This is a genomic window from Arthrobacter sp. NPDC056493, from assembly GCF_042795115.1.
In the GTDB taxonomy this organism is placed as follows: Bacteria; Actinomycetota; Actinomycetes; order Actinomycetales; family Micrococcaceae; genus Arthrobacter.
On the sequence record NZ_JBHTSL010000044.1, the window covers coordinates 1 to 45,878 of the forward strand.

Annotated in this window: 39 protein-coding genes and 2 tRNA genes; 24 read left to right on the plus strand and 17 right to left on the minus strand. The window is 66.6% G+C overall.

From position 1 onward, the window contains the following. Nucleotides 1-110 precede the first annotated feature (110 nt). From ACFQ50_RS16755 to ACFQ50_RS16765, 3 genes are all read left to right on the plus strand, one after another. A tRNA-Met gene (locus tag ACFQ50_RS16755) sits at nt 111-184 on the plus strand. A gap of 177 nt (nt 185-361) precedes the next feature. Next, nucleotides 362-438: transfer RNA gene (locus ACFQ50_RS16760), tRNA-Met, on the plus strand. Between the two features lie 163 nt (nt 439-601). Beyond that, entirely contained in the window at nt 602-1,537 is a 936-nt protein-coding gene (locus ACFQ50_RS16765; RefSeq protein WP_377996776.1) for a cytochrome b/b6 domain-containing protein, read from the plus strand. 4 nt (nt 1,538-1,541) lie between these two features. On the opposite strand, the gene ACFQ50_RS16770 is transcribed toward ACFQ50_RS16765, so the two are convergent. From ACFQ50_RS16770 to ACFQ50_RS16780, 3 genes are all read right to left on the minus strand, one after another. Then, nucleotides 1,542-2,966, minus strand: a complete 1,425-nt coding sequence (locus tag ACFQ50_RS16770) for a cryptochrome/photolyase family protein (protein ID WP_377996777.1) — start codon at nt 2,964-2,966, stop codon at nt 1,542-1,544. 90 nt (nt 2,967-3,056) lie between these two features. Continuing rightward, the gene (locus ACFQ50_RS16775; RefSeq protein ID WP_377996778.1) at nt 3,057-3,845 is read right to left on the minus strand and encodes a PspA/IM30 family protein; all 789 of its coding nucleotides are present in this window, start codon (nt 3,843-3,845) and stop codon (nt 3,057-3,059) included. A gap of 111 nt (nt 3,846-3,956) precedes the next feature. Then, complete coding sequence (locus tag ACFQ50_RS16780; RefSeq protein ID WP_377996779.1) at nt 3,957-6,014, minus strand: TPM domain-containing protein; 2,058 nt, start codon at nt 6,012-6,014, stop codon at nt 3,957-3,959. Between the two features lie 307 nt (nt 6,015-6,321). On the opposite strand from ACFQ50_RS16780, the gene ACFQ50_RS16785 reads away from it, so the two are divergent. The 4 genes from ACFQ50_RS16785 (at nt 6,322) to ACFQ50_RS16800 (ending at nt 10,814) form a co-directional block, all read left to right on the plus strand. After that, entirely contained in the window at nt 6,322-8,022 is a 1,701-nt protein-coding gene (locus tag ACFQ50_RS16785) for a trypsin-like peptidase domain-containing protein (RefSeq protein ID WP_377996780.1), read from the plus strand. A gap of 239 nt (nt 8,023-8,261) precedes the next feature. Continuing rightward, nucleotides 8,262-9,062 carry an electron transfer flavoprotein subunit beta/FixA family protein gene (locus ACFQ50_RS16790; RefSeq protein WP_377996808.1) on the plus strand — a complete coding sequence of 267 codons (801 nt, stop codon included), beginning with the start codon at nt 8,262-8,264 and terminating at the stop codon, nt 9,060-9,062. 14 nt (nt 9,063-9,076) lie between these two features. Then, nucleotides 9,077-10,030: an electron transfer flavoprotein subunit alpha/FixB family protein gene (locus tag ACFQ50_RS16795; protein ID WP_377996781.1), complete on the plus strand. Its 954-nt coding sequence runs from the start codon at nt 9,077-9,079 to the stop codon at nt 10,028-10,030. A gap of 4 nt (nt 10,031-10,034) precedes the next feature. After that, entirely contained in the window at nt 10,035-10,814 is a 780-nt protein-coding gene (locus ACFQ50_RS16800; protein WP_377996782.1) for a PIG-L deacetylase family protein, read from the plus strand. 9 nt (nt 10,815-10,823) lie between these two features. Here the strand turns inward: ACFQ50_RS16800 and ACFQ50_RS16805 are convergent, their stop codons facing one another. From ACFQ50_RS16805 to ACFQ50_RS16825, 5 genes are all read right to left on the minus strand, one after another. Further along, nucleotides 10,824-11,597 (minus strand): MerR family transcriptional regulator, encoded by a 774-nt coding sequence (locus ACFQ50_RS16805; protein WP_377996783.1) that lies wholly within the window; start codon nt 11,595-11,597, stop codon nt 10,824-10,826. A gap of 72 nt (nt 11,598-11,669) precedes the next feature. Further along, nucleotides 11,670-12,521, minus strand: coding sequence for an anti-sigma factor domain-containing protein (locus ACFQ50_RS16810; RefSeq protein WP_377996784.1), 852 nt, complete (start codon nt 12,519-12,521; stop codon nt 11,670-11,672). 2 nt (nt 12,522-12,523) lie between these two features. Further along, on the minus strand, nt 12,524-13,129 hold the full coding sequence (locus ACFQ50_RS16815; protein ID WP_377996785.1) for a sigma-70 family RNA polymerase sigma factor: 606 nt from the start codon (nt 13,127-13,129) through the stop codon (nt 12,524-12,526). Nucleotides 13,130-13,344: 215 nt separating this feature from the next. Then, complete coding sequence (locus ACFQ50_RS16820; protein WP_003805026.1) at nt 13,345-13,812, minus strand: tRNA (cytidine(34)-2'-O)-methyltransferase; 468 nt, start codon at nt 13,810-13,812, stop codon at nt 13,345-13,347. Between the two features lie 71 nt (nt 13,813-13,883). Next, nucleotides 13,884-14,828, minus strand: coding sequence for a J domain-containing protein (locus ACFQ50_RS16825; protein ID WP_377996786.1), 945 nt, complete (start codon nt 14,826-14,828; stop codon nt 13,884-13,886). Between the two features lie 206 nt (nt 14,829-15,034). Between ACFQ50_RS16825 and ACFQ50_RS16830 the strand changes: the two genes are divergently transcribed. Beyond that, entirely contained in the window at nt 15,035-15,682 is a 648-nt protein-coding gene (locus tag ACFQ50_RS16830; protein ID WP_377996787.1) for a hypothetical protein, read from the plus strand. On the opposite strand, the gene ACFQ50_RS16835 is transcribed toward ACFQ50_RS16830, so the two are convergent. Further along, on the minus strand, nt 15,652-16,095 hold the full coding sequence (locus tag ACFQ50_RS16835; protein ID WP_377996788.1) for a hypothetical protein: 444 nt from the start codon (nt 16,093-16,095) through the stop codon (nt 15,652-15,654). The two genes, ACFQ50_RS16830 and ACFQ50_RS16835, sit on opposite strands and share 31 nt — an antisense overlap. Before the next feature lie 93 nt (nt 16,096-16,188). Here ACFQ50_RS16835 and ACFQ50_RS16840 point away from each other — a divergent pair, with 93 nt between their 5' ends. After that, entirely contained in the window at nt 16,189-16,878 is a 690-nt protein-coding gene (locus ACFQ50_RS16840; protein ID WP_377996789.1) for a helix-turn-helix transcriptional regulator, read from the plus strand. A 54-nt stretch (nt 16,879-16,932) separates the two neighbouring features. Then, complete coding sequence (locus ACFQ50_RS16845) at nt 16,933-18,162, plus strand: cysteine desulfurase family protein (RefSeq protein ID WP_377996790.1); 1,230 nt, start codon at nt 16,933-16,935, stop codon at nt 18,160-18,162. 9 nt (nt 18,163-18,171) lie between these two features. Here the strand turns inward: ACFQ50_RS16845 and ACFQ50_RS16850 are convergent, their stop codons facing one another. Continuing rightward, nucleotides 18,172-19,428 carry an NAD(P)/FAD-dependent oxidoreductase gene (locus ACFQ50_RS16850; protein ID WP_377996791.1) on the minus strand — a complete coding sequence of 419 codons (1,257 nt, stop codon included), beginning with the start codon at nt 19,426-19,428 and terminating at the stop codon, nt 18,172-18,174. A 155-nt stretch (nt 19,429-19,583) separates the two neighbouring features. On the opposite strand from ACFQ50_RS16850, the gene mnmA reads away from it, so the two are divergent. From mnmA to ACFQ50_RS16875, 5 genes are all read left to right on the plus strand, one after another. Continuing rightward, nucleotides 19,584-20,723, plus strand: coding sequence for a tRNA 2-thiouridine(34) synthase MnmA (mnmA, locus tag ACFQ50_RS16855; RefSeq protein WP_377996792.1), 1,140 nt, complete (start codon nt 19,584-19,586; stop codon nt 20,721-20,723). A gap of 274 nt (nt 20,724-20,997) precedes the next feature. Then, nucleotides 20,998-22,632, plus strand: coding sequence for an ABC transporter substrate-binding protein (locus tag ACFQ50_RS16860; protein ID WP_377996793.1), 1,635 nt, complete (start codon nt 20,998-21,000; stop codon nt 22,630-22,632). Nucleotides 22,633-22,761: 129 nt separating this feature from the next. Beyond that, on the plus strand, nt 22,762-23,853 hold the full coding sequence (locus ACFQ50_RS16865) for an ABC transporter permease (protein WP_377996794.1): 1,092 nt from the start codon (nt 22,762-22,764) through the stop codon (nt 23,851-23,853). Nucleotide 23,854: 1 nt separating this feature from the next. Further along, nucleotides 23,855-24,877, plus strand: coding sequence for an ABC transporter permease (locus tag ACFQ50_RS16870; protein WP_377996795.1), 1,023 nt, complete (start codon nt 23,855-23,857; stop codon nt 24,875-24,877). Further along, nucleotides 24,874-26,589 carry an ABC transporter ATP-binding protein gene (locus tag ACFQ50_RS16875; RefSeq protein ID WP_377996796.1) on the plus strand — a complete coding sequence of 572 codons (1,716 nt, stop codon included), beginning with the start codon at nt 24,874-24,876 and terminating at the stop codon, nt 26,587-26,589. The genes ACFQ50_RS16870 and ACFQ50_RS16875 overlap by 4 nt, the downstream gene beginning before the upstream one ends. 65 nt (nt 26,590-26,654) lie before the next feature. Here the strand turns inward: ACFQ50_RS16875 and ACFQ50_RS16880 are convergent, their stop codons facing one another. Then, complete coding sequence (locus ACFQ50_RS16880; RefSeq protein WP_377996797.1) at nt 26,655-27,311, minus strand: NADPH-dependent F420 reductase; 657 nt, start codon at nt 27,309-27,311, stop codon at nt 26,655-26,657. 96 nt (nt 27,312-27,407) lie between these two features. Between ACFQ50_RS16880 and ACFQ50_RS16885 the strand changes: the two genes are divergently transcribed. After that, nucleotides 27,408-27,818, plus strand: a complete 411-nt coding sequence (locus ACFQ50_RS16885) for a chorismate mutase (protein ID WP_377996798.1) — start codon at nt 27,408-27,410, stop codon at nt 27,816-27,818. Between the two features lie 3 nt (nt 27,819-27,821). After that, the gene (locus ACFQ50_RS16890; protein ID WP_377996799.1) at nt 27,822-28,862 is read left to right on the plus strand and encodes a hypothetical protein; all 1,041 of its coding nucleotides are present in this window, start codon (nt 27,822-27,824) and stop codon (nt 28,860-28,862) included. Between the two features lie 33 nt (nt 28,863-28,895). Here the strand turns inward: ACFQ50_RS16890 and ACFQ50_RS16895 are convergent, their stop codons facing one another. The 6 genes from ACFQ50_RS16895 to ACFQ50_RS16920 are packed head-to-tail and all read right to left on the minus strand — an operon-like array spanning nt 28,896 to nt 34,985. Continuing rightward, entirely contained in the window at nt 28,896-29,615 is a 720-nt protein-coding gene (locus ACFQ50_RS16895) for a DUF4166 domain-containing protein (protein WP_377996800.1), read from the minus strand. Beyond that, nucleotides 29,615-30,907: a DUF58 domain-containing protein gene (locus tag ACFQ50_RS16900; RefSeq protein ID WP_377996801.1), complete on the minus strand. Its 1,293-nt coding sequence runs from the start codon at nt 30,905-30,907 to the stop codon at nt 29,615-29,617. Before ACFQ50_RS16900 ends, ACFQ50_RS16895 begins: the two co-directional genes overlap by 1 nt. Before the next feature lie 4 nt (nt 30,908-30,911). Next, the gene (locus ACFQ50_RS16905; RefSeq protein ID WP_377996809.1) at nt 30,912-31,880 is read right to left on the minus strand and encodes an AAA family ATPase; all 969 of its coding nucleotides are present in this window, start codon (nt 31,878-31,880) and stop codon (nt 30,912-30,914) included. 56 nt (nt 31,881-31,936) lie between these two features. Next, on the minus strand, nt 31,937-33,187 hold the full coding sequence (locus ACFQ50_RS16910; protein WP_377996802.1) for a DUF4350 domain-containing protein: 1,251 nt from the start codon (nt 33,185-33,187) through the stop codon (nt 31,937-31,939). Continuing rightward, on the minus strand, nt 33,184-33,891 hold the full coding sequence (locus ACFQ50_RS16915; protein ID WP_377996803.1) for a DUF4129 domain-containing protein: 708 nt from the start codon (nt 33,889-33,891) through the stop codon (nt 33,184-33,186). The genes ACFQ50_RS16910 and ACFQ50_RS16915 overlap by 4 nt, the downstream gene beginning before the upstream one ends. Then, the gene (locus ACFQ50_RS16920) at nt 33,888-34,985 is read right to left on the minus strand and encodes a hypothetical protein (RefSeq protein WP_377996804.1); all 1,098 of its coding nucleotides are present in this window, start codon (nt 34,983-34,985) and stop codon (nt 33,888-33,890) included. The genes ACFQ50_RS16915 and ACFQ50_RS16920 overlap by 4 nt, the downstream gene beginning before the upstream one ends. 561 nt (nt 34,986-35,546) lie before the next feature. Here ACFQ50_RS16920 and mtrA point away from each other — a divergent pair. The 7 genes from mtrA to secA all read left to right on the plus strand — a co-directional run. Then, nucleotides 35,547-36,221 carry an MtrAB system response regulator MtrA gene (mtrA, locus tag ACFQ50_RS16925; protein ID WP_003804986.1) on the plus strand — a complete coding sequence of 225 codons (675 nt, stop codon included), beginning with the start codon at nt 35,547-35,549 and terminating at the stop codon, nt 36,219-36,221. A gap of 157 nt (nt 36,222-36,378) precedes the next feature. Continuing rightward, nucleotides 36,379-38,307: an MtrAB system histidine kinase MtrB gene (mtrB, locus tag ACFQ50_RS16930; protein ID WP_377996810.1), complete on the plus strand. Its 1,929-nt coding sequence runs from the start codon at nt 36,379-36,381 to the stop codon at nt 38,305-38,307. A gap of 5 nt (nt 38,308-38,312) precedes the next feature. Beyond that, nucleotides 38,313-40,022 (plus strand): LpqB family beta-propeller domain-containing protein, encoded by a 1,710-nt coding sequence (locus ACFQ50_RS16935; RefSeq protein WP_377996811.1) that lies wholly within the window; start codon nt 38,313-38,315, stop codon nt 40,020-40,022. Between the two features lie 105 nt (nt 40,023-40,127). Beyond that, on the plus strand, nt 40,128-41,030 hold the full coding sequence (locus ACFQ50_RS16940) for a ComF family protein (protein ID WP_377996805.1): 903 nt from the start codon (nt 40,128-40,130) through the stop codon (nt 41,028-41,030). Between the two features lie 179 nt (nt 41,031-41,209). Beyond that, a complete protein-coding gene (gene hpf / locus ACFQ50_RS16945) occupies nt 41,210-41,935 on the plus strand; it encodes a ribosome hibernation-promoting factor, HPF/YfiA family (RefSeq protein ID WP_102971985.1) in 726 nt (241 codons plus the stop codon). A gap of 29 nt (nt 41,936-41,964) precedes the next feature. Then, complete coding sequence (locus tag ACFQ50_RS16950; RefSeq protein ID WP_377996806.1) at nt 41,965-43,179, plus strand: winged helix-turn-helix domain-containing protein; 1,215 nt, start codon at nt 41,965-41,967, stop codon at nt 43,177-43,179. An 84-nt stretch (nt 43,180-43,263) separates the two neighbouring features. After that, a partial coding sequence (secA, locus tag ACFQ50_RS16955) for a preprotein translocase subunit SecA (RefSeq protein WP_377996807.1) occupies nt 43,264-45,878 on the plus strand: 2,615 nt, incomplete at its 3' end.

Sequence of the window (45,878 nt, forward strand, 5' to 3'; positions counted from 1 at the left end):
GGGGAGGGGCCGGCCTTTTCCGTAGGAGAGAACTTTGGGGGGCCCGAGACGCAGATCACGTCGTTTGGATTTGGCCTCCTGTTCACCGGCCGGTAGAGTAGTTCTTGCGACGCGGGGTGGAGCAGTTCGGTAGCTCGCTGGGCTCATAACCCAGAGGTCACAGGTTCAAATCCTGTCCCCGCAACTGAAGAAAAAACCCGGATCACCGTTTGGTGGTCCGGGTTTTTTGTTGTCTGGGATTTTTCCTGCCGAAGTCTTGCGTCGGGGGAGCGCATCCCGGGGTGTGCGCCAGTGGCCCGCGGCTCCGCGGAACGGCCGTGGTCAAAGCGCCCGCAAAAGTAGGGTAGTGTTAACCAAGCGACGCGGGGTGGAGCAGTTCGGTAGCTCGCTGGGCTCATAACCCAGAGGTCACAGGTTCAAATCCTGTCCCCGCAACCAGAAGGAAGCCCTGACCACAATGTGGTCGGGGCTTTCTGCATTACCGGAGTATTTGTTCATGTGCTCAGGGTTCCTAGTATTCTCTATTCGCAGGGCCCGGAATTCCTGGCCGGCGCAGGGCGCCCACACTGGTCAGTCATTCTCGAGAGGAACGTGTAGCTCGATGTCCACAACGAAGAACAAGTCCGGCACCGCCAGGGGCAAGCGCGCCAGGCTGTACTGGGCGGTGCCTGCAGCGCTCGTGGCCCTGGTGCTGGTGGTGCTCCTCGCAAAGTGGATCACCGGCCTGCCCGACGTTCGCTCATTCCTCGCGGACTACCCGGGGCATTCCGGGCTTCCCGCCGGCGCCCCCGTCGGCTTCCCGGCTTGGCTGGCCTGGCAGCATTTCCTGAACGCCTTCTTCCTGCTGCTGATCATCCGTTCAGGCTGGCAGGTCCGCACCACCACCCGCCCCGGTGGTTACTGGACCCGAAACAACAAAGGTCTCATCAAGACCAGGACAGCACCCACCAAGATCAGCCTGGAACTCTGGTTCCACCTGACACTGGATGCGCTGTGGATCCTGAACGGGCTCGTCTTTGTGATCCTGCTGTTCGCCACCGGCCAGTGGACCCGGATCGTCCCCACGTCCTGGGATGTTTTCCCGAACGCCGTCTCGGCCGCCCTTCAGTACGCCTCGCTGAACTGGCCGACGGAGAACGGCTGGGTGAACTACAACGCCCTGCAGCTGCTGACCTACTTCGCCACGGTGTTCATCGCAGCTCCGCTGGCCTTCATCACTGGCCTGCGGATGTCCGCAGCGTGGCCCAAAAAGGCCGCCGGGCTGAACAGGGCCTTTCCCATCGAGGCCGCCCGCGCAGTGCACTTCCCCGTGATGATCTACTTTGTTGCCTTCATCGTGGTGCACGTTTTCCTGGTCCTGGCCACGGGCGCGCTCCGGAACCTCAACCACATGTACGGCGGCAGCGACGACGTGAGCTGGGTCGGGTTCTGGTTCTTCGTGGCATCTGTAGCGGTAATGATTGCCGCCTGGTTCCTGGCCCGGCCGCTGTTCCTGCGCCCCATCGCATCGCTCATGGGCAAGGTCACCAGCCGCTAGCTTCTCACCCGTCCTTGAGCCGCTGGTAGGTATCCAGGGCCCGTTCGCGGGATTCCTGCAGGCCCACCAGCGGTTCAGGGTAGCCGGGGGCCGCCGCCGGGTTTTTCCACGGCTCGTGCACCGTCCGGTCATCCAGGTCCGCCAGTTCCGGGACGTAGCCGCGAAGGTAACTGCCGCCGGCGTCGAACTTCTTGCTCTGCGTCACCGGATTGAAGATACGGAAATAAGGCGATGCGTCCGCGCCTGAGCCCGCCACCCACTGCCAGTTGGCCGGGTTGTTGGCGGCGTCGGCGTCCACGAGGGTGTCCCAGAACCAGGCCTCGCCCACCCGCCAGTCGGCCAGCATGTTTTTCACCAGGAACGACGCCGCGGCCATCCGGACCCTGTTGTGCATCCAGCCGGTCTGCCACAGCTGCCGCATGCCGGCGTCCACCAGGGGATAGCCGGTCCGCCCCTGTTGCCAGGCCTCCAGTTCGGCGTCCGACGGCGTTTGCCAGGCAAAGCGGTCAAACTCCCGGCGGTAGTTTTGCGTGGCCAGGTCCGGATTCTCGAACAACAGCTGCCAGCAGAATTCACGCCAGCCCAGTTCGCTCCGGAAAATCCCGACGTCGGCCGGTGCGTGGCGCGGGAAGCGTTCCCGGAGGGAATGCCAGACGCGGAAGGGACTGATCTCGCCGAAGCGAAGGTGCGGCGAGAGGCGGCTGGTGCCCTCGACACCCGGCAGGTCACGACCCCTGCTGTAGTCCTCCACGGGACCGTCCAGGAAATCCTCCAGCCGTTCGTGGGCGCCGTCCTCGCCAGGGGTCCAGGTCCCGGCGAGGCCGCCGCTCCAGTCCGGCCGCCGGGGGAGGAGCCGCCAGCTGTCCAGCCGGTCACCGGCCGGTGGGCGGCCGGATGTTCCAGGCGCAGGCTGCGGCAAACGGTCGGGGGCATCGGCGGGAAGCCGCGGTTCGGCACCGGCCAGGCAGGAGCGCCAGAATGGGGTGAAGACCTTGTACGGGCCGCCAGAGCCGGTGCGTACGGTCCACGGCTCAAACAGCAGGTTTGCCTGGAAGCTGGCTGCCTCGATGCCTTGCCCGGCAGCCCACTCCTTGATGCCGGCGTCGATGCTCCGCTCCGGCTGGCCGTACCGCCGGTTCCAGAACAATCTGCCGGCGCCGGTCCCGGCGGCCAGTTCCTCGATGACCGGAGCGGCGGCGCCCCGGCGCAGCAGCAGCCGTGACCCGTGCGCGTCGAGGCTCGCCGCGAGGGCGGACAGCGAGTGGTGGAGCCACCACCTGGCTGCGGCGCCCAGCGGGCGGATGCCGGGGGAGTCCTCGTCGAGGATATACACAACAGTTACCGGATCCGGCAGTGCCGCCGCTGCGGCGAGGGCGGGGTTGTCGTCGAGTCGGAGGTCGTCGCGGAGCCAGACAATGGTGGAAGCCATGGATTCACGCTACACGTCCCGGAGACACGCGTCCCGGAGACGGCGGAGGCCGGGATCCGCTGGGATCCCGGCCTCGCACAGCGTGGGGGACTACAGCTTGTCGAAGTCTGCCTCGTCCACGGTGGAACCGGAGGCGGCTGATTCGGACGCGCCGATCGCGGGCCGTGCGCCGCCCGACTTCAGTGCCGCCAGGCGGGCCTCGATCTCGGTCTGCTCGCCGAGGTCCTCAAGCTGGTTGAACTGCGCGTCGAGGCTGGATGCCGCGAGCTCCTGCTGGCCGCGGACCTTGGCCTCTTCGCGCCGGATCTTCTCTTCGAAGCGGCCCACCTCGCTGGTCGGATCCATGATGTCAATGCTCTTCAAGGCATCATGGACCTGGGTCTGGGCAGCAGCGGTCTTGGAGCGGGCCACCAGTTCGTTGCGCTTGCTGGTGAGCTGGTTCAGCTTCACCTTCATCTGGTCGAGCCCGCTCTTGAGACGGTCCACCACCTCGGTCTGCGACGCGATGCTCGGTTCGGCAGACTTGGCCTCGTTTTCGGACGAGATCTGGCGCTGCAGGGCCACCTTGGCCAGGTTGTCGAACTTCTGCGCGTCGGCCGCGTTGCCGGTGCCGCGGAATTCGTCAGCCTTGCGGGAGGCGGCCAGGGCCTTGTTGCCCCAGTCCTGTGCGTTCTTGATGTCCTCGTTGTAGTCGTCCTGGAGCATGCGCAGGTTTCCGATGGTCTGGGCCACCGCGGACTCGGCTTCAGCAATGTTGTTGGTGTAGTCCCGGACCATCTGGTCCAGCATCTTCTGCGGGTCCTCGGCCTGGTCCAGCAAGGCGTTGATGTTTGCCTTCGCCAGCTGCGCCATGCGGCCGAAAATGGACTGCTTAACCATGGTGTTACCTTTCGTCCTGCTCCGTGTGTGCCACTGAGTTCAGTGAACAGTTGTGTACCGCTTCTACCCGCCGGCCCGGTTACCCGGGCCGGCGCTTAGTTTGTCATCGGGCTAGAAACTGCCAGAGTCCCCGCCGCCGAAGTCGCCCCCGCCGAAGTCTCCTCCGCCAAAGTCTCCGCCGAAGCCGCCGGAGTCGCCGCCCCAGCTGCCGCCGTCGCTGTGTCCACCGCCCCAGCCGCCGCCGCTGCCGCCGTTGAGGATGGAGTTGATGAGGATGCCGCCAAGGATGGCACCGCCCAGGCCGCCGCCTCCGCCGCCGCCGAACATGCCGCCGCGGCCATACCCCTGGTTGGCGTAGCCGAAGCTGTCGACGTCGGACTGCGCCAGCTGGGCCGCCTGGGCCGCCAGCGCGTGCGCCTGCTGCGCGTAGGTCAGGGCAGTCACGGGGTCGTTGCGCGAGATGGACAGCGCATAATCGAGGTTGCGCTGGGCCTCAGCCAGACGGGTCCGGGCTTCGGTGCCCACGCCGCCGCGGCGGGCGGTGATGTAATCCGAGGTGGCGCTGATCTGTGCCTGCGCGGACATGATGGTCTGCTGCAGTGAAGCCTGCGCCCTGCGGGCCTGCTCCTGCTGGTCCCTGATCCCGCCAAGAGCCTGGTCGAGGGCCTGGTGCGCCGACTCGACCCGCTCCAGCGTGGCGATGGGGTCAATCTTGCCGCTCTGGATTTCGCTCTTCACCCGGGCGAGCGCTGCCTCCACACCGGCCACGGGTCCCTCAAGCTCCGGGTGGGCCCCGGACTGGATCATGGCCCTCGCCTGGGCCAGGTCCTGGGACGTGTCCACGACGGCGGATTCCAGTCCCTGCCGGGCCGTGTCGAGGTTGCCGGCCACCTTGGAAATAGCGTCCAGCAGCACGTTCGTCTGGTGCAGGCTCTCTTCCGCCGCGCGGACGGCCACGGCTGCGAGGCTGCCCTCTCCTGCTGCGAGCTTTTCACGCGCCGTGGCGCTGGCGTTCTGCACGAAGGCCAGCCGTTCCTTGGCCTGGCTGATGTTGTCCGAGACCTGGGCGAGGGCGGTGTCCGCGTACTTGCCGCGCAGCTCGGCCAGGGTCTGGTCCGCCCGGGCGATCTTCGCGTCCGCCTCCGCGGCGCCGGCGTCCACTGCCGCGAGGGCCTGCGGCGCGTTCTTCTCGAGTTCGCGCAGCGAGTCGAAGTCGGCCTTCTGCTCCTGCAGTGATGCGAGGGCGGCTTCCGACCTTCGGATGATTTCGCCAAGCCAGCTGCGCTGCTGCTCTTCGGTGTCCGGGATGTGGTCGTCCAGCTGCTGCTGCAGCTTGAACGACTCGGACATGTGTGCCTTTGCCTCCTGGAGCGCCTTGGTGAAGTTGCCCACGGCGGCTTCGCCGTATTGCGCCTCGGCGAACCCCAGTTCCTGCTCGCTGGTCTTGATCGCATCGTCGGCTTCGATGAGCAGGGAGCCGCTCTTCCTGCGGAGCTCCTCGATGCTCATGCCGGCCAGGGGATCGAGTTCGGCACCCTGGGGGCCGTAGCTTGCGCTCGACGCCTGGCCGGCCTTCTTGCGCCTGTTGCGCAGGTAAAGATACGTGCCCGCGCCGCCGGCAGCCACAACACCGGCACCAACGAGGACGGCCGTGCCCGCACCGCCACCCGAGGGGACTGTTCCGCTTCCGCCGCCCGCGGCGTCGCCGATGGCGGCCGCAGTGTCAATGGCGGCCTGCGCAAAGTCCCGCTTGCCGCCGCCGAGGTTGGCCGCGATTGCGTTCTGCGTGATGTTCCCGGTCTTCGACGCGATGGCGCTTGCCGAGTTGGGAGCGAAATAATATTTGCCCTCGGTGGAGATCGCCAGCAGAACGTCGGCCCTGCCCATGCCCTTGCTGGTGGCCACAGCCTGGCTCCACGACTTGGGATCAGCCGGATTTTGGAATGACTTTACGGTGACCACGTACAGGTTGTACTTGTGGTCCTTGAGGAGTTTCTGGATTGAGTCCTCAACTTCGCCCTTCCGGCCGCCGAGGACATTCGCGTCGTCGACGATGTTTTGGCCGGAGGGGATGGCTACCGGATCCTCGGCCCAGGCCGCCGCGGCCGGAGCCGCCAGCGCTGCCGTCAGGCCGATAACGGCGAGAACACGTTTCAACATTGACCGCATGGCAACCCTTCAGCACGCCGCGGCTGGTTCGGGACGAACAGCCGTCATAGAATGCAGCAGCGCCCCCACGCCGGGTGTAAAGCCGCAGGTCGCTGTGGCAATTCTTCTTGATTCTATGGTGCACCAGCGGGACCGTCCACGGCGGGGAATATGCCACCAGCGAAAAGCGCTGGAGACCTTGGTGGCGGTCCAGAACACTGGCAGTAACACTGTCAAGGACAGCATTCAGGAACCTCCCAGCAAACGTCCGAATTAGTTTCAGTCCGATCGTCCATAGTTAATACAGACGCGGATGAAAGGAAGTCCAATGACTGAGCACCCAGTACCGGGCGCAGCACCTGAGAACCGAGATCCTTCAGGGCGCCCTGTTGATCCGACCCCTCGGCCTGAGCCCGCCGAGGGTCTCCAGCCCCCTGCGCCGCAGGACAGCGAATACCGCGCCGCCGGCGGTTCCGAGAACCCCACGGTGCGCCTTGACTCCGAGAGCAACCCCACCCGGCCGCTGTACCGGCCCGCGCAGGACGCAAGCCAGCCCCGTGAAGGCCTGGCTCCTGAAAGCCAGCCCCGCGGAACCCAGGCCGATGAGGGCCAGCCGTATGGCAGCCCCGCGGAGGGCCGCGAACACCCGCAGCAGCAGCATCCCGGCGGTCCGCACCCGGTTTACCCCCAGCACGCCCCCTTCTACGGGCAACAGTCGGCACCGGCGACGCAACCGATCGGTCCCCAGTATTCCCAGCACAACAGCCAGTACTCCCAGCACAACAGCCCCGCTTTCCAGGACAACCGTGCCAACCAGCCCAAGCGCAAGGCGACGTTCGGTGTCGGCACCCTCGTGGCCAGCATCCTGGCCGCAGGCCTCGTGGGCGGCGGGGTTGCCACCGTCGGCTCGGGCAACCTGTTCGACGCCGGCGGAACCGCGCCGGCCGTCAGCTCCGGCAGCCAGCCCGGAACCGTGATCGTCAACAACCAGGACTCGGTCAACGAGATCACGGCCGCAGCCGTCAAGGCATCGCCGAGCGTGGTGACGATCAAGGCCACCAGCGGCAGCGAGGGCGGCACCGGCTCCGGGATCATCCTCGACGACCAGGGCCACGTCCTCACCAACACCCACGTGGTGACACTGGACGGTGCCACCGCGAACGCGGACATTCAAATCCGCACGAACGACGGCCGCGTCCTCAGCGCCAAGGTGGTCGGCACCGACCCGCTCTCCGACCTGGCGGTCATCAAGGTGGACAACCCGTCCGGCCTCACGCCGGCAGCGCTGGGGGACTCCAGCAAGTTGAACGTGGGGGACACGGCCGTGGCCATCGGCTCGCCGCTCGGCCTCACCGGCACGGTGACGGACGGCATCGTCTCCACGCTGAACAGGACCATCAGCGTTGCGTCGTCGGCGGCCCCGAAGCAAGGGACGGACAACTCCCAGGGCGGCGACCAGGGCTTCGAGTTCGCTCCTCCGGGCCAGGGGCAGAGCCAGAGCTCGGCCAACAAGGGTTCGATCTCCATCAACGTCATCCAGACCGATGCGGCCATCAACCCGGGCAACTCCGGTGGTGCCCTGGTGAACAGCAAGGGTGAAGTGATCGGCGTCAACGTCGCGATCGCCTCCGCCGGTGGCAGCTCTGCAGCCAGTGGAACAGGCAACATCGGTGTGGGCTTCAGCATCCCGATCAACAATGCCAAGCGCGTGGCGCAGGAAATCATCAACAACGGCAAGGCCACCCACGGCCAGTTGGGCGTGAGTGTCCAGGCAAAGTCGGCATCGGATGCCGGGTTCTCCACGGGAGCCGATGTGGCGTCGGTGGAACAGGGCTCGGCGGCGGCGAAGGCCGGGATCAAGGTGGGCGACGTGGTGACGCGCTTCAACGACCTGGCGATCAGTGACCCGAACCAGCTGACGGCAGCTGTCCGCGAGCAGCCGTCCGGCTCCCCGGTGAAGATCACGGTTCTGCGCAACGGCCGCGAGCAGCAGCTGGACGTCACGCTCGGCGCGGCGGCAGAGCAGTAGCCGGCCAAAAGCAGTAACTGCGCCCAGCACGACGGCGGGCCGCACCCTTGGGTTCCAGGGGGCGGCCCGCCGTCGTTGTTGTCCAGGCCCTTTGACACAGGCGTTAACGGGACGTCATATGACGGACCCAATATGGTTAGCTAGGAGCTACCCGTATCCCGGGCGTTCCACGGCCATGACCTCACCCGGCTGGCTATCCACAAGCACGGAAGGCTGCTGTAAATACAGTGGAAGAGACATTGAAGATCGTCGTCCTGGTCAAGCATGTGCCGGACGCCCAGTTCGACCGGCACCTCAGCGGCGAGGGCCACACCACGGACCGCGACGAGAGCATCCTGTCTGAACTGGATGAGTACGCCCTGGAGGCCGCACTGCAGCTTGCCGAGGCCCGCGGCGGTGCCAAGGCCGGCAACAAGGTGATCGCTTTGAGCATGGGACCGGCCGGTGCCGTGAACGCCATCAAGAAGTCCCTGCAGATCGGTGCCACCGAGGGTGTGCACCTCACCGACGCCGCGCTCGCCGGTTCGGACGCGGCCGCCACCTCGCTGGCGCTTGCAGCTGCCGTCCGCCACCTCGGCGCGGACGCCCCCGTGGACCTGGTGCTGACCGGCATGGCCTCCACCGACGGCGAGACCTCCCTGGTGCCCGCGCAGCTTGCCGAGCGTCTGGGGCTTCCGCAGGTCACCTTCGCTTCCTCCCTGGACGTCGACGGCGGACGTGTTTCGGCGCGCCGCGACGCGGACACCCACTCGGAGACGGTCGAGGCGACGCTGCCCGCAGTGGTTTCCGTGACCGACCAGATCAACGAACCGCGCTACCCCAACTTCAAGGGCATCATCGCGGCCAAGCGCAAGAGCATCACCACCCTTTCCCTGGCCGACATCGGAGTCGATTCCTCGCAGGTGGGCCACGCCGGATCCTGGACCCGCGTGACGACGGCCGAGGAACGGCCGCCGCGCACCGCCGGCACCATCATCACGGACGAAGGCGACGCCGGCATCAAGCTGGTTGACTTCCTGGCCGCCCAGAAGCTGCTCTAAGAGGACTCCACAACATGGCAAACGTACTGGTATTCATTGACAACCCCGGGCAGGCTCTCAAGAAGAGCAGCCTGGAACTCCTCACCATCGCCCGCTCCCTTGGGGAAACCGCCGTGGCGGTCAACGGCGAACTGTCCGACGACGCCGCCGGCACCCTGGGTGCCTACGGTGCGGCCAGCGTCTTCCGACCGTCCGCAGCGGACCTCGACGATTACCTCGTCGCGCCTAAGGCCGCCTTCCTGGCCGCCGTGGCGGACAAGTCCGGTGCCACCACCGTCCTGCTTGAGAACTCACCCGAAGGCAAGGAAATCGCCGCCCGGCTCGGCATCCGGCTAAGCGCCGGCGTCATCACCGACGTCGTCGCGGTGGACGCCGACGGCACCGCCCACAAGTCGGTGCTCGCCGGTTCGTACACCACGACGGCGAAGGCCACCACCGCCGTCACCGTGCTGTCCGTGAAGGCAAACTCCGTGGACCCCGAGCCCGCGCCGGCTCCCGGCACACCCGAAACCGTGACCGTCGACGCCCCCGCTGACGCCACCGCCGCGGCTGCCCGCATCACCTCCCGCGAACAGAAGGTTGCCAGCGGCCGCCCGGACCTGACCGATGCCCGCATTGTGGTGGCCGGCGGACGCGGCCTCGACGGTGACTTCGGCCCCGTGGAGGAACTGGCGGACGCACTGGGTGCGGCCGTGGGCGCCTCCCGCGCGGCCACGGACGCCGGCTGGATCAGCCACGACGCGCAGGTCGGCCAGACCGGCAAGACCGTCTCGCCGCAACTGTACATTTCCGCCGGCATCTCCGGCGCCATCCAGCAGAAGGCCGGCATGCAGACCGCCAAGGTGATCGTCGCGGTGAACAAGGACGCCGAATCGCCCGTGTTCGAAATTGCGGACTTCGGCATCGTCGGCGATCTCTTCCAGGTGCTGCCGCAGGCAACTGAAGAGATCAAGAAGCGCAAGGGCTGAATCCTTGACCCCAAACGCTGCACCATCGCAGAGCCCGTTCAATCCGGAACAGCACCGGATTGAGCGGGTGCTCTGTCTCTCAGCCCATCCCGACGACATCGATTTCGGCGCCGCCGGCACCATCGCCGCGTGGACGGCGGCCGGCGTCGAGGTCAGCTACTGCATCATGACCGACGGCGACGCCGGGGGCTTCGACCCGGCCCAGCGCGCCGAAATCATCGCCCTCCGGGCGGCCGAGCAGGAACGCGCTGCGGCCCTCGTCGGCGTCACGGACATCCACTACCTGCACCAGCGGGACGGATACCTTGAACCCAACCACGAGGTGATGCGCGGAGTGGTGAAGCTGATCCGCGAACTTCGGCCCGACGTCGTGCTTTCCATGCATCCGGAGCGCAACTGGAAGCGCATCCAGAAAAGCCATCCTGACCACCTGGCAGTGGGGGAGGCGGTGACCCGTGCCGTTTACCCGGCGGTGGAAAACCCCTTCGCATACCCGGACCTCGCCGAGGCCGGCCTGGAGGCCTTCAAGCTTCCGTGGCTGTGGCTCTACGCTGGTCCGGAGGAGCGGGAAAACCACTTTGTGGACGTCACGGAGCATGTGGAGGGCAAGCTCGAGGCCATCCACGTGCACGTCAGCCAGCATCCTGACGCCGCGGCCATGGAGGCCACCGTGCGGCGCGGCATGCGGGCGAATGCGGAACGTGCCGCCCTGCCCGAGGGCCGGAGCGCCGAGGCGTTCCACGTGGTCATGGTCAACGGCCCGGGGACGATTGCCGGTTTCTAGGCTGCCTCTCTAGCCTGCGGCAGAGCTGAGCTGCGATGCCGCGTAGACCTTGATCCCCTCCAGCAGGTAGGAGGCGAGGCCTGCGCGGCTCTTGTCGTAGAACGCGGTGAACCGGGGATCCTCGACGTACATCCGGCCCAGTCCGACGTAGCTGTCCGCATCCGGGGTCCAGCTGACGCAGATCCAGCGGTAATGGCGTTCGACGGCGGCCTGCACCCGGGCGTCGTCCGCCGGCAGCCCGGCGTCCAGGCACCCGGCCAACTCATCGTTGATCGCCCCGGCCTCCGCCAGAAAGACCTGCTTGTCGGCGGAGCTGAGCGCCGCGTGCCGCGCCTTGCTGTCCTCGACGGCCTGGCCGCCCCACCGCTGGCGGGCCTCCTCCTCGTACGGGTTGGTATCAAAGTCCCTGAAAATTTCCTCGCCTGACATGGGGTCTCCTTGCTGCAGTGCCGATATGGTTGCCCCGACGGTCCTGGCCATCCGGTCCAGGCGGTCGCGCTCGGCCAGGAGCCATTTCCGGTGCACGCTCAGCGCATCCAGCTGGTCTGCCTGGCCGTCCAGAACCTGGCCAATGGTTTCAAGTCCCAAGCCAAGTTCGCGGAGAAGCAGGATCCGCTGAAGACGCAGCAGTTCAGACTGCGTGTAGTAGCGGTAGCCGTTGTGCCCGGTGTAGGCAGGCAGCAGCAACCCCAGCTGGTCGTAGTGCCGGAGGGTCCTGGACGAGACCCTGCTCAGCTTCGCCAGCTCGGCGATGGACCAGCTCCGGAGTTCTTCGTGCTTCATGCCTCCAGCGTAGAAGTTGACGCAACGTCAACGTCAAGCCCGCTGCAGTTAACCCGATCCAGGCGGTGTGCGTCAGGCGTTCAGCGGGGCGGCAGCCACGGTAGGGAGCGTCGGGGTAGCCGACCCACCCACAGGCTCGACCGTGATGCCGAGCGCGGCGGCCGAGCCGATGCCCTTGACCAGGGCAGGCTTCGACAACGCCTCCGCATCCATCAGCCCCTGCGACACGGGAGTGGAGCCATCCCTCGGAATCAGCCACATCTGGTACACCTTGCCCGCGGGCGGTGGCGGAACATCCTTCATCCGCACCACCAGCGCATCGCGCGACGGCGAGATCAAAACCGTCGCCGTCCCGCCGCCGGTGACCTCGACAGTCGCCTGCCGCGTATCCTGCGCCTCGATGACCTGCCTGAAGGGATCGTTCTGGTTGGCCACGTAGGCCCCGAGCCCCACACCGCCGAGCGCGAGCACGGCAGCAGCCGCAACACCGATCAGCCAGTTCCGGAGGCCGGCCGACCGGCGTCGTACTTCGCGGCGCTGGCGCGCAGCGGAAAGTTCGTCGGTGGCCGGCCCGGCCAACGCATCCGCGTCTGTGTGGGCCTTGGCCGCCTCCGCAGCCGGGGCAGCAGCGGGAAGCTGCGCGACGATCCGGGCGAACAGGTCCGCAGGCGGCTCTTCCTCGGCTGTAAAGGACACTGCCAGTGTCTCCCTGGCCTGGCGGACGCGTTCGTTGAAGGACGCGCGTTCAGCCTCCGGAGCGCCGCTGACGTAGGCATCGATGGCTTCCCGCTCCGCGTCGGTGATGGCGTCCAGGGCGTAAATCTCGGCCAGCTCAACCGCACGGCCCGCCGCAAGGTCGGTGGGAATGTCGGCAGCAAATGCCCGGGGCAGCTGTCGCCCGCGGGAATCATTCGTATCAGTCATTGTCAGCTCACCCCCAGGCAGGTCTTGAGTCGGATCAGTCCGTCGCGGATGCGGGACTTGATGGTCGGAATGGCCGCGTTCAGCTTCTCAGCCACTTCGCGGTAGGTGAGGCCGCCGTAGTAGGCGAGCCTCACGGACTCCTGCTGCGTCTCGGTCAGGGTCTCCAGGCAGCGCACCACGGCTTCGGCCTCGAGCCTGCTGTCCACCTCGTCCGACACCGAATCGTGGTCGATGTCCTGGCTGTTGGCGCCGTACCTAGCTTCACGATCGCTCGCGGACTGCGATGACCGGACCCGGTCCACGGCCCGGCGGTGCGAGATGGTCATGAGCCAGGCCAGGGGACTTCCGCTGGCCGGATCGAACCTCGCGGCGTTTTGCCAGACCTGCAGGAAGACCTCCTGGGCGGTGTCCTCGCTCAGCTCCGGGTCGATCAGAACCCGGCGCGCCATGCCAAACACCCGCCGCGACGTCAGCCGGTAAAACTCGGCGAAGGAAGCCTGGTCGCCTTGGGCAATCCGCTCCAGCAGCTGTGCCAGCTGCTGGTTAAGGTCGACGGCGGTGCCGGGCGGAGCGGTGGCGTCAAAGTTCGGCGCGTTGGGAGTTTCCATCACTCTCAAGCATAGGTTGCCTGCTGGCGGGCGCGGCACACCGTTTCCGGCGATGGCAGCATCGTGCCGGGTAAATCGGAATGCTGTGTTGCCCGGCCTATGTGTTGTCACCTGCCGCTCCTTACGCCTGTGGACGTGCATGCCCTTCGGACATGCTCAGGAGGGATTCGGCGCGGCGCAGGCCTTGGATGGGTGGCAGTCGGGGTGGGCTGTGCTCAAAGCTGGGCGCCGGTGAAACCTTGCTGGCGCCAGGCCTCGTAGACGGCGATGGATGCCGCATTCGCCAGGTTCAGCGACCGCAGCGACGGCAGCATGGGCAGACGGACCCGGGACGTGACATGCGGATCGCGCTTCAGGTCATCCGGCAGGCCCACGGACTCCGGGCCGAACATCAGGACATCGCCGGGCCGGTAGGCAATGTCGGTGTAGGACACTTCGCCGTCAGAGGTAAAGGCGAAGACGCGCTCCGGCTGCAGTGCCTCCCAGGCGGCCTCGATGTTGGGGTGGACAGTGACCACTGCCAGGTCGTGGTAGTCGAGGCCGGCGCGGCGGAGCTTGGCATCGGAGAAGTCGAAGCCCAAAGGCTCCACGAGGTGGAGTTCGGCGCCGGTGATGGCGGCGAGTCGGATGGCGTTGCCCGTATTGCCGGGAATTTCAGGCGTGTGGAAGAGGATGCGGAACACGGTTCCATCCTAGCGGCGGCATGACCGGGGCCCGTCGGTCATGACCTCAGTGCCTGGCTTCGGTCGCGACCTCAGTGCATGCCCCTCAGCAGCCTGGCGAGGACAGGGACGTTGACGGTGTTCGGTGCCGGGCCCGAGGACAGGAAATCCTTGAGCCCGCGGACCAGGCCGGCGGCATTGACCACCTGGACAATGTCGGAGCCGCCGCGGGAGCGGCGGTGGCGGTCGATGACCGGTTCGTGGAGGTTGCCGTCGGGGCTGTGGACCACGGTCCACGCGGTCACGTTGAGCTCGGGAAAAATATCCTGCATCCGGCGGACCACGTGGGCCAGCTGCGGCGGGGCGACCGACCTGCCGCCGTGGTTCAGCGTGTTTCCGTCCCAGGCGTAGGCCCCCTTGGGCAGCAGCATGGAGCCGATCAGTGCAAGCCGGTAGCCCGAGAGAAGAGCGTGGTCGATGTGGCTGTTGTCCGCCGGCGACTGCAGGCCGTTAATCAGGCGCGCCGCAGGGATCGCCGGCAGGACCTGCCTGCTGATGAGCTGGACCGTGCGCAGCTCCCGCTGGATCCTGGCTTCAGCGCCGAAGATGCCCCGCTTCCTGGGCATGCCGTGGACCTGCTGGCCGGCGAGTTCCGGCGGGAGGAGGGGCACGGCGCCGGGCGTGTCGAAGGGTGGAACATAGACGGGGGCATCGCCGGAGGTATTCCGGGGCGTTCCCGGCTTGTGGATCGTTGCTGAGGCGTGGCTGCCGGCCGCGGGGGCGTCGAAGTGCGCCTCGTCACCGTCTGCGCTGCTCCTGCGCGGCCCGGTCGCGTAGGAGCGGTCATAGGCGGCCCGCCGCCGGGGATCGATGAGCGTTTCATACGCAAGGGTGACCTGGCGGAACGTTGCGGCGTCGCCTCCGTGGTCGGGATGCGAAGCGCGGGCAGCCTTGCGGTAGGCCACCTTGATTTCCCTCTCCGTCGCGGTCGCCGCCACGCGGAGCACTTCGTAGTGGGAACTGCTGCCCTTGGTCAAGCATGGTCCTTAGGTCGTTGTTGCCGGCGTGCGTGCGCGGCTGGTGTGCCAAGCATATAAGCCGGTCCTGACGGTCTTGACGGTCTTGACGGAACAACGACCGCGGCAGGGCTGCCGGTTCCCGCCGGTGGAAACGCGGGACGTCTAGACTTTTCGGAATGGGACTTCGGACAGGTCGCGGCGGTGCCCGCCGTACATGTGTGGTGGTGGCAGCCGTTGCAGCCACGGCCTTCCTCGGCGGTTGCAGCATCGGTGTCCCGGATCCGGCCGTCCCAAGCAACGTGCCTGTCACCAGCGGGCCGGGCACGCCGACCATCACCCCCGGGCACGACGCCGGTGCCGTGGCCGCCCGCGACATGCCCTTCTCGGCAGGGGCTACGCTGGCGCGCGGTGTTCCGGTCGGGCTGTCGGATGACCTGACCGAAGCCGCGCACTGGAAGCAGGTGGTCAGCGGCGCGGGTGGGGCAAGCCGCTACCTAAAATCTGACGGCTGCCAGGTTGCGGCCGAGGTGCGCCAGAACCAGTGGCCCCTGGTGGCAGCTGATGACAGGGCATCGACGGCCGCCCTCTTTGCCTATCTGGACCCCACGATCCTGCCCGCCTACCTGAAGCCGGCGTCGCTGCGCTGGGGCGGTGAACGGGGCAAGCCAGGGCCGTCCGTGGAGGTGCTGGTCCTGGAACGGAGCGCCAAACCAGCAGGCCGGAAAGCCGGCAGGGCCACCGCGGTACTGGCCCGCGTTTTTGGTGCGGCCGGCTCGTCGGTGTACGTGTCGGCGTCGTGCCCGACGGCGGCGTCGCTCGCCGCCGCCCGGGCAGACATTGCTCAGTGGCTGACGGTGGTTCCGCCCGGCTGACGGACCGTCGCGGCGGTGGCCAGCCGGTTAAGGGCCAGCGCGCCCACGAGCAGGCCGAAGTCGCGGAGGGCGACGTCGTAGAAAGCCCCGAGGATGATCAGGTTCACGATGATCCCCAGGAGCCAGGCAGCCACCACCAGCGAACCGATCCGCGGCCGGAGGGCTACCAGGATGCCGGCAACTATCTCCACGACGCCGACGGCATACATCACTGTCTGCGCCGGCAAGTGCAAGGTATCCGGAACCATCGGCGCGAGATAGCCGGTCCAGTCGGCCAGGAGGTTGGTGAACTTGTCCAGGCCGAACAGGACGGGCGCCACGGTGAAGACGGTGCGCAGGAGCAGGAACGCCTGGTGGCCCGTATCCGATCCGAGCGTACGTGGGTTTGTCGACTCCCTCAGTGTGGTTTTCATGGTGAAACTCCCTTCTAAAAGTAGATGCTTTGATTTTAGAACCGCTTGAGCTTCTTTAGCAACAGATCTTGATTTTAGAGTTACGCTGGATTTATGAGCCGCAAAGCTGAAGACCGCGAATCAAAGACCGCTCTGCCATGGACCGGCCGTCTGGCCGCGCTGGCCTCGCTGGGTGACGCCAGCAGGCGGCGTCTTTTTGAGTACGTCGCCGGGCAGCGTTCTGCTGTGGGGCGGGACGATGCTGCGGCTGCACTGGACATGCCCCGGTCCACAGCGTCCTTCCACCTGGACAGGCTGGTCCGGGACGGGCTGCTCGCCGTCGAGTTCCGCAAGCTCGGCGGAAAGGCCGGCCCGGGGTCGGGCCGGCCGGCCAAGCTCTACCGACCCGCCCTGGACGAGGTGGGTGCGTCAGTTCCGGAACGGAGCTACGACCTGGCCGGAGAGCTGATGGCCACCGCGATTGAATCCTCAATCGCCGACGGGGGAGGGGTCCGCCAGGCATTGGCGGATGCCTCGTACTCCAAGGGCCGTGCCCTGGGCGGGAATGGAGCATCCCTGGATGAAGTGCTCGGCAGCATCGGCTATATGCCGGAACAGGACGGCGAGGGCGGGACCATCCTTATGAACTGTCCTTTCCACCGGCTCGCTGACGGGCACACGGACGTGGTGTGTGCCATGAACGGAGCATTCCTCAGTGGTGCCGCCGCTGCCTGCGGGGTGCCGGAGGAGAAAGTGGTGGAAGACCGGACGGTCGGGCGCTGCTGCGCCAGGATCAAGCCATGACGGCGTTCCGAAATCCGGCGGCGTCTAGTATTTAGCGGCGTCTAGTATTTAAGCGTGCCTGTTTACCTGGACCATGCTGCCACCACGCCCATCGCCGCCGAAGCCCTGGCTGCCCTGACGCGCGAGCTGTCCCGGACCGGGAACCCCTCGTCCCTTCACGGCTCCGGCCGCCGGGCGAGGCGATCCGTGGAGGACGCGCGGGAAACCCTTGCCGCCGCAGCAGGCGCCCATCCCTCGGAGGTCATCTTCACCTCGGGCGGCACCGAAGCGGACAACCTGGCCGTCAAGGGCCTGTATTGGTCCCGGCTGGCTGAAGACCCGCGCCGGCGGCGGATCCTGTGCTCCGCCGTCGAGCATCATGCCGTACTGGACACTGTCGAGTGGCTGGAGCGCCACGAAGGGGCGGAGGTCGCGTGGCTGCCCGTGCACCAGGACGGTGTGCTGGACCTCGAGGCGCTGCAGGCGGAACTGCACCGCGAGCCCGAGTCCATTGCCCTGGTGACGGTCATGTGGGCCAACAACGAGGTGGGGAGCATTCAGCCCGTCCGCCGCGCAGTGGAGCTCGCGCACGCCGCCGGGGTCCCGGTACATTCAGACGCGGTGCAGGCGTTTGGCTCCGTACCCGTGGATTTCCGGGCCTCGGGGCTGGATGCCATGTCCATCTCAGGCCACAAGATCGGCGGCCCGGTCGGCGTCGGTGCGCTCATTCTTGGTCGGTCCGTTAAGCTCACGCCGGTTCAGCACGGCGGCGGCCAGGAACGCGACGTCCGTTCCGGGACACTGGACACGGCATCCATAGCGGCCTTCGCCGCCGCAGCCGCCGCCGCCGCGGGGAACCTCGACGCCGAGGCGGCGCGGATTTCGCGGCTGCGCGACCGGCTCATTGCCGGGGTCCGCCACGCGGTTCCGGCGGCGGTGCTGCGCGGTCCGGAGGGTGACGGGCGCCTGCCCGGAAATGCCCACTTCACGTTCCCCGGCTGCGAAGGTGACTCCCTGCTGTTCCTGCTGGACCTCGCCGGCGTCGAATCGTCCACAGGCTCCGCGTGCACGGCAGGTGTTCCGCGTCCGTCACATGTACTCCTCGCCATGGGCCTGGATGAGGAGACGGCGCGCGGTGCGCAGCGCTTCACGCTGGGGCATCCTTCGACTGAAGCGGACGTGGACACATTCCTCGAGGCCCTGCCCGGCGCTTATTCCCGGGCGCGCCAAGCCGGAATGGCGGGACACGAATCCTCCATTCAGACGGCTGCCACCGTAGCCCGTCAGAGTTCCGGCACCAGCTGACCGTCCGTATCAGCTGGCCTCCGGCACCAGCTGCTCGAAGGGCACGGCTTGGTCGGCCAGCTTCTCCGCGGGCACCTCTGCGCGGGCAGTGATGAGCGCCTTGATGGTCTTCTGGGCACTGGGCTTGACGGACCTCGGCCAGTTGACGCTCATGCCGGCCACGACGCGCCCGTCTTGCTGCCAGAACGCCACGAACTCCTTGCTTTCCAGCGAGCCCCGGATAACCGGGGCCGCCTTGGCTGCGATGGAGGGGAAGCCGGAGTACTCCATGCTGACGTCGAACTGGTCGGTGTAGAAGTAGGGAACCATGTCCAGGGCAACGTCCTGGCCGAGCATGGCCTTGGCCGCCACCTTGCCCCCGTTGAGCGCGTTGGACCAGTGTTCGCTGCGGTGATGCTCGCCGGTGAACGGATGCAGCGCATTGGCGGCGTCGCCCGCGGCAAAAATATCCGGGGCGCTGGTGCGCAGCGAAGCGTCGGTGAGGATGCCGTTGCGGACATCCAGTCCGGCCGCGGTGGCAAGTGCCGTTTCCGGAACCACTCCCACTGCGATGACCACGATGTCCGCAGGCAGGAGCTCGCCGGCGTCGGTCACCACACCTGTCACCTTTCCGTTGTGTCCGGTGATCTCCCTGGCGGAGGCGGGAAGCCGGAAGTGGACTCCGTTGCCCTCGTGCAGGGTACGGAAGAAGCTGCCAAGCTCCGGGCCGATCGCCGCCTCGAGCGGAATGTCCTCAAGCCCGAGCAGCGTGACCTGGTTGCCGTAGGTGCTCGCTGCTGCCGCCAGCTCCATCCCGATCCAGCCGGAGCCGATTAGGACGACGTTCCGGCCGCCGGCCGCTAGCTGTTCCCGCAGCCGGCGGCTGTCACCGATCGTGCGGAAGGTGCTGACGCCGTCCAGTTCCGCGCCGTTCAGCGGGAGGGTCCGGGGCGTGGCGCCAGGCGCCAGCAGGAGTGCCCCGTATCCCTGGACTGTTCCGTCTGTGAAGCGGACCGTGTGTGCCGCCGGATCAATCGATGCCACTCGGCTGTCCAGCCGGAGGCTGACGTTGTTGTCGGCGTACCAACTCTCGGGGGCGACCTCGACGGCATCGTCCCCGGCCTTGCCGAGCAGGTATTCCTTGGACAGCGGCGGCCGGAGATAGGGAGGGTGCGCCTCGGCCCCCGCGAGGGTGATGTTCCCGGCGTACCCTTCGGCGCGCAGGGTGCGGGCCGCCGTCGCTCCGGCCAGCCCGGCGCCGGCGATAACAATGCTTTCAGGGGTCATGGCGCTACTCGATTCGCACGGCAGGCCAGGGGCCTGCGTTCTAAAAACGTTACTCGCGACTTTAGAAGGGTGGGCCGAAGCCGTCAAGGAAATTTAGGCCCTGATTCCGGTGGGCATTAGAATAGTTCGGCAACCGGTGTCAACAGAAAGCCATAATGCGAGTTCTAGCAGCCATGAGCGGCGGAGTTGACTCCGCCGTCGCAGCCGCCCGCGCCGTCGAGGCGGGGCACGACGTCGTCGGCGTTCACCTCGCGCTGTCAAGGATGCCGGGTACACTGCGCACCGGCAGCAGGGGCTGCTGCACCATTGAAGATTCGCGCGATGCCTGGCGGGCCTGTGACGTCCTGGGGATTCCCTACTATGTGTGGGATTTCTCGGAGCGGTTCAAGGAGGATGTGGTCCAGGACTTCATCGACGAGTACGCCGCCGGCCGCACCCCCAACCCCTGTATGCGCTGCAACGAGCGCATCAAGTTTGCCGCCCTGCTCGAAAAGGCGATTGCCCTCGGGTTCGATGCCGTCTGCACGGGCCACTACGCCAAGGTCATCGAGGACGCCGACGGAAACCGGGAACTGCACCGCGCCGCCGACTGGGCCAAGGACCAGAGCTACGTCCTGGGCGTACTCACCCACGAGCAGCTGAAGCACTCCATGTTCCCGCTCGCGGACACGCCGTCGAAGGCGGAGGTCCGCGCGGAAGCCGAACGGCGCGGGCTGTCAGTGGCCAACAAGCCGGACAGCCATGACATCTGCTTCATCCCGGACGGTGACACCGCCGGATGGCTCGCGGAAAAGATCGACATGACCACAGGCGACATCGTGGATGAGACCGGCGCCAAGGTGGGTGAACACGGCGGTGCGAACGCGTTCACTGTCGGGCAGCGGCGGGGACTGAAGCTTGGCCGGCCGGCAGCCGACGGCAAGCCGCGGTTCGTGCTGGAAATCCGGCCGAAGGAAAACAAAGTGGTGGTGGGGCCCGAGGCCCTGCTGGCCATCGACGAGATCCGCGGGATCAAGGTTTCCTGGGCCGGCCTGCCCATCGATGAGGTTGGCTCCGGCGCCGACTTTGACTGCCATGCGCAGGTCCGCGCGCACGGTGACCCCGTTCCTGCCATTGCACGGATGGAGCGGGTTGCGGACGACGCCGGGATCGACCGGGACAGCCTTGTGGTGACCCTGACGGATCCGCTGCGCGGTGTTTCGCCCGGCCAGACCGTGGTGCTCTACCAGGGCAGCAGGGTACTCGGCCAAGCGACCATCGACGCTGCGCGGTCCCTGCAGCGGGCCCAGCTCTGACTTAGCCCCAACATTCTTACACCGTGCTCCGGTTTCCGGAGGAAGAATGAGCGGCCAGCGGATTGTTCCGCTGGCCGTTTTTTATTGCCATTTCACGGTTCCCGACCGTTCGGTCAGCAGACTGCACGCCATTCTGGTAAATTTTGTGTCTCAACTCACACGATGCAATGTTTCACCGGGCAACCTTCTGGTTGAATCAGAGGCATCAGCGGGCTGCCCGCACACGAGTCAGATCGGGCACCCCGTGCGTACTCATCGAACAGAAAGTTCACAGATGGCAAAGAATCAGAGGGCCTTGCGGAGCGCTATCGCGCTGGCAGGTGTTTCCGCTTTCGCACTGACAGCCTGCACCGGCCCTTCCGGTGGCGGCGGCACATCCACCGGAGGCGCCGGTGGAGGCACCATCACCTACGGGACCACGGACAAGGTGGTCACCCTGGACCCTGCCGGTTCCTACGATGCCGGCTCGTTCATGGTGATGAACCAGATCTACCCGTTCCTCATGAACTCCAAGCCCGGCAGCGCCGACGCTGTTCCGGACATCGCCGAATCGGCGTCGTTCACCACTCCCACTGAGTACACCGTGAAGCTCAAGCCGGGCCTCAAGTTCGCCAACGGCCACGCGCTGACTTCCTCGGACGTCAAGTTCTCGATCGACCGCGTGGTCAAGATTGCCGACCCCAACGGTCCGGCCGCCCTGCTGTCGAACCTGAAGTCCGTGGCGGCCAAGGACGACTCAACCGTGGTCTTCACCCTCAAGGCGGGCAACGACCAGGTCTTCCCCGGCGTTCTGGCCGCCAACTCCGGACCGATCGTCGACGAAGAGGTCTTCCCGGCGGACAAGGTCCTCAGCGACGACGAGATCGTCAAGGGCAAGCCATTTGCCGGGCCGTACACCATCGAGAGCTACAAGAAGAACGAGCTCATCAGCCTCAAGGCCAACCCGGACTACCAGGGGCTCCTGGGCAAGCCTGCCAACGACGGCGCCAACATCAAGTACTACGCCGACTCCAACAACCTGAAGCTCGACGTCCAGCAGGGCAACATCGACGTCGCCGGCCGTAGCCTGACGGCCACCGACGCCGCCGACCTTGAGAAGGACTCGAAGGTCAAGGTGCACAAGGGTCCGGGCGGCGAACTCCGCTACATCGTCTTCAACTTCGACACCATGCCGTTCGGTGCCAAGACGGCCGACGCCGACGCCAAGAAGGCGCTCGCCGTACGCCAGGCAATGGCAGACATTGTGGACCGCGAAGCCATTGCCACCCAGGTCTACAAGGGCACCTACCTGCCCGCGTACTCCGTAGTTCCGGACGGCTTCAACGGGGCCATCCAGCCGCTCAAGGAAATGTACGGCGACGGCAACGGCAAGCCCAGCCTGGACAAGGCCAAGAAGGCCTTCGCGGACGCCGGCATCACCGGTACCGTCAACATCAAGCTGCAGTACAACCCCGACCACTACGGCAAGTCCTCAGGCGACGAATACGCCATGATCAAGGAACAGCTGGAAAAGTCGGGGCTGTTCAAGGTTGACCTCCAGTCCACCGAATGGGTCACCTACTCGAAGGCCCGGACGGCCGATGCCTACCCGGTCTACCAGCTCGGCTGGTTCCCGGACTATTCCGACGCCGACAACTACCTCACGCCGTTCTTCATCCCTGGCAACTTCCTGAAGAACCACTACGAGAACTCCTCCGTCACCGAGCTTGTCACCAAGCAGCTCACCACCGTGGACAAGGCCGAACGCGAGAAGGTGCTGGGCGAGGCGCAGACCGCCGTCGCCAAGGACCTCTCCACCCTGCCGCTGCTGCAGGGGGCACAGCTCATGGTTGCGGGGGCAGACGTCAAGGGCGTGGACCAGACCCTCGACGCTTCGTTCAAGACCCGCCTCGGGGTGATCTCGAAGTAGGGCTCCACCCCATCAGGTCCTAACCAGCCAAGGAGGCGGGACGCCTTCCGGGCGTCCCGCCTTCCTGCTGGACAGTGAACAGCCGATTCCGGTTCCGTTGCGGATCCGGAAACACAGAATCAGGCAGTAATGACAACTCTTATTGAGGCGCCGCCAAGCGACGCCGACGGCCTTTTGCCGACCAAGAAAAAGAAGTCCGGCGGGGGACTGGGCCAATACCTCCTGATCAGGTTCCTCCTGATCTTTCCGACGATTTTCATCCTGGTCACCATGGTGTTCTTCCTCATGCGGATCACCGGCGATCCCATCACGGCCGCGCTGGGCGGCCGGCTGCCCCCGGAGCAACTGCAGGAACGGATTCACGCCGCAGGCTATGACCGTCCGCTTCCCGTGCAGTACTTCGAGTACCTGGGGCAACTTGTCACGGGCAATTTCGGAACCACCCTGTCCGACAACCGCAAGGTTGTCGAGATGCTGGCCACCTATGGCTCAGCCACCCTTGAACTGACCGTCAACGCGCTGATCGTCGCGCTCCTGGTAGGCATTCCCTTCGGGATGATCGCCGCACACCGGCGCGACCACCTTCCCGACGCCGTGCTGCGCGTCTTCGCCATCCTTTGCTACGCCACTCCCGTGTTCTTTGCCGGCATGCTGCTGAAGCTGACTTTTGCCGTTTGGCTTGGCTGGCTCCCTGTTGCGGGGCGGGCGAAAACCTCCAGCGAACTTGCCCTCACCGGGCTCCAGGCGCCCACGGGAATCTATTGGCTGGACGCGCTCAGAAGCGGCAACATGGCCGCTCTCGGCGACGTGATGGCGCATGCCGTCCTGCCTGCCTTGGCCTTGGGGCTGCTGACAGCAGGCATCTTCCTCCGGCTGGTGCGCACCAACGTCATCGGCACCCTGGGCCGGGACTACATCGAGGCGGGACGCTCGCGGGGCGTCAGCGAATTCCGGTTGGTCACCAAACATGCCTACAAGCCGGCACTGATCCCCATCATCACCGTAATGGGCCTACAGATCGCCGTGATGCTGGGCGGCGCCGTACTCACCGAGACCACCTTCGAGTGGAAGGGGCTGGGCTTCCAGCTGGCCAATTACCTGACGGCCCGTGACTTCGTGGCCGTCCAGGGCATCGTGGTGCTCCTGGCCGTTATCGTCGCCGTCACCAACTTCATCGTGGACATTGTGGCCGCGCTGATCGACCCCCGTGTGAGGTACTGACATGAGCACCGCCCCTCCGGTGGAAGCCACCGTGGACCGCAGGGCCCCGCTGTTCAGGCGGCTGCCCGTTATTTCCCACTTCAACAAGAGCGTCGGACTCCAGCGCGGCATGCTCGTCGTCGGCCTCGTCCTGACCGGCATCTTCCTCCTGACCGCTATTTTCGCGCCGCTCCTTGCGCCCTACGGATTTTCGCAGCTTTCCGACGCCGACGGCAGCTTCCCCACGCAGCAGCCGCCCGGCGGAAAGCACCTGCTGGGCACGACAGTCGGCGGCTATGATGTCCTGTCCCGGGTTATCTGGGGCTCCCAGACCGCCATTTTCGTGATCGTTGTGGCCGTGGTGCTGTCCATCTTCGCCGGCGTCATCCTCGGCCTGGTGAGCGGATACCTCGGCGGCTGGCTCGACCGGGTCCTCGTGGTGGTGGCAGACGCCATCTACGCGTTCCCGTCACTGCTGGTGGCCATCGTCATGGCCATCGTCATCAGCGGGGGCGAGTCCAACCTCTTCGGCGGTGTGCTCGCTGCGGCGATCTCCATCACCGTGGTGTTCATTCCGCAGTACTTCCGGGTGATCAGGGCGGAAACCATCAGGCTCAAGGCGGAACCCTTCGTCGAATCCGCGAAGGTGGTGGGCGCCTCCAGCATCCGCATCATGGGCCGGCACATCTACCGGAACGCCACCCGCACCCTCCCGCTGATCTTCACCCTGAATGCCTCCGAGGCGATCCTGACCCTGGCCGGCCTGGGCTTCCTGGGATTCGGCATCGAGCCCTCGTCCGCCTCCGAATGGGGCTTTGACCTCAACAAGGCCCTGGCAGACACCACGTCGGGCATCTGGTGGACCGGCGTGTTCCCGGGCCTCGCCATCGTGTGGACAGTGCTTGGCCTCACGCTGGTGGGGGAGAGCATCAACGACCTCAACGATCCCCGCCTCCGCGGCCGGAAGCGCGCCGGGAACAAGGGCGGCCCGGACTCCACCGCGGCGGCCCAGGCAGCCATTTCAGCAGATGTGAGAAGCTCATGACCATCAATATCGGATCTGTTTCTGACCGGCATGGGGCCGGCACCGGACCGGTGCTGGACATCGACCATCTCAAGGTCACATTCGCCACCGACACGGGGGACGTCCATGCAGTCAAGGACGTAAGCCTCGAGGTGAAGGCGGGGGAGGTGCTCGCCATCGTCGGCGAATCCGGCTCCGGCAAGACCGTGACGGCCAAGACCATCCTTGGCCTGCTGCCGGAAACTGCCATCAGTTCCGGCGCCGTGGTGATCAACGGCAGCAACGTCATCAGCGTCAGCCCCGCGAAGCTCCGCCAGATCCGGGGACGGGACGTGGCCATGGTCTTCCAGGAACCATCCACGGCGCTGAATCCCGTGTTCACCGTCGGGTGGCAGATCGCCGAAGGCATCCTCGCCCACGCGGGACGTGACGGCGGCAAGCGGGTCACCGCGAAGGAGGCGAAGGCCAGGGCCATCGAGGCCCTCCGCAAAGTGGGCATCCCGGACCCGGAAACGCGGGTCAATTACTACCCCCACCAGTTCTCCGGCGGCCAGAAGCAGCGCGTGGTCATCGCCGCCGCGCTCGCCCTGAACCCGGGGCTGATCGTGGCGGATGAGCCCACCACCGCCCTGGACGTCACCGTGCAGGCGGAGATCCTGGAGCTCCTGCGGGACCTGAGGGACAAGTACGGGACGTCCATTGTGCTGATCACGCACAACATGGGCGTGGTGGCCGACCTCGCCGACCGGGTGGTGGTGATGTACCGCGGCGACGTCGTCGAGGAGGCCTCGGCGAAGTCCCTCTTCGCCGAGCCGCGGCAGGACTACACCCGGAAGCTGCTGGCCGCCGTGCCGCACCTTGGCCGCCATTCGGCGTCGGAAGGGATGACGGAACGGGCGCACCAGGACGGCAAGGTCCTGGTGGAGGCGAAGGGCCTCACCATCGAATACCCCGGCCGGCTGGGCAGCCCCGCCTTCAAGGCAGTGGACGGCGTCAGTTTCACGGTATCCGAGGGTGAGGTGTTCGGACTCGTCGGCGAATCGGGGTCGGGTAAGACGACCATCGGCCGGGCCATCGCAGGCCTCAACCGGACCACCGGCGGAAGCCTGAACGTGCTCGGCTACGAGATGCTGAACCTCAAGGAGCGGAGCTTCAAGCCGCTCCGCAAGGAGATCGGGTTCGTCTTCCAGGATCCCGCGGCGTCCTTCAACCCGCAGCTGACCATCGGCGACTGCGTCGCCGAACCGCTCATCATCCACACCAACCCCTCGCCGGCACAGGCGCGCAAACGTGTCGGTGAGCTGCTGGAGTCAGTCCAGCTGCCGGCGTCGTACGCTGACCGTTTCCCGCATGAACTCAGCGGCGGGCAGCGCCAGCGCGCTTCACTGGCGCGGGCGCTTATCCTGAACCCGAAACTGCTCATCGCAGATGAGCCGACGTCGGCACTGGACGTTTCGGTGCAGGCGAAAGTACTGGAACTCTTCAAAGAAATCCAGCAGGAGTTCGGGTTTGCGGCGCTGTTCATCAGCCACGACCTCGCGGTGGTGGACATGCTGTCGCACTGGGTAGGGGTGCTGTACAAGGGCAAGCTCGTTGAGCAGGGGATCGGCCACCAGGTCATGGGTGCTCCGCAGCATGACTACACGAAGCGCCTCATCGCGTCGCTGCCCGTCCCGGATCCCGCCGAGCAGGCCAAACGCCGGCAGGACCACCGCGCCCTGCTGGGTATCTAGCGGCCACCGCCCAAGACCTGCGTCCCCGTCCTCTGCAGAGGGCGGGGACGCCTGCCTTTGCAGCGCTACTCAGAGACCACCTTGATGTTGAACACGCTGTCTCCCTGCTTCAGGAAAATCCGCAGCCACAGCGGCAGCCACATCTCCAGGCCCCGCGCCGCCTCTAGCGGGCCCAGGTCCCTGATGTGTTCGGGCCGCCAGCCGAATTCCCGCAGGAGCCCGGCCACCACGTCCTTGGCCGCCGCGTCATCACCGGCCATGAACACGTCGTGATCCCCGCCTGCCAGCCGGTCCGGCGCCACCATGACGTCGGCGCGCATGGTGTTCAGTGCCTTCACCACGCGGGCAGTGGGAAACGCCCGCTGGATGGTTTCCGCCAGGCTGTCGGTGTTCGAGATAGAGAGCGACGGCGGGAAGCCGGCCGAATGGTCCAGCGGGTTGGCCACATCGATCAGCACCTTGCCGGCGAGGTTCTTCGTGCTTGCCGCGGCCAGCACCTCGAGCGATACCGCGCCTGGCGTCGCGTTGATGACCACCTCGGCCTCCGCCGCGGCGTCGAAGTACGTCGCGGCTTTGGCCCGCGGCCCCGCTCCCGCTGCCCACCCCACGGCGGCCTCCGTTGTGGCGCTTCGGGACCCGAGAGCGACGTCGTGCCCGGACTCCACGAGTTTTCCCGCCAGGGTCCTGCCCACCACCCCGGTACCAAGAACTGCAATCCTCATGTGCATCCTCCCTCATCGGTATGTGCGAACACTTACATTCTCTGCCAGCATCCTTAACACGGGCAGAGAATCCGGCGCTGCCCATAGACTGGAACCATGACCGAGCTAAACCATGATCTGCCTGACACTGACTCCTACAATCCCGCCGCCAGCTCCCTGGCCGGGCATGTGGATCCTGCAGTGATGGCGGAACTGCTGTCAATCCGGTCGAGCATCGACAACATCGATGCGACCCTCGTCTACCTCCTCGCGGAGCGGTTCAAGGCGACACAGAAGGTGGGTTTCCTCAAGGCTGCCCACAGACTTCCGGCGGGGGACCCCGGACGTGAAACAGCCCAGATTGCCCGGCTCCGCCGCCTTGCCGAGGACGCGCAGCTGGACCCGGCGTTCGCGGAGAAGTTCCTGAACTTCATCATCGGCGAGGTGATCCGGCACCACGAGGCGATCGCGGAGGACCACAACGCTGCCGGCGGAACAGCCAGCCCCACCGCCCCGCTCACTGCCTAAGCCGTGCAGGACGCAGACGCCCAGCTGCCGGCCCAGGTAACGGCCACCGCCCTGGGACCGTGGCCGGGCCAGGACCCGGTGGAGGCCACCCGCATCATCCGCGGTGAGCTCGGCAGCCCGCACCTGCCTTTTCTTGCCGAATTGCCCGACCGCGGCGTCGGTGCCGACGCCATAGGGCGCACCGCGTCGCTCCTCGTTGACCTGGCAGTGGACGTCCAGCCGCACGGCTGGCGGATCGTCGACCGGCCCGGGCGCGACCTGGTCCGGGCGCGGTCGGCCCTGTCCACGGACATCAACGTGCTGGCCGACATTGCCGGCGAAGAGGACAGTGCCGCCAGCGAGCTCAAGGTCCAGCTGCGGGGTCCCCTCAGCCTTGCCGCCGGACTGCACCTCCATAACGGTGAACGTGCCCTGATCGACTACGGCGCCCGCCGCGACATCGCTGCGTCCCTCGCCGCCGGCGTTGGAGCGCACCTGGCCAAGGTAGCTGCCGCCGTGCCCGGGGCCGGACTCGTGGTGCAGATCGACGAACCGGACATCGCCTCTGTCCTCGCCGGTACGATCCCCACATCCAGCGGCTACCGCACCCTGCGCTCCGTCGCCGGGCAGGAAGTCACCGAGCTCTGGCGCGTGGTGATCGACGCCCTCCGCGAGGCCGGCGCCGCCGAAATTGCGATAGCGGTGCCGGAAATCGAGGCCCCGTTCGAGAGGATCCTTGCTGCGGGCGCGGACGCCATCGCCGTCCCGCTGAGGGCCCTGACCACCCGGCAGTGGGAACAGCTCGCGGAGGCAGTCGAGGCCGGCAAGCGGCTGTGGGCCGGGGCCCTGCAGGCCGACGGGCCGGGCGGCGTGCCGAAGGCCTCAGCGGTTGTTGAATGCGTCAGGCGTCCGTGGCAGCAGCTCGGACTCCCGCTGGCGGCGCTCGGCACAGTGCGCGTCACGCCGTCGGGCGGCCTTGAAAAGCAGTCGCCCGCCGCCGCGACGGAGGTCCTCACCCGGCTGACCCAGGTTGCCGACGGCCTGAACCAGTTCGCGCTCGGCTAAGTTGCTGCGCCGGGCTGGGCGCGCTGCCGTTTCTTAGCTTCGCCGCTCCCAGCGGTCCGGCCTGGCATACGCCGGAAGGAAGCCCGCCGAAGATCTTCCGGACGGATAGGGCTCCAGCCGGTAGTCGAAGTGGCCTGCATAAACCAGGACGAGGCCGAGCTGCGGCTGGATCACCTTCACCTGGATCCTGTGACGCCCGGTTTCTCCCGCGGCCGGGTCCCACCACTGCTCCGCGTAGGCCTTTGCGTCAAGGGCCGCCGGCAGCGGCAGCCGGACCGGGCCGAGGAACAGCCGGGATACCTCGGAGACTCCCCGCAGCCGGCCCTCGGCCGTCACCATCAGGTTCAGGTCAGTGACCAGCCGGCGGTACCGGCCCACATAGTCCACCAGACGGGCCTGGGCACCGGCGCCGCCCGCTTCCACACTCGTGGTGTCCTGGAAAATCCTGGTCCTGCCCGGGAAGAAAATCTCGCGCCGCGCCGTCAGGCTGGAGCGGCCGAACGGATCCAGGTGCGCATGGTTTTCGATCCGGAAGCGGACACCCTCGCCGTACTCAGGAAAGAAGGCCTGCTCGCCGGCGGTCAGCCTCAGTATGGGCCGCAGCCACCGTTGCCTGCAGCCCACCACCTCGAAAACACCCTCGCCGACGCCATAGGTTCCGGAGCCCGGGGTAAGTGAAAAGTACTCCTGCAGTTCTGGCTGCAGTCGGTCGAAGCCGGCCCCCAGGGCCTGGCGGTAGATCGGGTTAGCCATCACAGCCGCCCGGCCGCCTTGAGCCGGATATAGGCGTCGGCCAACGCCGGCGGCAGCTGGTGTGGCTCGGCGTCCACCACTTCGACGCCGAGCTGGCGCAGCTGGACACTCACGGCTTCCCGCTCGAGCAGGGCGCGTTCCGCGGCTGCGGCACGGAACACCTGGGCCGCCGTCGTTCTTTCCTGGAGCATCTCGCCAAGAAGTGGGTCGCGGACCGACGCCACCACCACGACGTGCTGCTGGGCGAGGCGCGCCGCCATCGGAATGAGTCCTTCCTCCGGGGCGCCGCTGTCCAGCGAGGTCAGCAGGACCACGAGGGAACGGTGCGCCGAAACCGCGCGGACCTGGGCGGGCACCTGTGCCCAGTCCAGCTCGATGAGTTCGGCCTGCAGCGGCGCCATAGCCTGTACCAGCTGGCCCAACAGGTTGCCGCCCGCCGTCGTGGCCGCCCGGGAACGCATCCTGCGGTCGAAGGCGAAGAAGTCGACGCGGTCACCGCCGCGTTCGGCCAGGACCCCCAGCAGCAGTGCAGCCTCGATGCCGGTGTCCAGCCGGGGTTCGTCGTGCACGCGCGCAGCGGCGGTCCGGGAGGTGTCCAGCATGATCACCACCCGGCGGTCGCGCTCCGGCCGCCAGGTGCGGACGACGACGGCGGACCGTCTCGCCGTCGCGCGCCAGTCGATGGAGCGAACGTCATCGCCGCGCACATAGTCGCGCAGTGAATCGAACTCGGTTCCGGCACCGCGGATCTGCACTGCCGCCTTGCCGTCGAGTTCCCGCAACCGGCGGAGCTTTGACGGCAGGTGCCGCCGGGAATTGAAGGGCGGCAGCACCCGCAGCGATCCGGGTGCATGCACAGTTTTCTGGCGGGCGGCCAGCCGGAGCGGCCCGAAGGACCGGACGGTGACGTGGGGCGCCTTGAGGTCACCCCTGCGCACGGGCCGGAGCCTCACGCTCAGGCGTCGCCTTTCACCGGCCGGAACCTCTGCCGCCCGGACCGGATTTTCCGCGCCGGCGGAAGGCTGCCAGGCATCACGGACCACGGCCCTGAGCCTGCGCGTGCCGCTGTTATGCACCGTCAGCACAGAGTCTGCCGTGCCTCTAAGCGTAACGTTGGCGGGCGCTGACCTTTCCACCGAGACCTGCTGCAGCGCGGCGGCCAGCAGCAAGTCCAGCAGGACCAGGGCGCCGAGGACCAGGAGCACGGCAAGCACGGTCAGCCAGCCGGGAAAGAGCAGCACCGGCACCAGCCCGGCCGCCGCCAGGAGTACCAGCCGCCCGGAAATCGCCACCGGATCAGCGGGGGACGGGGACGGAGGCCAGGATGCTGCCCAGCACGTCGTCCACCTGGACGCCATCCATAAGGGCTTCGGGCCGGAGCGCCACACGGTGCCGCAGGCACGGGTGGGCCAGCGCCTTGACGTCATCCGGGGTGACAAAGTTCCGGCCGGACAGCCAGGCCCAGGCCCGTGAGGTGTTCAGCAGCGCGGTTGCACCGCGCGGCGAGACCCCAAGCTGGAAGGACGGGGCGGCACGCGTGGCCCGGACCACGTCCACGATGTAGCCCAGCACCTCGGGCGACACTTCGACGGCGGCCACTGCCCGCCGCGCCCGTTCAAGTTCGTCGGCGCCCGCCACCGGGCGGATGCCGGCCGCGGCGAGATCGCGGGGATCGAAGCCGGCGGCATGCCTGCGGACTACCTCGATTTCGGCGGCGCGGTCCGGCAGGGGCATGGTCAGCTTGAGGAGGAAGCGGTCCAGCTGGGCCTCGGGCAGCGGGTAGGTGCCCTCGTACTCCACGGGGTTCTGCGTGGCCGCCACAATGAACGGCACGGGCAGCCGGCGCGACACGCCGTCCACGGACACCTGGCGTTCCTCCATGGCTTCCAGCAGTGAGGCCTGGGTCTTGGGTGGCGTCCTGTTGATTTCGTCCGCCAGGAGCATGTTGGTGAAGACGGGACCTTCGCGGAAGCTGAACTCCGAATTGGCGGCGTCGTACACCAGTGATCCCGTGACGTCGCCGGGCATGAGGTCCGGGGTGAACTGAACGCGTTTGGTGTCCAGGCTCAGGGCAGCGGACAGGGCGCGGACCAGCAGCGTCTTGGCCACGCCCGGCACGCCTTCCAGCAGCACATGTCCGCGTGACAGGAGGGCGATCAGCAGGCCGGTGACCGTGGAATCCTGGCCCACAACTGCCTTGGACACCTCATGCCGGACGTCCAGGAGCGCCTGCCGGGCAGGATCCGGCGCGTGCGGAGCGGCCATGGTGCCCACCGGCGCCTCGCCGTAGGTTCCGTGTTGGTGGCCGTTTGGCTGCTGGCTCATCTGGCCTTTACCTCTTTCTCTAGTCGGACAAGGTCCTGGGCCCAGCGGACCAGCTGGGCCTCGGTTGCGGGACGGTGCTGCAGGATCTGCTGTATTTCTGCGGCGTTGCGGTCCAGGTGCCGGGCAGCGGCGGCGGCCACGGCAGAGCAGGCCACGTCGGTAAGCCCGGCGGCGGTGCCAACCCGGAGGGCCGAGGCAAGCCGGACGACCGTGCCTGCCCGGAGCGTGTCTGCCGCCCGGGCAACGTCGTGGGCCTCGTGGTACAGGCGGGCCCGGCCCTCGGCCGTTTCCGCGGACTTCACCACCACAGGCAGGGGTTCGAAGACCAGCGGGCCCAGGCGGCGTCCGCGCCACAGTATGGCAACCAGGGCCACCACAATGAGCCACGGGGCCACAAATGCTGACCACGCAGGTGCAAGTTCGGCCAGGGTCTTCGGCGCGGGGTTGACTCCGAGGTCACCGGGACCCGGCAGGTACCAGACGAGGTGTCCCTGGCTGCCCAGGGTTCGCAGGGTGAGTGCGGCGTTGCCGTTGGCTGCCAGGAACTGGTTGCTGATCACGGCCGTGCTGCCGAGCACCACGAGCTTTCCGTTCTCGGCCGTGGCGTAAATGCCCCGCCCGTTGCCGCCGGCGCCGTAGCAGACGGTGCCGCCGGTGTAGAGGAAGCCGCCGTCCGCACTGATATCCCCGGCGGCCTGGGCATCGGCGACAGCGCAGCCGGGTTGCAGGGTCTGCTCAGTGCCGGGGACCACGCCGGCCTGCCGGATGCTGCCGCCGAGTCCCGTCAGCGTGGCTAGGCGCGGCGACACGACCACCAGCCGGTCCGTCTCCGCGAGCAGCCGGCGGAGCCTTTCGGGAGCCAGGAATCCGCGCTGGTCGTAGACCAGGACCGTTGAGCCGGACCCGCTGCCACCGGCCGCACGCGCCGCTGACACCGTTTCCTCGAACGACGCCGTCTGGTTGACTGTGACGCCGTGCGCACCAAGGATTTGGGCTGCTGCCCTGGCGCCCTGCGGACCGGGATTGTGGATGGACAGCTCCTGGCTGTCGGCCCGTTGCGTCGACTGGAGTATGAGGATCACCGCAAGGGCAACGGCCATGGCAACGCCGAAGAGCACTCCCGCCCGGTGCCTGCGGAACAAGCCGGTTCTCCTGCGCGGGGCCGCGACAAGAACACCGTCTGCTGGCCTGCCGCCGTCGGACGGGGTATCCGCGGCGGCGGCTCCGGTGCGGGGGAGAGGCATCATCTGGGCACCGCCAGTCCGCCGGGGGCGGCCGCTGCGTAGGAGGGCGTGAGCCTTTCCAGAGTCGAGTCCAGCTCAACCATCGCGGCGTAGTCGGCTGCCGCGGCGCTCCCGCTGCCGTAGCGGACGGCGTCGAACATGCGGGCAGCGGCGTCGAGTCTGTCGCTGGCCGCCGGAAACGCGCGCGTGAGCTGTCCGGCAGCCTCGTCGGCTGTCCGGCCGGGCTGGGGGTCCAGGACGGCCCGGTCCTCGGCAGAACTTACCAGCGCGCGGAACTGTTCGACGACGGCGGCCGCCCAGTCGCCGCGGGCGGCTGCGGCTTTTGCGCGCTCCCGGTAGTCGGCTGCCGTGGCGGTTACTTCGGCGTCGAAAATTTCCTTGGGTGCGCGGCGGCGGGCATTCAGCCGGGGCCGGGCCAGGATGATGGCCACGCCTACCAGGATGGCGATGCCCAGGCCGATGAAGGGCGCCACCGGAGGTCCATCGGCCGGGGACTGGCCATCAGTCACGGACTGCAGCCAGTCGAGGAACTGTTGCCAGAGGGTTTCCAGCCAGCCGGGTGCCGCCTCCCGGTACTCGCGTTTGGAGAGCTCCTCCATCGCCCAGCGGCGCGCTTCCTCCCGGTCGGGCTGCACCGGCGGTTCGAGGGTTCGCTGCAGCAGCAGCGTCGAGTGCTGCAGGGCTGTGAGGAGGCCGGCGGCGCTCATCCCGGCATCGTGGGCGGGCCCGGGGGCGGCGGCCAGCCTGCTGAATTTCCGTAAGGCCCGGTTTGGTGAGGCCCCTGTTGGTAGGGCCACGGCTGGTGGGGTCCCGGGGTGTTCCGGCCCGAGCTGTAGACGGGAACGCCCCGGCCCGGGATGCCGCCGTCGTCGGTCCTGGATTCCAGCAGCCGGAGCAGCGCGATATCCAGGCCGTCGTTGCGCATCCGCAAATCCAGGTAGAGCAAGGCCATGACCGATGTCTGGAAGGCGAACGCCACCGCGCCGACGGCGGCGGACACGACCGCCGTGGCCACACCGACCACCACCTGCAGGGTGGCCGCCTGGCTGGCCGGGTCCTGGGGGCCGGTGACGGTCGTGAGCAGCCCGGAGAGCAGGGTGACCGGGATGAGGACGATCTGCCCGATGATGCCCACGAGCAGCGAAACGACGAGGACAATGCCCAGGACGCGCCACCAGCTTCCCCGGGTGACGGCCCAGGAGCGCCGGATACCGTCCAGCGCCCCGACGTCCTCGACGACGATGACCGCTGGCGCGACTGTCAGCTTGACCGACACCCAGATCATGGCTGCAATAAAGGCCAGAAACAGCGGAAGGACGATGACCAACGACCCTGTGCCCATCGCATTGGCCAGCAGCGCGGTGGCCACGACGATGAGCGCCATCGCCAGCAGCACGGCTGCCACCCCGATTCCGGCCAGACGGACCAGCGTCCAGGCCCTGCCGCGCGCCAGCAGCCACATCTGCCGGAACCCGGTTGGCCGGTTAAGGATGGACCTGGCCACGGGGACCACCATGGCCCCCTGCATCACCACGGAGATGAACACGGACACCAGGCCGAAAAGTATGAAGCCGCCCGCCACACCCGCGAAGAGACCGGTCATCTCGGAGGTGCTGAGGTTCGCCAGCCAGGCCTCCGCGGAAGCATCTGACGCTGGGGCGAACAGCGGGACAACGCCGGCGATCACAGCGCCCAGCGCCTGCGCCAGCAGGCCTGCCCCGAGCATCGCTTTGGGATTCCGCCGGATCGTCTGGAAGGCGCCGTCCATGATTTCGCCGAACATCAGCGGCCGCAGCGGCACAACTCCTGGTTTCGGCGGGGCCGCATACATGGGATAGGGGACGGCGGGGCTCGGCGCTGTGGGATAAGGCCCTGTCGGATTCTGGCCAGTGGGATTCGTCGCTCCGCCCCACTGCTGCGGCGGCCCGTACGGCTGGTGGGCGCCGGACTGGTAAGGTCCGGGCTGCTGGCTTCCCCACTGCTGGCTTCCCCACTGCGGGCGTGAGCCCCAGGGCTGCTGCTGCGGTGAAGCCCACGGCGCTGGGGGCTGGCCGGCGGGCTGCGCAGGCAGCCGGTGCGGAGGCAGTTGGTCTGTGGGCAGTTGGTCTGGGGGCAGTTGCCCGTAAGCGGGGTCTTCCGGCGGGCGGTGTTCAGGCGGCCTTTGTCCGGACGGCGGGTGCTGCGGATCCTGCTCTGACAACCTGTTCCTCCCCAAGGTGCGTACCGGCCAACGGCCGGGCACCTCCAGACTATAGTTCCGCCGTCGGGCATCCTAGCTTCCGGGCCGGGCGGCGCCCGGCACGCGCCCCGCCGAAAACTCCATCAATAAGACAAAGCAAGAGCAATAAGGGAATATATAACTATGAAGGCACGCATTCTGGTGGTTGATGATGACGAGGCGCTCGCAGAAATGATCGGCATCGTCCTGCGCAACGACGGCTTTGAGCCCGTCTTCTGCGCGGACGGCGGACAGGCCCTGGACGTGTTTCGCTCGTCAAAGCCGGATCTCGTGCTCCTTGACCTGATGCTGCCGGGAACGGACGGCATCGAGGTGTGCCGGCAGATCCGCTCCGAGTCGGACGTTCCGATCGTCATGCTGACGGCCAAGTCGGACACCTCCGACGTGGTCAGGGGACTGGAATCGGGTGCCGACGATTACGTGCCCAAGCCCTTCAAACCGGCGGAACTCGTTGCCCGGGTACGGGCGCGCCTGCGCCCCGGTGACCAGAAGGCGCCAGAGACGCTGCGTATCGCGGACATCACGATTGATGTTGCCGGCCACCTCGTGAGCCGCGGCGACGAGCGGATTTCGCTGACCCCGCTCGAGTTCGATCTCCTGGTGGCCCTGGCGCGCAAGCCCTGGCAGGTTTTCACCCGTGAGCTGCTCCTGGAGCAGGTCTGGGGTTACCGCCACGCGGCTGACACCCGGCTGGTCAATGTCCATGTCCAGCGACTGCGGTCCAAAATTGAACGTGATCCGGAAGCCCCGGAAGTTGTGATGACGGTTCGTGGTGTCGGCTACAAAGCAGGGTCCTGAACCCCAGGGCCAGAATCCCCCTGAGACGCCCGTGGGTTCCGGTTCCGAAACCCGCGGAAGCGCTCCCACGGCGGAGCATGCCCGGGACGGTTCGCGCAAAGCCGGTCCCCGTCCGACCCCGGAGCACACCGACGCCTTTGGCGCCGGGCTCGCGGGGCTGCCTTCGCAGGCCCGGATCTGGCGGCGCCGCGCCCTGATCGTCGTGCTGCGGGTCGCCCGCCTGGTGCGCACCGGCGTCGACCGTATTTTTCCCGGCATCCGGTATCTGCTGCATTCCCTGCAGCGCCGGTGGCGCCGGTCGCTGCAGTTCCGCACCGTCCTGACCACCCTGCTGCTATCCATCAGTTCGTTCGCGATCGTTGGCGCCTACCTGTCCAACCAGATTGCCAACAACCTGTTCCAGGAACGGCTGACGCAGGCGGAGTCCGAGACCCGCTACAACGTCAAGCAGGTCCAGGACACGTTCGACGGCGCCCAGGTCACCGACCAGTCCAGTGTGATCACCCTGGTCTACGACACCCTGAACGCGGTGGAGGGAAAGGGCTCGGTGATCCAGCGCCGTTACGTCTTTGAGGCGATGCCGGAGCAGACCAAGCCCCGCAACCGGTGGGTGGAGTCGCGCGCATCGGACCAACTGACCATCAGCGTCATCCCTCCGGACCTCCGGAAGGCAGTCCAGGATTCCGGCAAGGAACAGTTCTGGGCTTCCACGGAGTTCCCGGTGGGGACCGAGGACCGGCCAGGCATCGCCGTCGGCAACAAGGTGACGTTCAACGGCACTGTCTATGAGCTCTACCTGATCTACGACCTCAACACCGCGCAGCAGACCCTGAACGAAATCCAGAACGTCCTCTGGGCCGGCGGCGCTGCACTGATCCTTATGATTGGCGCCATCGCCTGGTACGTCACCCGCAACGTGGTGAGCCCTGTGAGCCATGCCGCCGTGGTGTCGGAAAAGCTGGCGGCGGGCCAGCTGCAGGAGCGCATGGTAGTCAAGGGCGAGGACGAGGTGGCCCGCCTCGGGGCGTCATTCAACCACATGGCCGCGAGCCTGCAGGAACAGATCACGCAGCTGGCCACGTTGTCCCAGATGCAGCAGCGGTTCGTTTCCGACGTGTCCCACGAGCTCCGCACCCCGCTGACCACCGTCCGGATGGCCGCCGAGGTGCTGTACGACGCCCGCAACGACTTCGACCCCATCAACAAGAGGTCGGCCGAACTGCTCTACAACCAGGTGGAGAGGTTCCAGTCATTGCTGGCGGACCTGCTGGAAATTTCCAGGTTCGACGCCGGCGTCGCCATGCTCGACGCCGAGGCGACGGACATCGTACAGCTCATCTCGCATGTGATGGAGGGCGCGGCCCCGGTCGCCGAAGAGTACTGCTCGAAGATGATGCTGAATGCGCCGGAAGGCAGCGTCGTGGTGGAAATGGACTCCCGGCGCATCGACCGGATCCTGCGGAACCTGATCCTGAACGCCCTCGAACACGGCGAAGGCCGGCCCGTCAATATCTCCGTCGCCTCGAGTGCGGACGCCGTCGCTGTCACCGTCAGGGACCACGGAATCGGCATGAGTCCCGCCGAAGCGGCGCGGGTGTTCGACCGGTTCTGGCGCGCCGACCCGGCGCGGGCCCGCACCACCGGCGGCAGCGGTCTGGGCCTGTCCATTGCCACCGAAGACACCAAACTGCACAACGGCTGGCTGCAGGCCTGGGGAAACACCGGCGTCGGCTCAAGTTTCAGACTCACGCTTCCGCTCAAACAGGGCGGAACCATCACAAAGTCGCCGTTGCCCCTTGAGCCGGCAGACGTGGGACTTGGCAGCCCCGGCGACCACAGCGTCCTCGTCCTGGGCCCGGGGGCCACACCGGCGCCCACGGACTCAGTGTTCAGGGACTCCGCGACCGGGGACGCTGCGCCTCATGACGCCGCGGCCGGGGCCTCCGCTCATGGGGCCTCCGCAACCGGGGCCCCCGCGGCCGCCGGCGAATCCGCTGATGGTGTTGCGCCGGCCAGGGAGGCAGAGCCTGCTGCGGCCGCCCGGCCGGGCACACCGGAGGCAGCGCGTACGGGGGAGCGTTCGTGAGCCGGGTGCGCCCGGCGGCCCGCGGACTGGCCGCGGGGCTGCTGGCCGTCTTATTGCTGTTCCTGGCCTCGTGCGCCCAGATCCCGCGGTCCGGCCCCGTTGGAAAGAGCACGGATGAAAGCGCCGGAAATCCTAATGCGCCGGTGTTCTTTCCCGTCGCTCCGCGCACCGGGTCCAGTCCTGAAGCAGTCATCGAGGACTTCTACCTGGCCGGCAGCGGGTACGAGGACGACTACGCCGTGGCGCGGCAGTACCTGACGCAGGCCTCCTCGGTGGCCTGGAAGCCGGACCAGCGGACGCTGGTGTTCCGCTCCGAGCGCGTGGTGAAGACCGGCGTCGAGGGCGTCTACAACTATGAACTGGACGTCGCGTACTCAGTGGATTCCGACGGCGTGGCCACCCAGATGCCGGAGGGAACCAAGGAAAACATCCCCGTGACGCTGGTGCAGGTCGACGGCGAATGGCGCATCTCCAAGATCCCCGACGGCACCGCCATTCCCGAGGAGACCTTCAAGGTCATCTACGGCGCCTACCCCATCTACTTCTACGACCCCAGCTTCACGTATGCCGTCCCGGATGTCCGCTGGTTCATTAAAAAGAAGACAGTGAAATCCATGACGAGCGCCCTGCTCGGCGGACCCGCCCCGTATCTGAAGGGCGCCGTCGTCAGCGCGTTCCCGTCCGGCATGAAGCTTGCCAGGGAGTCGGTGCCCGTCGTCTCGGGCGCGGCCCAGGTGGACCTTTCGGCCAAGGAACTGACAGACGCCTCCACCGAGGACAGGCTCAGGATGCAGACACAGCTGGCCCTCACGTTCCGCAGCCAGCCGGACGTCATCAACGTGGAGCTGCGGGCCAACCAGGACCTCGTCCGGGTGGAAGACAACGGCTCCGTGCTGCCGCCGGTCCAGAACAGGAATGTGCCCGCGCGCCAGATCGCAGTCAGCAACAACGAGCTAGTGCGGTACGAGAACAACAGGGTGTCACCGTTGCCCGACATGCAGCCGGTGGCGGCCCTGAAACCACGCTCGCCGGCCGAGTCGCCCGTCTCGCAGACGGTGGCGTTCCTGAACGGCGGCCGCAGCACCCTTTATTCGATGGTGCCCGGCCAGCCGGCGCGCGCCCTGACCACCCGCAGCACCCTGACGCACCCGTCGTTCAGCCTGCACGACTGGCTGTGGACAGCGGGGCCGGGGGCGCAGGGCATCACGGAGCTGACCGCCTTCCGTCCCACGGGAATTGCCCAGGGCGCGGCGGTGCCATCCGTAACGCTGACGCCGTCCTGGCTCGCCGGCCGCACGGTTAAGGACTTCCGGGTGTCCCGCGAAGGTGTCCGGGCACTGGTTATCTCCGAACAGAACGGCACAACGCGGGTGCAGGTGACCGGGATCATCCGCGGTGCTGACGGCACTCCAAAGGAATTGACGACGCCCATCACGCTGCAGGCCAGCGGCAACCCGGACCAGGGAGTATGGGTGAACGACACCACAGCAGTGGTCATGCGGGGTGACGGCACGGCGAACGTGACTCCGGAACTTCTGTCCCTCACCTCTTCCCAGCCGCAGAAGCTTGCACCGTGGCCGGGGTTGGTCGCCCTCAGCGCAGGCAACGGTCCCGAGGAGATCTACGCGCAGTCCAGGGACGGCATCTTCCAGAGGCTTGGTAATGGTTGGTCGGCGCAGCTGAGGGGACCCACCGACCCGTCCTTTCCCGGCTGACCGTTACCCCGTTCTTCCTGCGTGGGGCGTTTCCAGGCTCGTGTTTTTCCACATGGAGTCTGCCCGCCCTTTTGCGGGCCGGCTCCGTCGCCGCACCCTTGAACCGTGGGGAGCCATAGGACGGAAGGCAGGCAGAGCACTTCGGCGGATCCGGATCTCCTGGTCCAGCCCCTGTGGCACGCCCGCCACCGCGGGGTGCACGGGCAGCACCTTCTGCGGGCCTGGGACCTGCTGGCGGGGGCCGTAGCCGACATCGTGGCCCTCGCGCTGCCCGTGGAATGCGTCTGCTGCGGCAAGGAGGATCTTGCGCTGTGTGCCGGCTGCGAGCGAAGGCTCCGGATGCTCACCCGGCATCCTTTCCGGGCGGAGACCGGGGCGCCCGCGCTCATGGACACCGACGGGTCGGTGATCCTGCCTGTGGTGGCGGCGGGCATCTACCGCGAGGAGCTCTCACAATCCATCCTGGCCTTCAAGCGCCATGGCCAGGGGCAGTTGCGGCGTGTGCTGTCGAAGGTCCTCGCCAACGCACTTGCGGCAGCATATCCGGGAACGGAGGGCGTAGTCCTCGTTCCGGTCCCGACCAGCGGCAGTGCATACCGGAAACGCGGGTTCAGCCCCGTTCACCTGCTGTTGGCCGGCGTCGGGCGGAGTTTCAACGACCGTAAGGTGGACTGCACCGATGCGCTGCGCAAGTGCGGGAAGCGCGGCGCAGGCATAGGCCTGTCAGGAGGCCAGAAGGGACTCGGCAGAGGAGACAGGTCCCGTAGGGTCCGGGGTTCCATGCGCACCACGCGGGGAGCCCGCGGAAGCTCGCTGCGGGGGAGGCAGTGCGTCATCGTCGACGACGTCCTGACCACCGGTGCCACCCTGGCGGAAGCCGCCCGGGCCGTCCACGAAGCCGGCGGAATTGTTCGCGGTGCTGTGGTCCTTGCCGCCACCCGTGCGCCGGATGCGGCGGCCGCCCCGGCGCAGTCACGGCATCCTGGGGACTGCCTGGGGCTTACCTGAGACATAGAAAAAAATAAACTGCGAAAGGATGAATAACTGGTTGCTATGAACTAACGTCGGATATGGGTACCAAGATCAGTTGTACCTTTCGATAGCGGCTCGGAAAGGGGCTCGACTGTCAATCAGATCGTCCCCAGGAAGCGCCGCCGTCGTGTCACCGAAGTCATTTGGAGGGCACCATGGAGTTCATGATCAGCGGACGAAATCTGACGGTCTCGGACCGATTCCGCGAATACGCCGGCGAGAAGATCTCGAAGATCGAATCGCTTGGGGACAAGGTCCAGCGGGTCGACGCGAAGGTTTCAAAGGAAACAAATGCGCGGCAGACCGGTGACCAGCTCACGGTTGAAGTGACAGTCCTGGGCCGAGGCCCCGTGATCCGTGCCGAAGCAAGCGCCGCAGATAAGTTCGCCGCGTTCGACCTCGCCTACAACAAGCTGCTTGAGCGGCTGCGCAGGGCCAAGGACCGCAAGAAGGTCCACCACGGGCGGCACACGCCCAAGGCCGTCCGCGAGGCAACTGCAACACTGGAGCCCGCGAGCTCCAACCAGCCGATCTACGTCGAAGCGAGCAATAACACCCAGGCCGCTCCGGAACCGGCTGAGAAATCGCCGTACGACGTCGACAACGACATCCCTGCCGGCGACTCGCCGGTACTGATCCGGCGCAAAGTATTCCCGGCCGCGTCACTTACCCTTGACGACGCCGTGGACAATATGGAACTTATCGGTCACGATTTTTACCTTTTCGTGGACAAGGCCACGAACGCACCATCTGTTGTATACCGTCGCCGCGGCTGGACCTATGGAGTTATCACTCTGGACCACTACTGCGAACCCGGCGAGAACACGCATGAGGAGAAAATCCTCGCGTACCGCTCGGACGATGCGGCCGCAACTGCATAAGATGGAGCCCAGGCAACGAAAGGGCTGACATGGGTGCATCGCTGAGCCTCTCGCAGGCCCGGCGGATCGCACTGGCAGCCCAGGGACTGGACAAAGGACGGCCCGCCGGCCCCGTGACCTCACGGGCGGTGGGCCGGACCTTTGCCCGGATTCAGCTCGTCCAGATCGATTCCGTGAACGTACTGGCCCGGAGCCATTTCCTGCCGTTCTTCTCCCGGCTCGGCGACTACGACCGGTCCATCCTCCACCAAATGGCAGGCAGGCACCCGCGGCGCATGGTGGAGTACTGGGCCCACGAAGCCAGCTACATCCGCCCGGAACACTTCCTGGACCTGGTGGTCTGGCAGAACCGCAAGTGGGTGGGCGCGGCAGGGATGGACCCCGGGCTGCGTTCGGGTGTGACCGGCCGTGTCCTGGAGGCGCTCGCCGACGGAAAACCTATGACGGCTGCCCAACTCACGGCCAGGCTCGGGCACGTTGAAGACCGCAATCACGTGAACTGGGGCTGGAACTGGAACGCCGTCAAACGCGTTCTCGAGCACCTGTTTGAAGAGGGGGTCGTCTCATCTGCGTCAAGGACGGACCAGTTCGAACGCCAGTATGCCCTGACCCGCCAGGTATTGCCCGGCCATGACCTCGCAGCGGTACCGGATCCTTCGGACGCCATGGACCGGCTCATCGACGCGGCCGCGCAGGCGCACGGCATCGGGAGCGTGCGGTGTTTCGCGGATTACTTCAGGACGCCAATCAAGGCAGCAACGGCCTCGGTTCAGCGGCTCGTGGAAGCCGGGCGCCTGGAGCCTGTGACAGTTTCCGGCTGGGACCGAAGGGTGTACCGCCACGCCCAGGCACGGCTCCCGCGCCAGGCCGTTGGCCGCGCTCTGCTCAGCCCGTTCGATTCGCTGGTGTTTGAACGGCGCAGGCTCGAGGAGCTCTTCGGATTTCATTACCGGATCGAGATCTACACGCCCGTGGACAAACGCCGCTTCGGCTACTACGTGCTTCCGTTCCTGCTCCGCGACCGCATCGTGGCGCGGGTGGACCTTAAGGCAGACCGGGCCGCCGGCATGTTGCTTGCCAGGGCGTGCTTCGGTGAGCCGGACGCCCCGGCGGACACCGCCGTCGAACTTGCTGCCGAGCTGCAACTGATGGCGGATTGGCTGGGACTGGAGGGCGTTGCCGTCTCGCCGGTGGGCGACCTTGCTCCCGCGGTCGCCGCGGCCATCACCGGCTATCCGCTGTGAGGGAACAGGGCAACGTGCCATGCGTCTCTCCCGTAGACTAAATCACGCCAGAATTCGGCAGCATGAGACTGGGAGCAACTTCACGTGGCATCACTAATCGAAAAAATTCTCCGCACAGGTGACAAAAAGCTCCTGAGGCAACTGCGGAACTATGCTGATTCCATTAATGCCCTTGAAGAATCGTTCCAAACTTTCACGGATGCGGAACTTCGTGAAGAAACAGACCGGCTCCGGGCGCGCCACCAGGATGGCGAGAAGCTCGACGACCTCCTGCCGGAAGCCTTCGCCGCCGTGCGTGAGGCGTCCTCCCGCACGCTTGGCATGCGGCACTTCGACGTCCAGCTCATGGGTGGCGCTGCCCTGCACCTGGGCAACATCGCCGAAATGAAGACCGGTGAAGGCAAGACTCTGGTGGCCACTGCTCCGGCCTACCTCAACGCCCTTACGGGCAATGGCGTGCACGTTGTCACCGTGAACGACTACCTGGCCGAATACCAGTCTGAGCTTATGGGCCGCGTTTACCGCTTCCTCGGGCTCACCAGTGGCTGCATCCTCGCCAACCAGGACCCGTCTGTCCGCCGCGAGCAGTACTCTGCCGACATCACCTACGGCACCAACAACGAATTCGGCTTCGACTACCTCCGCGACAACATGGCCTGGGACAAGTCCGAGCTGGTGCAGCGCGGCCATAACTTTGCGATCGTCGATGAAGTCGACTCGATCCTCATCGACGAGGCCCGTACGCCGCTGATCATTTCCGGCCCCGCCCAGGGTGACACCAACCGCTGGTACAGCGAGTTCGCCAAGGTTGTCCTGCGGCTGCAGCCGGAGAAGGACTACGAAGTCGACGAGAAGAAGCGCACCGTCGGCGTACTCGAAGGCGGAATCGAAAAGGTTGAGGACTACCTCGGCATCCAAAACCTCTACGAATCCGCCAACACCCCCCTGATCGGCTTCCTCAACAACGCCATCAAGGCCAAGGAACTGTTCAAACGGGACAAGGACTATGTCATCCTCGACGGCGAGGTCCTCATCGTTGACGAGCACACCGGCCGTATTCTGGCCGGCCGCCGCTACAACGAAGGCATGCACCAGGCGATCGAAGCCAAAGAGGGCGTCGAGATCAAGGCTGAAAACCAGACCCTCGCCACGGTCACGCTGCAGAACTACTTCCGCATGTACGACAAGCTCTCCGGCATGACGGGCACGGCCGAAACCGAAGCCGCCGAATTCATGAGCACGTACAAGCTCGGCGTGGTGGCCATCCCCACGAACCGCGACATGCAGCGGCTCGACCAGTCCGACCTCGTGTACAAGAACGAGGTCGTGAAGTTCGAGGCCGTGGTTAAGGACATCGCCGAACGCCACGAGGACGGCCAGCCCGTCCTGGTGGGCACCACCAGCGTCGAAAAGAGCGAGTACCTCTCGCGCCAGCTGGCGAAGGAGGGCATCAGGCACGAGGTTCTCAACGCCAAGAACCACGCCCGTGAAGCAGCCATCGTGGCCCAGGCCGGACGTAAGGGCGCGGTGACGGTCGCCACCAACATGGCCGGCCGCGGTACGGACATCATGCTGGGCGGGAACGCCGAGTTCACCGCCATCGCCGAACTGGCACAGCGCGGACTCGACCCTGAAGAAAACTCGGACGAGTACGAGGCCGCGTGGCCGGGGGCGCTGGAAGCTGCGAAAAAGGCCGTCAAGGACGAGCATGAGGAAGTCCTGGGCCTGGGCGGCCTGTATGTGCTGGGAACTGAGCGCCACGAGTCCCGCCGCATCGACAACCAGCTCCGCGGCCGCTCCGGCCGCCAGGGAGACCCCGGCGAGTCCCGTTTCTACCTGTCACTGACCGACGACCTCATGCGCCTGTTCAACTCCGGCGCGGCGGAGCGGCTGATGAACAGCTCCGTACCCGACGACGTGGCCCTGGAATCCAAGCTGGTCTCGCGTGCCATTGCCTCGGCCCAGGGGCAGGTCGAAGGCCGGAACGCCGAGCAGCGCAAAAACGTCCTGAAGTACGACGACGTCCTTAACCGCCAGCGCGAAGCCATCTACGGCGACCGCCGCCGGATCCTCGAAGGCGACGACCTGCACGAAAAGGTGCAGTTCTTCCTGGAGGACACCATCAACGCACTGATCGACGAAGCGACGGCCGAAGGCAACGGTGACGACTGGGACTTTGACCAGCTCTGGACCAACCTCAAGACGCTCTACCCCGTTACCGTGACGCCGCACGATGTCATCGACGAGGCCGGCGGCAAGTCACGCATCACCGTGGAGTTCCTGAAGGAAGAAATCATGTCTGACGCCAAGCTGGTGTATCAGGCACGCGAGGAAGCCATCGGTTCCGAGAGCATGCGGGAACTCGAGCGGCGTGTTGTGCTCTCCGTCGTCGGGCGGAAGTGGCAGGAGCACCTTTACGAGATGGACTACCTGAAGGAAGGCATCGGCCTGCGCGCCATGGCCCAGCGTGACCCGCTGGTGGAATACCAGCGTGAAGGATTCACGATGTTCCAGTCCATGATGGAAGCCATCCGGGAGGAGAGCGTCGGCTTCCTCTTCAACCTCGAAGTGGAAGTCACCCCGGCCGAGGACGTTGTAGTTGCCGATGCCGCCGGTGGCCACACCGAACACCACGAGCCGCAGATCCGCGCCGCCGGCCTGGAGGCTCCGGAGAAGCCTGCCCAGCTGCAGTACACGGC

Bases quoted from the DNA above. Each gene is read 5' to 3' on its own strand.
- hpf (WP_102971985.1), top strand. From the start codon at position 41,210: ATGGAGTTCATGATCAGCGGACGAAATCTGACGGTCTCGGACCGATTC.
- ACFQ50_RS16915 (WP_377996803.1), bottom strand. From the start codon at position 33,891: ATGAGCGCCGCCGGCCTCCTCACAGCCCTGCAGCACTCGACGCTGCTG.
- ACFQ50_RS16810 (WP_377996784.1), bottom strand. From the start codon at position 12,521: ATGACTGATACGAATGATTCCCGCGGGCGACAGCTGCCCCGGGCATTT.
- ACFQ50_RS16950 (WP_377996806.1), top strand. From the start codon at position 41,965: ATGGGTGCATCGCTGAGCCTCTCGCAGGCCCGGCGGATCGCACTGGCA.
- ACFQ50_RS16875 (WP_377996796.1), top strand. From the start codon at position 24,874: ATGACCATCAATATCGGATCTGTTTCTGACCGGCATGGGGCCGGCACC.
- ACFQ50_RS16805 (WP_377996783.1), bottom strand. From the start codon at position 11,597: ATGAAGCACGAAGAACTCCGGAGCTGGTCCATCGCCGAGCTGGCGAAG.
- ACFQ50_RS16880 (WP_377996797.1), bottom strand. From the start codon at position 27,311: ATGAGGATTGCAGTTCTTGGTACCGGGGTGGTGGGCAGGACCCTGGCG.
- ACFQ50_RS16865 (WP_377996794.1), top strand. From the start codon at position 22,762: ATGACAACTCTTATTGAGGCGCCGCCAAGCGACGCCGACGGCCTTTTG.
- ACFQ50_RS16795 (WP_377996781.1), top strand. From the start codon at position 9,077: ATGGCAAACGTACTGGTATTCATTGACAACCCCGGGCAGGCTCTCAAG.
- ACFQ50_RS16770 (WP_377996777.1), bottom strand. From the start codon at position 2,966: ATGGCTTCCACCATTGTCTGGCTCCGCGACGACCTCCGACTCGACGAC.
- ACFQ50_RS16765 (WP_377996776.1), top strand. From the start codon at position 602: ATGTCCACAACGAAGAACAAGTCCGGCACCGCCAGGGGCAAGCGCGCC.
- mtrA (WP_003804986.1), top strand. From the start codon at position 35,547: ATGAAGGCACGCATTCTGGTGGTTGATGATGACGAGGCGCTCGCAGAA.
- ACFQ50_RS16835 (WP_377996788.1), bottom strand. From the start codon at position 16,095: ATGAAAACCACACTGAGGGAGTCGACAAACCCACGTACGCTCGGATCG.
- ACFQ50_RS16780 (WP_377996779.1), bottom strand. From the start codon at position 6,014: ATGCGGTCAATGTTGAAACGTGTTCTCGCCGTTATCGGCCTGACGGCA.
- ACFQ50_RS16850 (WP_377996791.1), bottom strand. From the start codon at position 19,428: ATGACCCCTGAAAGCATTGTTATCGCCGGCGCCGGGCTGGCCGGAGCG.
- ACFQ50_RS16785 (WP_377996780.1), top strand. From the start codon at position 6,322: ATGACTGAGCACCCAGTACCGGGCGCAGCACCTGAGAACCGAGATCCT.
- ACFQ50_RS16885 (WP_377996798.1), top strand. From the start codon at position 27,408: ATGACCGAGCTAAACCATGATCTGCCTGACACTGACTCCTACAATCCC.
- ACFQ50_RS16840 (WP_377996789.1), top strand. From the start codon at position 16,189: ATGAGCCGCAAAGCTGAAGACCGCGAATCAAAGACCGCTCTGCCATGG.
- mnmA (WP_377996792.1), top strand. From the start codon at position 19,584: ATGCGAGTTCTAGCAGCCATGAGCGGCGGAGTTGACTCCGCCGTCGCA.
- ACFQ50_RS16775 (WP_377996778.1), bottom strand. From the start codon at position 3,845: ATGGTTAAGCAGTCCATTTTCGGCCGCATGGCGCAGCTGGCGAAGGCA.
- ACFQ50_RS16860 (WP_377996793.1), top strand. From the start codon at position 20,998: ATGGCAAAGAATCAGAGGGCCTTGCGGAGCGCTATCGCGCTGGCAGGT.
- ACFQ50_RS16870 (WP_377996795.1), top strand. From the start codon at position 23,855: ATGAGCACCGCCCCTCCGGTGGAAGCCACCGTGGACCGCAGGGCCCCG.
- ACFQ50_RS16895 (WP_377996800.1), bottom strand. From the start codon at position 29,615: ATGGCTAACCCGATCTACCGCCAGGCCCTGGGGGCCGGCTTCGACCGA.
- ACFQ50_RS16905 (WP_377996809.1), bottom strand. From the start codon at position 31,880: ATGGCCGCTCCGCACGCGCCGGATCCTGCCCGGCAGGCGCTCCTGGAC.
- ACFQ50_RS16815 (WP_377996785.1), bottom strand. From the start codon at position 13,129: ATGGAAACTCCCAACGCGCCGAACTTTGACGCCACCGCTCCGCCCGGC.
- ACFQ50_RS16910 (WP_377996802.1), bottom strand. From the start codon at position 33,187: ATGATGCCTCTCCCCCGCACCGGAGCCGCCGCCGCGGATACCCCGTCC.